Annotated in this window: 54 protein-coding genes and 2 pseudogenes (2 of these 56 cut by a window edge); 32 read left to right on the forward strand and 24 right to left on the reverse strand. The window is 69.8% G+C overall.

The window, feature by feature from the left end:
* The 3 genes in view from kdpB to kdpF are tightly spaced (at most 8 nt apart) and all read right to left on the reverse strand, a layout consistent with a single transcriptional unit that may run on beyond the window.
* On the reverse strand, nt 1–1,625 hold the 5' portion of the coding sequence (gene kdpB, locus ABZ098_RS39495) for a potassium-transporting ATPase subunit KdpB (protein WP_356598874.1). It extends 502 nt beyond the left edge of the window; the window shows 1,625 of its 2,127 coding nt (coding positions 1–1,625); its start codon is at nt 1,623–1,625; the stop codon falls past the left edge of the window.
* Nucleotides 1,622–3,286, reverse strand: a complete 1,665-nt coding sequence (gene kdpA / locus ABZ098_RS39500) for a potassium-transporting ATPase subunit KdpA (protein WP_356598876.1) — start codon at nt 3,284–3,286, stop codon at nt 1,622–1,624. The genes kdpB and kdpA overlap by 4 nt, the downstream gene beginning before the upstream one ends.
* Before the next feature lie 8 nt (nt 3,287–3,294).
* On the reverse strand, nt 3,295–3,384 hold the full coding sequence (gene kdpF / locus ABZ098_RS39505) for a K(+)-transporting ATPase subunit F (RefSeq protein WP_016434100.1): 90 nt from the start codon (nt 3,382–3,384) through the stop codon (nt 3,295–3,297).
* A gap of 393 nt (nt 3,385–3,777) precedes the next feature.
* Between kdpF and ABZ098_RS39510 the strand changes: the two are divergent.
* Together ABZ098_RS39510 and ligA are read left to right on the forward strand one after the other, a co-directional pair.
* Nucleotides 3,778–4,503: pseudogene (locus ABZ098_RS39510) on the forward strand (zinc-binding dehydrogenase); the annotation flags it as partial.
* Between the two features lie 135 nt (nt 4,504–4,638).
* Nucleotides 4,639–6,723 (forward strand): NAD-dependent DNA ligase LigA, encoded by a 2,085-nt coding sequence (gene ligA / locus ABZ098_RS39515; protein WP_356598879.1) that lies wholly within the window; start codon nt 4,639–4,641, stop codon nt 6,721–6,723.
* Nucleotides 6,724–7,019: 296 nt separating this feature from the next.
* Here ligA and ABZ098_RS39520 read toward each other — a convergent pair whose 3' ends face one another.
* The 4 genes from ABZ098_RS39520 to ABZ098_RS39535 are packed head-to-tail and all read right to left on the reverse strand — an operon-like array spanning nt 7,020 to nt 11,948.
* Complete coding sequence (locus ABZ098_RS39520; RefSeq protein ID WP_356598881.1) at nt 7,020–8,549, reverse strand: ATP-binding cassette domain-containing protein; 1,530 nt, start codon at nt 8,547–8,549, stop codon at nt 7,020–7,022.
* A 5-nt stretch (nt 8,550–8,554) separates the two neighbouring features.
* Nucleotides 8,555–9,406: an ABC transporter permease subunit gene (locus ABZ098_RS39525; protein ID WP_356598883.1), complete on the reverse strand. Its 852-nt coding sequence runs from the start codon at nt 9,404–9,406 to the stop codon at nt 8,555–8,557.
* Nucleotides 9,403–10,410, reverse strand: coding sequence for an ABC transporter permease (locus ABZ098_RS39530; RefSeq protein WP_356598885.1), 1,008 nt, complete (start codon nt 10,408–10,410; stop codon nt 9,403–9,405). The genes ABZ098_RS39525 and ABZ098_RS39530 overlap by 4 nt, the downstream gene beginning before the upstream one ends.
* Nucleotides 10,395–11,948 carry an ABC transporter substrate-binding protein gene (locus ABZ098_RS39535; protein ID WP_356598887.1) on the reverse strand — a complete coding sequence of 518 codons (1,554 nt, stop codon included), beginning with the start codon at nt 11,946–11,948 and terminating at the stop codon, nt 10,395–10,397. The genes ABZ098_RS39530 and ABZ098_RS39535 overlap by 16 nt, the downstream gene beginning before the upstream one ends.
* A 295-nt stretch (nt 11,949–12,243) precedes the next feature.
* Between ABZ098_RS39535 and ABZ098_RS39540 the strand changes: the two genes are divergently transcribed.
* The 7 genes from ABZ098_RS39540 (at nt 12,244) to ABZ098_RS39570 (ending at nt 19,675) form a co-directional block, all read left to right on the forward strand.
* Complete coding sequence (locus tag ABZ098_RS39540; RefSeq protein WP_356598889.1) at nt 12,244–13,233, forward strand: TauD/TfdA family dioxygenase; 990 nt, start codon at nt 12,244–12,246, stop codon at nt 13,231–13,233.
* 23 nt (nt 13,234–13,256) lie between these two features.
* On the forward strand, nt 13,257–14,246 hold the full coding sequence (locus tag ABZ098_RS39545) for an ornithine cyclodeaminase family protein (protein WP_356598891.1): 990 nt from the start codon (nt 13,257–13,259) through the stop codon (nt 14,244–14,246).
* Nucleotides 14,237–15,589: a Y4yA family PLP-dependent enzyme gene (locus tag ABZ098_RS39550; RefSeq protein ID WP_356598893.1), complete on the forward strand. Its 1,353-nt coding sequence runs from the start codon at nt 14,237–14,239 to the stop codon at nt 15,587–15,589. The genes ABZ098_RS39545 and ABZ098_RS39550 overlap by 10 nt, the downstream gene beginning before the upstream one ends.
* Before the next feature lie 34 nt (nt 15,590–15,623).
* Entirely contained in the window at nt 15,624–16,652 is a 1,029-nt protein-coding gene (locus ABZ098_RS39555) for a cysteine synthase family protein (protein ID WP_356598895.1), read from the forward strand.
* A gap of 5 nt (nt 16,653–16,657) precedes the next feature.
* Nucleotides 16,658–18,058 (forward strand): MATE family efflux transporter, encoded by a 1,401-nt coding sequence (locus ABZ098_RS39560; protein WP_356598897.1) that lies wholly within the window; start codon nt 16,658–16,660, stop codon nt 18,056–18,058.
* Between the two features lie 330 nt (nt 18,059–18,388).
* Nucleotides 18,389–18,994: a dihydrofolate reductase family protein gene (locus ABZ098_RS39565; protein WP_356598899.1), complete on the forward strand. Its 606-nt coding sequence runs from the start codon at nt 18,389–18,391 to the stop codon at nt 18,992–18,994.
* 129 nt (nt 18,995–19,123) lie between these two features.
* Entirely contained in the window at nt 19,124–19,675 is a 552-nt protein-coding gene (locus ABZ098_RS39570) for a carboxymuconolactone decarboxylase family protein (protein WP_356598901.1), read from the forward strand.
* Between the two features lie 314 nt (nt 19,676–19,989).
* On the opposite strand, the gene ABZ098_RS39575 is transcribed toward ABZ098_RS39570, so the two are convergent.
* From ABZ098_RS39575 to ABZ098_RS39585, 3 genes are all read right to left on the reverse strand, one after another.
* Nucleotides 19,990–20,661 (reverse strand): class I SAM-dependent methyltransferase, encoded by a 672-nt coding sequence (locus ABZ098_RS39575; RefSeq protein WP_356598903.1) that lies wholly within the window; start codon nt 20,659–20,661, stop codon nt 19,990–19,992.
* 252 nt (nt 20,662–20,913) lie between these two features.
* Nucleotides 20,914–22,092, reverse strand: a complete 1,179-nt coding sequence (locus tag ABZ098_RS39580) for a cytochrome P450 (protein ID WP_356598905.1) — start codon at nt 22,090–22,092, stop codon at nt 20,914–20,916.
* A gap of 299 nt (nt 22,093–22,391) precedes the next feature.
* Nucleotides 22,392–22,607, reverse strand: a complete 216-nt coding sequence (locus ABZ098_RS39585; RefSeq protein WP_356598907.1) for a hypothetical protein — start codon at nt 22,605–22,607, stop codon at nt 22,392–22,394.
* Nucleotides 22,608–22,960: 353 nt separating this feature from the next.
* Here ABZ098_RS39585 and ABZ098_RS39590 point away from each other — a divergent pair, with 353 nt between their 5' ends.
* Nucleotides 22,961–23,881, forward strand: coding sequence for a terpene synthase family protein (locus ABZ098_RS39590; RefSeq protein WP_356598909.1), 921 nt, complete (start codon nt 22,961–22,963; stop codon nt 23,879–23,881).
* Between the two features lie 63 nt (nt 23,882–23,944).
* Here ABZ098_RS39590 and ABZ098_RS39595 read toward each other — a convergent pair whose 3' ends face one another.
* Complete coding sequence (locus ABZ098_RS39595; protein WP_356598911.1) at nt 23,945–24,376, reverse strand: CAP domain-containing protein; 432 nt, start codon at nt 24,374–24,376, stop codon at nt 23,945–23,947.
* 383 nt (nt 24,377–24,759) lie between these two features.
* On the opposite strand from ABZ098_RS39595, the gene ABZ098_RS39600 reads away from it, so the two are divergent.
* Nucleotides 24,760–25,008: a hypothetical protein gene (locus tag ABZ098_RS39600; protein WP_356598913.1), complete on the forward strand. Its 249-nt coding sequence runs from the start codon at nt 24,760–24,762 to the stop codon at nt 25,006–25,008.
* Between the two features lie 64 nt (nt 25,009–25,072).
* Here ABZ098_RS39600 and ABZ098_RS39605 read toward each other — a convergent pair whose 3' ends face one another.
* The 3 genes from ABZ098_RS39605 to ABZ098_RS39615 form a co-directional block, all read right to left on the reverse strand.
* Nucleotides 25,073–25,834, reverse strand: a complete 762-nt coding sequence (locus ABZ098_RS39605) for an ABC transporter permease (protein ID WP_356598915.1) — start codon at nt 25,832–25,834, stop codon at nt 25,073–25,075.
* Nucleotides 25,831–26,694, reverse strand: a complete 864-nt coding sequence (locus ABZ098_RS39610; protein ID WP_356599005.1) for an ABC transporter ATP-binding protein — start codon at nt 26,692–26,694, stop codon at nt 25,831–25,833. The genes ABZ098_RS39605 and ABZ098_RS39610 overlap by 4 nt, the downstream gene beginning before the upstream one ends.
* 177 nt (nt 26,695–26,871) lie before the next feature.
* Nucleotides 26,872–27,915 carry a polyprenyl synthetase family protein gene (locus ABZ098_RS39615; protein ID WP_356598917.1) on the reverse strand — a complete coding sequence of 348 codons (1,044 nt, stop codon included), beginning with the start codon at nt 27,913–27,915 and terminating at the stop codon, nt 26,872–26,874.
* A 390-nt stretch (nt 27,916–28,305) separates the two neighbouring features.
* On the opposite strand from ABZ098_RS39615, the gene ABZ098_RS39620 reads away from it, so the two are divergent.
* From ABZ098_RS39620 to ABZ098_RS39635, 4 genes are all read left to right on the forward strand, one after another.
* The gene (locus tag ABZ098_RS39620) at nt 28,306–28,971 is read left to right on the forward strand and encodes an HNH endonuclease family protein (RefSeq protein ID WP_356598919.1); all 666 of its coding nucleotides are present in this window, start codon (nt 28,306–28,308) and stop codon (nt 28,969–28,971) included.
* 405 nt (nt 28,972–29,376) lie between these two features.
* A complete protein-coding gene (locus tag ABZ098_RS39625; RefSeq protein WP_356598921.1) occupies nt 29,377–29,547 on the forward strand; it encodes a hypothetical protein in 171 nt (56 codons plus the stop codon).
* Nucleotides 29,548–29,584: 37 nt separating this feature from the next.
* Complete coding sequence (locus ABZ098_RS39630) at nt 29,585–30,514, forward strand: hypothetical protein (protein WP_356598923.1); 930 nt, start codon at nt 29,585–29,587, stop codon at nt 30,512–30,514.
* A 298-nt stretch (nt 30,515–30,812) separates the two neighbouring features.
* The gene (locus tag ABZ098_RS39635) at nt 30,813–31,283 is read left to right on the forward strand and encodes an SPW repeat protein (protein ID WP_356598925.1); all 471 of its coding nucleotides are present in this window, start codon (nt 30,813–30,815) and stop codon (nt 31,281–31,283) included.
* 95 nt (nt 31,284–31,378) lie between these two features.
* On the opposite strand, the gene ABZ098_RS39640 is transcribed toward ABZ098_RS39635, so the two are convergent.
* A complete protein-coding gene (locus ABZ098_RS39640; RefSeq protein WP_356598927.1) occupies nt 31,379–32,299 on the reverse strand; it encodes an NADP-dependent oxidoreductase in 921 nt (306 codons plus the stop codon).
* Between the two features lie 136 nt (nt 32,300–32,435).
* A complete protein-coding gene (locus ABZ098_RS39645) occupies nt 32,436–33,074 on the reverse strand; it encodes an HD domain-containing protein (protein WP_356598929.1) in 639 nt (212 codons plus the stop codon).
* A 135-nt stretch (nt 33,075–33,209) separates the two neighbouring features.
* Here ABZ098_RS39645 and ABZ098_RS39650 point away from each other — a divergent pair, with 135 nt between their 5' ends.
* Together ABZ098_RS39650 and ABZ098_RS39655 are read left to right on the forward strand one after the other, a co-directional pair.
* The gene (locus ABZ098_RS39650; RefSeq protein ID WP_356598931.1) at nt 33,210–34,184 is read left to right on the forward strand and encodes a GlxA family transcriptional regulator; all 975 of its coding nucleotides are present in this window, start codon (nt 33,210–33,212) and stop codon (nt 34,182–34,184) included.
* Nucleotides 34,185–34,330: 146 nt separating this feature from the next.
* Nucleotides 34,331–35,453: pseudogene (locus ABZ098_RS39655) on the forward strand (IS630 family transposase).
* Nucleotides 35,454–35,468: 15 nt separating this feature from the next.
* Here ABZ098_RS39655 and ABZ098_RS39660 read toward each other — a convergent pair.
* Nucleotides 35,469–36,110, reverse strand: coding sequence for a hypothetical protein (locus tag ABZ098_RS39660; RefSeq protein ID WP_356598933.1), 642 nt, complete (start codon nt 36,108–36,110; stop codon nt 35,469–35,471).
* Between the two features lie 153 nt (nt 36,111–36,263).
* On the opposite strand from ABZ098_RS39660, the gene ABZ098_RS39665 reads away from it, so the two are divergent.
* The 3 genes from ABZ098_RS39665 to ABZ098_RS39675 all read left to right on the forward strand — a co-directional run bounded on the left by ABZ098_RS39665 (nt 36,264) and on the right by ABZ098_RS39675 (nt 39,426).
* A complete protein-coding gene (locus tag ABZ098_RS39665; RefSeq protein ID WP_356598935.1) occupies nt 36,264–37,517 on the forward strand; it encodes an MFS transporter in 1,254 nt (417 codons plus the stop codon).
* Between the two features lie 207 nt (nt 37,518–37,724).
* The gene (locus ABZ098_RS39670; protein WP_356598937.1) at nt 37,725–38,372 is read left to right on the forward strand and encodes an HAD family hydrolase; all 648 of its coding nucleotides are present in this window, start codon (nt 37,725–37,727) and stop codon (nt 38,370–38,372) included.
* Between the two features lie 121 nt (nt 38,373–38,493).
* On the forward strand, nt 38,494–39,426 hold the full coding sequence (locus ABZ098_RS39675; protein WP_356598939.1) for an NAD-dependent protein deacetylase: 933 nt from the start codon (nt 38,494–38,496) through the stop codon (nt 39,424–39,426).
* Nucleotides 39,427–39,573: 147 nt separating this feature from the next.
* Here ABZ098_RS39675 and ABZ098_RS39680 read toward each other — a convergent pair whose 3' ends face one another.
* Entirely contained in the window at nt 39,574–40,425 is an 852-nt protein-coding gene (locus tag ABZ098_RS39680) for a LysR substrate-binding domain-containing protein (RefSeq protein WP_356598941.1), read from the reverse strand.
* A gap of 81 nt (nt 40,426–40,506) precedes the next feature.
* Here ABZ098_RS39680 and ABZ098_RS39685 point away from each other — a divergent pair, with 81 nt between their 5' ends.
* From ABZ098_RS39685 to ABZ098_RS39695, 3 genes are all read left to right on the forward strand, one after another.
* Nucleotides 40,507–41,013, forward strand: a complete 507-nt coding sequence (locus tag ABZ098_RS39685) for a cupin domain-containing protein (protein ID WP_356598943.1) — start codon at nt 40,507–40,509, stop codon at nt 41,011–41,013.
* Nucleotides 41,014–41,098: 85 nt separating this feature from the next.
* Complete coding sequence (locus ABZ098_RS39690; protein ID WP_356598945.1) at nt 41,099–41,464, forward strand: DoxX family protein; 366 nt, start codon at nt 41,099–41,101, stop codon at nt 41,462–41,464.
* 353 nt (nt 41,465–41,817) lie between these two features.
* Nucleotides 41,818–42,714, forward strand: coding sequence for a phosphorothioated DNA-binding restriction endonuclease (locus tag ABZ098_RS39695; protein ID WP_356598947.1), 897 nt, complete (start codon nt 41,818–41,820; stop codon nt 42,712–42,714).
* A 97-nt stretch (nt 42,715–42,811) separates the two neighbouring features.
* Here the strand turns inward: ABZ098_RS39695 and ABZ098_RS39700 are convergent, their stop codons facing one another.
* On the reverse strand, nt 42,812–43,195 hold the full coding sequence (locus tag ABZ098_RS39700) for an MmcQ/YjbR family DNA-binding protein (protein WP_356598949.1): 384 nt from the start codon (nt 43,193–43,195) through the stop codon (nt 42,812–42,814).
* 282 nt (nt 43,196–43,477) lie between these two features.
* Between ABZ098_RS39700 and ABZ098_RS39705 the strand changes: the two genes are divergently transcribed.
* On the forward strand, nt 43,478–43,960 hold the full coding sequence (locus ABZ098_RS39705) for an AraC family transcriptional regulator (protein ID WP_356598951.1): 483 nt from the start codon (nt 43,478–43,480) through the stop codon (nt 43,958–43,960).
* Between the two features lie 220 nt (nt 43,961–44,180).
* Nucleotides 44,181–44,951, forward strand: a complete 771-nt coding sequence (locus ABZ098_RS39710; protein ID WP_356598953.1) for an MBL fold metallo-hydrolase — start codon at nt 44,181–44,183, stop codon at nt 44,949–44,951.
* Between the two features lie 269 nt (nt 44,952–45,220).
* Here the strand turns inward: ABZ098_RS39710 and ABZ098_RS39715 are convergent, their stop codons facing one another.
* The gene (locus ABZ098_RS39715) at nt 45,221–45,658 is read right to left on the reverse strand and encodes a glutaredoxin domain-containing protein (protein ID WP_356599007.1); all 438 of its coding nucleotides are present in this window, start codon (nt 45,656–45,658) and stop codon (nt 45,221–45,223) included.
* 141 nt (nt 45,659–45,799) lie between these two features.
* Complete coding sequence (locus ABZ098_RS39720) at nt 45,800–46,336, reverse strand: AAA family ATPase (protein ID WP_356598955.1); 537 nt, start codon at nt 46,334–46,336, stop codon at nt 45,800–45,802.
* Nucleotides 46,337–46,578: 242 nt separating this feature from the next.
* Here ABZ098_RS39720 and ABZ098_RS39725 point away from each other — a divergent pair, with 242 nt between their 5' ends.
* The 6 genes from ABZ098_RS39725 to ABZ098_RS39750 all read left to right on the forward strand — a co-directional run bounded on the left by ABZ098_RS39725 (nt 46,579) and on the right by ABZ098_RS39750 (nt 52,620).
* Nucleotides 46,579–47,490 (forward strand): LysR family transcriptional regulator, encoded by a 912-nt coding sequence (locus ABZ098_RS39725; protein ID WP_356598957.1) that lies wholly within the window; start codon nt 46,579–46,581, stop codon nt 47,488–47,490.
* A gap of 154 nt (nt 47,491–47,644) precedes the next feature.
* Complete coding sequence (locus tag ABZ098_RS39730) at nt 47,645–48,814, forward strand: CoA transferase (RefSeq protein ID WP_356598959.1); 1,170 nt, start codon at nt 47,645–47,647, stop codon at nt 48,812–48,814.
* A gap of 84 nt (nt 48,815–48,898) precedes the next feature.
* A complete protein-coding gene (locus ABZ098_RS39735) occupies nt 48,899–49,675 on the forward strand; it encodes a crotonase/enoyl-CoA hydratase family protein (protein ID WP_356598961.1) in 777 nt (258 codons plus the stop codon).
* Between the two features lie 5 nt (nt 49,676–49,680).
* Complete coding sequence (locus tag ABZ098_RS39740; RefSeq protein ID WP_356598963.1) at nt 49,681–50,430, forward strand: acetoacetate decarboxylase; 750 nt, start codon at nt 49,681–49,683, stop codon at nt 50,428–50,430.
* Nucleotides 50,427–51,401 (forward strand): 3-hydroxyacyl-CoA dehydrogenase NAD-binding domain-containing protein, encoded by a 975-nt coding sequence (locus tag ABZ098_RS39745; protein WP_356598965.1) that lies wholly within the window; start codon nt 50,427–50,429, stop codon nt 51,399–51,401. Before ABZ098_RS39740 ends, ABZ098_RS39745 begins: the two co-directional genes overlap by 4 nt.
* Nucleotide 51,402: 1 nt before the next feature.
* Nucleotides 51,403–52,620, forward strand: a complete 1,218-nt coding sequence (locus tag ABZ098_RS39750; RefSeq protein ID WP_356598967.1) for an acyl-CoA dehydrogenase family protein — start codon at nt 51,403–51,405, stop codon at nt 52,618–52,620.
* A 145-nt stretch (nt 52,621–52,765) separates the two neighbouring features.
* Here the strand turns inward: ABZ098_RS39750 and vanX are convergent, their stop codons facing one another.
* The 3 genes from vanX to vanH are packed head-to-tail and all read right to left on the reverse strand — an operon-like array spanning nt 52,766 to nt 55,426.
* Complete coding sequence (vanX, locus tag ABZ098_RS39755) at nt 52,766–53,374, reverse strand: D-Ala-D-Ala dipeptidase VanX (protein WP_356598969.1); 609 nt, start codon at nt 53,372–53,374, stop codon at nt 52,766–52,768.
* Entirely contained in the window at nt 53,371–54,411 is a 1,041-nt protein-coding gene (gene vanA / locus ABZ098_RS39760) for a D-alanine--(R)-lactate ligase (protein WP_356598971.1), read from the reverse strand. The genes vanX and vanA overlap by 4 nt, the downstream gene beginning before the upstream one ends.
* The gene (gene vanH, locus ABZ098_RS39765; RefSeq protein ID WP_356598973.1) at nt 54,404–55,426 is read right to left on the reverse strand and encodes a D-lactate dehydrogenase VanH; all 1,023 of its coding nucleotides are present in this window, start codon (nt 55,424–55,426) and stop codon (nt 54,404–54,406) included. Before vanH ends, vanA begins: the two co-directional genes overlap by 8 nt.
* A gap of 159 nt (nt 55,427–55,585) precedes the next feature.
* Between vanH and murF the strand changes: the two genes are divergently transcribed.
* A protein-coding gene (gene murF / locus ABZ098_RS39770) for a UDP-N-acetylmuramoyl-tripeptide--D-alanyl-D-alanine ligase (protein WP_356598975.1) crosses the window boundary here: on the forward strand, nt 55,586–56,219 show its 5' end (the start). It continues 722 nt past the right edge of the window; only the first 634 of its 1,356 coding nucleotides appear in the window; it begins with the start codon at nt 55,586–55,588; the stop codon falls past the right edge of the window.

Genomic DNA, 56,219 nt, shown 5'->3' on the forward strand with positions numbered 1-56,219 from the left:
GTCATCGCGACGAGCTTTCCCCCCGCCTGCTCCCGCTTGATGAGGGCCATCTTGTCCTCGGGGGTGGCCTCCGCGAGGAAGTCGTCGACGCCCGCCTCCTCGGCTATCGCCTTGGCGGTCAGCGGGTTGTCGCCCGTGATCATGACGGTCTTGATGCCCATGCGCCGCAGCTCGTCGAAGCGTTCGCGCATGCCCTGCTTGACGACGTCCTTGAGGTGGATGACTCCCAGGACGCGGGCGCCCGCTGTGTCCTCGACCGCGACCAGCAGCGGAGTACCACCCGCCTCGGAGATCCGGCTCGTCGCCGCCTCCGCGTCCTGGGCGACCGTGCCGCCCCGCCCCTCGACCCACTTGATGACCGAACCGGCAGCGCCCTTGCGGACCTTGCGCCCGTCGACGTCCACACCCGACATCCGCGTCTGCGCGGTGAACTCGATCCACTCGGCTCCCGTGAGCTCGCCCTGATGGCGCTCGCGCAGGCCGTACTTCTCCTTCGCCAGTACGACGATGGAGCGGCCCTCGGGCGTCTCGTCGGCCAGCGAGGAGAGCTGGGCGGCGTCCGCCACCTCGGCCTCGGTCGTCCCGGCCGCCGGGACGAACTCGGCGGCCTGGCGGTTGCCGAGGGTGATGGTGCCGGTCTTGTCGAGCAGCAGCGTCGACACATCACCGGCGGCCTCGACCGCGCGCCCCGACATCGCCAGGACGTTGCGCTGGACGAGCCGGTCCATGCCGGCGATCCCGATGGCGGAGAGCAGGGCGCCGATGGTGGTCGGGATCAGGCAGACCAGCAGGGCGACCAGCACCACCATCGTCAGGTGCGTGCCGGCGTAGTCCGCGAACGGCGGCAGGGTCGCGACCGCCAGCAGGAAGACGATCGTCAGGGACGCCAGCAGGATGTTCAGCGCGATCTCGTTCGGCGTCTTCTGCCGGGAGGCCCCCTCGACCAGATTGATCATCCGGTCGATGAACGTCTCACCGGGCTTCGTCGTGATCCTGACGACGATCCGGTCGGAGAGCACCTTCGTGCCGCCGGTGACAGCGCTCCGGTCGCCGCCGGACTCCCGGATGACCGGGGCGGACTCGCCCGTGATGGCCGACTCGTCGACGGAGGCGACACCCTCGACGACGTCACCGTCCCCGGGGATGACGTCACCGGCCTCGCAGACGACCAGGTCGCCGATCTGCAACTCAGGTCCGGGCACCCGCTCTTCGGAGCGATCTTCGAGCAGGCGGCGCGCGACGGTGTCGGTCTTGGCCCTGCGCAGGGTGTCGGCCTGCGCCTTGCCACGGCCCTCGGCGACGGCCTCCGCCAGGTTGGCGAAGACGACGGTCAGCCACAGCCACACGCTGATGGTCCAGCCGAACCAGTCGCCGGGGTCCTTGAAGGAGAACACCGTGGTCAGCAGCGAGCCGATCCACACCACGAACATCACGGGCGACTTGACCATCAACCGCGGATCGAGCTTGCGGAAGGCATCCGGCAGGGACTTCAGCAGCTGCTTGGGATCGAAGAGGCCAGCGCCGACACGACCCTCGGAAGACTGGTGCCCGGTGGGTACCTCACTGTGCGGCGCCCGGGTCGGAGTGGCCGTGGACATCTCTTCGCTTTCCGTGCGGGTCGTCATGACGCCAGCCCCTCGGCCAGCGGCCCCAGCGCGAGGGCCGGGAAGTAGGTCAGACCGGTGATGACGAGGATCGCCCCCACCAACAACCCGGTGAACAACGGCTTCTCGGTACGCAGGGTGCCCGCGGTCTCCGGCACCGGCTTCTGCCCGGCGAGCGAACCCGCGAGCGCCAGTACGAACACCATGGGGAGGAAGCGGCCGAGGACCATGGCCAGACCCAGGGTCGTGTTGAACCACTGGGTGTCCGCGTTCAGCCCCGCGAAGGCCGAGCCGTTGTTGTTGGCGGCGGAGGTGTAGGCGTACAGGATCTCGGAGAACCCGTGCGCCCCGCTGTTGGTCATCGAGTGCGCCGGAGTCGGCAGGGCCATCGCCGCAGCGGTGAAGACGAGCACCAGGGCCGGTGTGATCAGGATGTAGCAGGCGGCGAGCTTCATCTCGCGGGTGCCGATCTTCTTGCCCAGGTACTCGGGGGTACGGCCGACCATCAGGCCGGCGATGAACACGGCGATGACCGCCATGATCAACATGCCGTAGAGCCCGGAGCCGGTACCGCCGGGCGCGATCTCGCCCAGCATCATGCCGAGCAGGGTGACCCCGCCGCCGAGCCCGGTGAAGGACGAGTGGAAGGAGTCCACCGCACCGGTCGACGTCAGGGTGGTCGACACCGCGAAGATGGACGAGGAGCCGACCCCGAAACGCACCTCCTTGCCCTCCATCGCCCCGCCGGCAATCTGCAACGCCGGGCCGTGGTGGGCGAATTCGGTCCACATCATCAGCGCGACGAACCCGACCCAGATGGTGGCCATGGTCGCGAGGATCGCGTAGCCCTGCCTGACCGAGCCGACCATGACACCGAAGGTGCGGGTCAGGGAGAACGGGATCACCAGCAGCAGGAAGATCTCGAAGAGGTTGGTGAAGGGCGTCGGGTTCTCGAAGGGGTGCGCGGAGTTGGCGTTGAAGTAACCGCCGCCGTTGGTGCCCAATTCCTTGATGGCCTCCTGCGAGGCGACGGCGCCCCCGTTCCACTGCTGCGACCCTCCCATGAACTGACCCACCTCGTGGATCCCGGAGAAGTTCTGGATCGCACCGCAGGCGACCAGCACGACCGCGGCGATGAAGGCGCCCGGCAGCAGGATGCGGGTCACCCCGCGCACCATGTCGGCCCAGAAGTTGCCGAGTTCACCGGTGCGGGACCGGGCGAACCCCCGCACCAGCGCCACGGCCACGGCGATGCCGACGGCGGCCGAGACGAAGTTCTGCACCGCGAGCCCGGCGGTCTGCACTACATGACCCATAGCCTGTTCGCCGTAGTACGACTGCCAGTTGGTGTTGGTCACGAAGGACACGGCGGTGTTGAACGCCTGGTCCGGATCGATCGCCTTGAAGCCCAGAGAGCCCGGCAGCACACCCTGAAGCCGCTGCATCAGGTACAGGAACAGAACGCCGACGAGTGAGAAGGCCAGCACCCCACGCAGATACGCGGGCCAGCGCATCTCCATGTCCGGATCAGCGCCTATGCACTTGTAGATCCGCTTCTCCACGCGCCAGTGCTTGTCGGTGGAGTAGACCCTGGCCATGTAAGTGCCGAGGGGAATGTAGGCGAGCGCCAGCGCCCCTATGAGGGCGAGCAACTGAAGGACGCCGGCGAGTACGGGACCCATGTCAGATCTCAGAACCTCTCCGGGAAGATCAGGGCGAGGACGAGATAACCCAGTAGAGCGACGGCCACGACGAGGCCGACGATGTTCTCGGCGGTCACAGCTTCGTCACCCCCTTGGCGACGAGGGCCACCAGCGCGAAGACCGCGACCGTGGTGACGACGAAGGCCAGATCGGCCATCGCGAACTCCTAGAAGTGGTTCGAAAGAGATACGGACAGGTAGAGGAAACCCCGCCCCTGGCAGGAATCGACCGGTCGTTGACGAGTCCCTTACGGCGACCCCCACACCTTTGACGGGCCCCTAACGGGCCGCCGCCCCCACTACCCCCACCACAGACGGAACCGCAGGCGGCAGATCCCCGCCCCGTCCGTCTCCCGCCGCACGGTATGCGCGTTCGACCGCGCTCACTCGTGGAGCCCGGGACGAGGAGGGCGACGACCACGACGGACGCGGTCAGGACGAGCACCGCAAGCCGAAGCGTCGGCACCGGCCTCCAAGTGCGTGCACGCCGAGTTCGTCCACGCGGGGATCGGCACCCAGGCGGAGAAGGCCCGCATCCCGCTGGCCGACGGCACGCTGGTCGCCACCCCCGGGCAGCCCGCCCCGGAGCTGATCCCCGCCCTGCTGGCCGCCTCCGACGTGCTCGGCACCGGCTGGTATGCCGCCGTCGCCGCCGAGGCCGGTCCCGGCAAGACCGTCGCGGTCGTCGGTGACGGCGCCGTCGGCCTCATGGCCGTCCTCGCCGCCAAGCAGCTCGGAGCGGAACGCGTCATCATGATGTCCCGCCACCCCGAGCGGCAGAAGCTGGCCCGCTACTACGGCGCCACGGACATCGTTAAAGAGCGCGGCGAGGAAGGCATCGAGAGGATCAAGGACCTGACGAGCGGGCTCGGCGCACACTCGGTCATCGAGGCCGTCGGCACCCAGGAAGCGTTCATGCAGGCCGTCGGCGCCACCCGCGGCGGCGGGCACCTGGGCTACGTGGGCGTCAACCACGACGTGACCATCCCGGGCATCGAGCTGTTCTTCGCCGGCATCCACACCCTCGGCGGCCCCGCCCCCGTACGCCGGTTCCTGCCCGACCTGATCCAGCTCATCTGGGACCGCACGATCGACCCCGGCAAGGTCTTCGACCTCACGCTGCCCCTGAACCGGGCACCGGAGGGGTACAAGGCGATGGACGAGCAGCGCGCCACCAAGGTGCTTCTCACCCTGTGATGCGGCGAGGCCGCTTCCCGAGTCTCGGCCACGTCGCCGGCGAAGGGAGCAGCAGCCCCTCCGCAACGGGTCCGCGGCGGCCGGCCCTCGGCTTCGGCCGGTGGCGTTGTCAGTGGTGGAGTGCAGGATGACGGCATGACCACACCAGTTGCGCAGATCGTGGACGCCGCCGCCTACGCGCAGGCCGTCGAGGACGTCGTGTCGGCCGCGGCCGCCTATTACACGGACGGCACCTCTCCGCTCGACGACGACGCCTACGACCAGTTGGTGCGCGGCATCGCCGCGTGGGAGTCCGCACACCCCGATCAGGTGCTGCCCGCCTCGCCGACCGGAAAGGTGGCCGGCGGTGCGGTCGAGGGCGATGTGCCGCACACGGTGCCGATGCTGAGCCTGGACAACGTGTTCTCGCCCGAGCAGTTCACGGCGTGGGCGGCCTCGCTGGCCCGCCGGATCGGGCACGAGGCGGAACGCTTCAGTGTGGAGGCCAAGCTGGACGGTCTCGCCGTCGCGGCGCGTTACACCCAGGGACGCCTGACCCGGCTGATCACCCGAGGCGACGGGATCGCCGGGGAGGACGTCTCGCACGCCATCGGCACCCTCGAAGGGCTGCCGGCGCGGCTGGAGCAGCCGGTCACTGTGGAGGTGCGCGGTGAAGTCCTGATGACCAGGGCCCAGTTCGAGCACGCCAACGAGGTGCGCACCGCGCACGGCGGGCAGCCGTTCGCCAACCCGCGCGGCGCGTCCGCGGGCACCCTGCGGGCCAAGGACCGCGCGTACACGGTGCCGATGACGTTCTTCGGGTACGGCCTGCTGCCCCTGCCGGACACGGACACCGAACTCATCGAGCACCTGGACGGGCTCGCGCACAGCGAACTGATGGCCGTGACCGCCCGGCTGGGTGTCCACACCCTCGCCGCCACCGCGGTGCCCACCGTCACCGTCGTGACCGGGGAGGAGGTCCTGGAGCGCGTACGGGAGATCGCCGCGCTCCGTGCGGAGCTGTCCTTCGGGATCGACGGCATCGTCGTCAAGGCCGACCTGGCCGACGACCAGCGGGCCGCCGGATCCGGCTCGCGTGCGCCTCGCTGGGCGATCGCCTACAAGCTCCCCGCCGTGGAGAAGATCACCCGTCTGGTGGAAGTGGAGTGGAACGTGGGCCGCACCGGGATCATCGCCCCGCGCGGCGTCCTCGAGCCGGTGGAGATCGAGGGCGCCACCATCACCTACGCGACGCTGCACAACCCGGCCGACATCACCCGCCGTGATCTGCGGCTCGGAGATCACGTGATGGTTCATCGCGCCGGTGATGTCATCCCTCGGATCGAGGCACCGGTCGCCCACCTGCGCACCGGTGACGAGCAGCCGATCGCGTTCCCCGAGGTGTGCCCGCGGTGCGGCTCCGCCATCGACACCAGCCAGGAACGCTGGCGGTGCGAGCAGGGTCGCAACTGCCACCTCGTGGCCTCCCTCTCCTACGCTGCCGGCCGCGATCAGCTCGATATCGAGGGCCTGGGCGCCACCCGCATCGTCCAGCTCGTCGAGGCGGGCCTGGTGGCCGACCTCGCCGACTTGTTCACCCTCACCCGCGACCAGCTCCTGACGTTGGAGCGGATGGGCGCGACCAGCACCGACAACCTGCTCGCAGCCATCGCCACGGCCAGGACACGGCCGCTGTCGCGGGTGCTGTGCGCGCTCGGGGTCCGCGGCACCGGACGCTCCATGTCCCGTCGCATCGCCCGTCACTTCGCCACCATGGACAACATCCGCGCTGCCGACGCCGAAACGATGCAGCAAGTCGAGGGCATCGGCACCGAGAAGGCTCCCTCCATCGTCGCCGAACTCGCCGAACTCGCGGATCTGATCGACAAGCTCGCCGCGGCCGGGGTGAACATGACCGAGCCCGGCGCGACCCCGCCCAGGCCCCCGGCCGACGACACCCCCGGCGACGCGGAGGCCCCAGGGGAAGTCGGGCCGCTGGCCGGGATGACGGTCGTAGTCACCGGTGCGATGACCGGCGTGCTGGAGAGACTCAGCCGCAACCAGATGAACGAACTCATCGAGCGCGCGGGTGGCCGCTCCTCCTCCAGCGTCTCCAAGAAGACCACCCTCGTCGTCGCCGGAGAAGGCGCGGGGTCCAAGCGTGTGAAGGCCGAAGACCTCGGTATCCGCCTGGCCACCCCGGACGAATTCGCCGCCCTGGTAGCCGACTTCACCATCTGACCCCAACCCCGGCGGTGGGTTGCCACGACTCACGACGGTCAATCGCCCCCCGGGACGCCACGCCGTAACCATTCGCCTGAAGCTCCACGGGGCCCTTCGCCGAGCGGCGACCGCCCTCCGCACGTCATCAACCAGAGCCCCGGCTGGTCTCCCCGGTCCAGCCGAGGCTTTTCCACACTCCCGCTGACGCCCGCGCGTTCATCGGCGACGCCCCGTCGGGGAGCGGCCCAGCAGGACGGACGTAGAACGGAGGCGGATCTCGGTGGTCTCGGCCACCGGTGACCGCGCCGTGCTTCTCAGCGCCCCAGCGGCACCCCCGTAGCCAGTGCCGCCGTCACCGGATGCGTCGGTGAGCTGAAGAGCTGTGCGGTGGGCCCCGATTCGACCACGTGCCCTTCGGACAGGACGACCAGGGTGTCCGTGCGGTCGGCCACCAGGCGCAGGTCATGGCTGACGAGGACCAGGGACAGCCCTCGCCGGTCACGGAGTTCGGTCAGCAGGTCCATGACGGCCGCGGCGGTGTCCCCGTCCAGTGCGGACGTCACCTCGTCGCAGAACAGGACGTCGGGTTCGGTGGCCAACGCGCGGGCGATGGAGACGCGTTGGCGCTGTCCGCCGGACAGCTCGTGGGGGTAGCGGTCGGCGGTCGCGGCGGGCAGGCCGACCTGGTCGAGGAGTTCCAGGACGCGGGAGGGCGCGTCGGCCCGGCCGGTGCGACGGTGCAGGAGGAGAGGGCGGCGCAGGGTCGCCCCCACCGTGCGGCTGGGGTTGAGGGCGCCGAGCGGGTCCTGCGGGACGAGTTGCAGGCGACGGCGTTGCTCTCGGGAGCGGCGATGAGCGGCGGGCGCGAGTGGCGCGTCCTCCAGGGCGACCGTACCGGCGGTGGGGCGGTGCAGGCCGACCAGTGTGCGCAGCAGGGTCGTCTTGCCGGAGCCGGAGGCGCCGACGATGCCCAGGCTACTGCCGGCGGCGAGGGTCAGGTCGATGCCGTGGAGTACGGGGACTCGCCGGCCGCGGTGGGTGTGGGCGGCGTGCAGACCGGACGCGGTGAGGGTCGGGGCGCCATCGGCCGGGAGGTGGACGCGCGAGTTGGTGGTGCGCGGCGCGGGCACGGCCGCTTCGGGGCGCGGGCCGGTCAGGTCCACGACGTCGTCGGCGAGCCGGGCCACCAGGTCGGTGTCGTGGCAGGACAGGGCGATGGCGATGCGGTGGTGCTCGGCGAGGTGGCTCAGGAGGTCGGCGATCTCGTCGCGCAGCGCCGGGTCGAGTCCGGCCGTCGGCTCGTCCAGGAGGAGGACGGCCGGGCGGCGGGCCAGCGCCCGGGCCAGGGCGACCCGCCGCTGCTGGCCGCCCGAGAGCCCGCCGATCCGGCGGTCCGGCAGGCCCTGGTCGACGGGCAGCCGCACTTCGGTGAGCTGGGCCAGGATCGCCTCGCGGCCGGCGTCCACGGCGACTTCGGCGAGCAGGCGGCGCACGCTCATCCGCGGGTTGAGGCCGGAGCCGGGGTCCTGGCCGACGTAGGCGAGTCGGTGTCGGCGCAGGCTGCGCAGGGCGGGGGCGGACAGGGCGAGCGGGTCCTGGCCGAGGACGGTGACGGTGCCGGCGGTGCGTTCGGTGCCGGGGGGCAGGGCTCCCGCCACGGCACGCAGCAGGGTGGTCTTGCCGCACCCGGAGGGTCCGACGACGGCGGTGACACGCCCGGGGGCCAGTTCCAGGTCGGCGCGGTCCAGCAGAACGCGGCCGCTGGGGGCGGTGACGGTCAGGCCGGCGACCTGGACCGTCCCCGGGCCTCCGTTCACGTGGCTGTCGGCGTACCAGTCGGGCATGTGGTTCACAGTGCGGGTACCGCCTTCCGGCCGGTCGGGGGCACGAGGGTGGCGGCCGCCAGGTTGACGCTCATGGCCAGCAGGCCGATGGCGATGCTGGGGGCGAGGACGGCCCAGGGGTTGAGGAGGATGCCCGGGGAGTTCTCGCGGATCATCAACGCCCAGTCGGCGGCGGGTGGTTGGGGGCCGACCTGGAGGAATCCCGCGGTCGCGACGAGGTACACGGCGGCGACGAAGCGCAGCCCGAAGAGGGCGAGCAGGGTGGCCCGCAGGTTGGGCAGTACCTCCCGTACGACGAGGTGCCACAGGCGCTCGCCGCCGACGGCGGCCGCCGCCACGTACCCGGAGGCCGCCACGGGCGCGGCAGCGCCGGCGACCAGGCGCACCGCGTAGGGAACGCCCAGGACGACGGAGGCGGTGACGACGGCGAGGCGTCCGCCGTCCGGCCAGGACAGGGTGACCAGGAGGATGCCGAGGACGGCCGGGAGCAGCATGAGCACGTCCGCGGTGCGTTCGATGATCCGGCCGACACCCGGGCGCAGGACGCTGATGACGCCGAGGAGGGCGGCCGCCGCCGTGACGAGGACGGCCACGAGCAGGGAGGTCACGACGAGTTCGCGTCCACCGGCCAGCATCCGGCTGAGGACGTCCCGGCCCAACTGGTCGCCGCCCAGCGGTGCTTCGCCGCCGGGTTCCGCGTACGGGGCGGTGACCGGGGCGTCGATGGCGTGCGGGGCGAGCCAGGGGCCGGCCAGGGCGAGGGCGGCGAGCAGCAGGGCCGGGAGCATCCGCAGGACCCTTCCGCGCCGTCGGACGCCGGTGGTGTGTGCCGTCGCTGCTATGGCTGGCGTGGTCATGTCCGGCCTCCGGAAGCCCAGGCGCGTACGAGGTCGGCGATCAGCAGGACGCCCGTGAGAACGGCTCCGGTGACGGCGACGACGCCGGCGATGACGGGACTGTCCCGGTCGGTGACCGCTCCGGCGAGGACGGAGCCGATGCCGGGGTAGTTGAAGATGGTCTCCACCACGACCGCGCCGCCCAGCAGCATGCCGGTGGAGGTGGCGAGGCCGGCCGCGATGGTGGGCAGTGCGCCGGGGAGCAGATGGTGGGTCAGGATCCGGTGCGGGGGCAGTCCGTCGAGCACGGCGGTCTCGATGTGCGGCGCCTTGGCCTCGTCGGCGAGCGCGGCCCGTACGATCCGGACGTTCCAGCCGATCTGCGGGACGGCCAGGGCGAGCACGGGCAGTACGAGCATCCGCCAGGAGGCGGGCGAGCCGTCGGCGTCGGTGAGGGTGACGGCGGGCAGCCAGTCGGTCCACAGGGCGAAGACCAGCACCAGGGCCACCGCGACCACGAACTCGGGCAGGGCGAGGACGCCGGTGGCGCTCGCCGAGACGGCCCGGTCGATCCTGCCGCCGGGCCGGGCCGCCGCCCAGCAGCCGAGCGCGACGGAGGCGATCAGCGTCAGCAGCAGGGCGAGTCCGCCGAGCAGCAGGGTGTTGGGGAAGGGGCGGGAGAGCAGGTCGGCGACGGACTCGCCGCGGGCCGAGGTGCCGAGGTCTCCGGTGGGCAGGCCGGTCATCCAGTCCCAGAAGCGTTCCAGGACCGGCTGGTCGAGGCCGAGGAGCCGGCGCCGTTCGGCGAGGTCGGCCGCGCTCTCCCCCCGTTCGGAGGTGGCGGTGGCCGCGTCGCCCGGCAGCAGTTCCACGGCGGCGAAGACCACGGCGAGCAGGACGGCGAGGAGCAGCACCCGGCGCGCGAGAACGCCGGCCACGTGCACGGCGGTTCGCGCGAACGCCGGAACCGGCCGGGGCAGGACGCTGCCGCCGGCCGGTTCGTCGCGGGTCAGCGAGCCAGCCATGCCGTCTCGAGCTGGACACGCCCGTAGCCGGGCAGGGTGGGCAGATCGCGTACGGCCGCGCCCGCGAGGTCGATGCCGTCGGCCATGCCCCACAGCAGGTAGCCGGACTCGTCGTACTCGATCTGCTGGAGCTCACGCAGCGTCCTGGTGCGGGCCGCGGGGTCCTTCGTGGCCATCGCCTTCCTGTACGCGGCGTCGAAGGCGGCGTTCTTCCAACCGGCCTCGTTCTGGCCGGAGTCGGAGACCATGGTCTTGCTGGCGAAGAACACCACGGAGTCGTTGGTGCCCCAGTAGGTGGTGTAGAGGTCGCCCTTGAGCCAGGTCTTGTCCCAGAAGGTGGCGGACTCCTGCTTGACCACCTTGACCTTGACCCCGGCCTCGCGGACCTGGGAGGCGAACAGGGTGGCCGCCTCGGCGAGGCCCGGGATGTCCTCGGTGGTCAGCAGCTCGTACGTCTTCGACAGGTCGAACTTGGCTTCCGCCAGCAGCGACTTGGCCTTGGTGAGGTCGCGGGCGCGCTGCGGGATGTCCTTGGCGTAGGCGGGGTCGCCGGTGCCGAGGATGTCATTGGCGACCGTGCCGTAGCCGGACAGCACCTGCTTGACCATCGCCTCGCGGTCCACGGCCAGCCGCAGCGCCTCCCGCACCTTCGCGTCGGCGAACGGGCCGTCGGCGGTGCGCAGGACGATCGGCATCGCCATGTCGTTGGGGCGGCGCACGATCTGGATGTCGCCGCGCTTCTCGGCCGTACGGGCCGCGACCGCGCCGACGTTGGAGGCGACGTCGATCTGCCCGGCGAGGAGCGCGTTGGCCATGGCCTGCGGGCTCTCGAAGATCTTGACCTCGATGGCGTCGAGGAGGACCTCACCGCCGTACCAGTCGGGGTTGCGGACCAGTCGGGCGTTGCCGGAGCGGAACCAGTCCAGCTTGAACGGGCCCGTGCCCGGGGCCTTGCCGAGGTCCTTGTCCGCGGTGTCCTTCTTCAGCACGAAGGTCGTCAGGCGGGTCAGCAGGGGCAGTTCGGCGTTGGCGTAGTCGGACACGAGTACGACGGTGTCGTCGCCGCCGGCCTTGATGTTCTCCGGCTTGATGCCCGGCAGCCGGGACGCGCCCGAGGGCGTGTTGCGCAGTCGCTGGAGCGACCAGACGACGTCGGCGGCGGTGACGGGTGTGCCGTCGTGGAACTTCGCACCCTTGGCGATCGTGAAGGTCCACGTCTTGAGGTCGTCCGACGCCTTCCAGGAGGAGGCGAGGCGGGGGACGGTGTTGGGCTTGGCGCCGGGAACGGTGAGGGTGTCGTACACCAGCGAGATGATCAGGTAGTCGCTCTCGTTGGCCTGGGTGCCGTGCGGGTCACGGGTGATGGCCGAGGCGCGACCCAGGGCGCCGACACGGAGGGTGCCGCCGCTGCGGGGCTTCTCGGTCCCCTTCGCCGATGACTTGGACGAGGTCTCGTCGCCGTCACCACAGGCGGCCAGGAGTGCGGCCGCGCCTATTCCGCCGCCGGCCCACAGCACTTGGCGTCTGTTCCAGTTCACGTACGACCTCGTTCCAGTCACATGGGGCAAGTTGCTTAGGTGTGCCTACCCTAAGAAGATCCTTTGCGCAACCCATGAGCGGTGTTTCCGCGGTTTCTGTCGGGGCGTCAAATCGGCGCACAGGAGCACGCGTCGACACCTCGGGCCCGGTGGAGCGCCAGCGGGAGCACAAGACCGTAGTTAGGATTGCCTTACCTAATACAGACTGATACGTTGCGGCACGCCAGGGCACAGGCAGTTCACAGAGACGCGTTTCCGTCCCACCCTCACCCGCACCCGGAACGGATGACTCCGCATGCCCACGGGAGCCGCACCCCTACGGCAGCTCGACGCGCCCGCCGTCCACGAGCTGACCGCCACCGCCCAGAAGATCCTCGCCGATCTCGGTAGTTCGGCAACGAGCCCCGAGTTGCTCCGCCGGGTGGCCCTGTCCGCCGCCCGTCTTGGCGAAACGATTCGCCACCCATGTCGCCCGGTCGACACCGACGACGGCCTCTACGTCCTGCGCGGTCTGCACGTCGACGACGGCGGAGTCGGCCCCTCTCCCGCGAGTTGGGCCGTGGCGGGCGACAGCGCGGCCGAGTGGGACGTGCTCCTGCTCCTGCTCGCCGCCGTCATGGGCCACCCGATCGCCTGGCAGGGACAGCAGGGGGGACGGTTCGTGCACAACATCGTGCCCTCCCCCGGACACGAGCAGGAACAGACCGGCGCGAGCAGCGCCGTGCTGCTCAGCCCGCACACCGAGGACGCCTTCCACCCCGGCCGGGCCCACCTGCTGCTGCTCGCCTGCATGCGCAACCACGACGCCGTCGCCACCACCGCCGCCAGCGTCCGCAAGGTCCGCCTCGACCCGGACGACATGGCCCTGCTGTCCCGGCCGGTGCTGCCGATCCTCCCCGACGACGCCTACACCGAGGCACGCTCGTTCACGGGCGAGCCGCCCAAGGTGCCCGTCCTGTGGCAGACCGAGAACGGACCGACCCTGCGCTACGACCCCGCCTACACCCCGCTCGACGAGGCACCCGCCGACTACCGCGCCGCCTACGACCGGCTGACCGCCGAGCTGGAACGCGTGTCGGTCGCCGTCGCTCTGGAGCCCGGCGACGTCCTGGTCGTCGACAACGACCTGGTCGTCCACGGCCGGGTGCCGTTCAGGGCCCGCTACGACGGCACCGACCGCTGGCTCAAGCGCGCCTCGGTGCGCGTTCCCGGCCGCCGCACCCGCCCGCTGGCCGAGGCCGACGAACACGGGTACGGCCAGGCCGCGCTCGTGGCCCACCTCTGACGTCCCGCCCGAAAGGAACAGCCGTGACCGCGGACGACAGCACCCTGCGCCTGCTCAGCACCAGCGACATCGCCGGCATCGAGATATCGCTGCCGGACGTCGTGGACGTCGTCGAGCACGCCTACCGCGCCCTCGCCGAGGGCAGGTCGGCCAACCCCCGCAAGCTCACCGTGAAGCCCGAGAACGGTCACTCCGTCTCCTACGCCATGCTCGGCCGCGACGGCGTCCGCAACGTCGTCGCGATCAAGACGTCGTACAAGCACGGCCTGGACAAGGGCCGCGAGGAACAGCACTACTACACGACCCTGACCCTCTACGACGACATCACCGGTCTGCCGGTGGCGATGATGGACTGCGGCCGGGTCGGCTCGCTGCGCACTCCGGCCGTCTCCGCGCTGCTCGCCCGCGAGCTGGCGGCGCCGGGCAGCCGCAGTGCGCTGGTCATCGGCACCGGAACGCAGGGACGGCTGGCTCTGCCGTTCCTGCTCACCACCCTGCCGGATCTGGACCGGCTGATGGTCTACGGCACCCACCCCGACGGCCTCGCGGCGGTCCGCGAGCGACTCCACCACTACTTCCCCGACCGGGAGTTGGAGGTCGTGGACGACGTACGGGCCGCCGCGGCCGGCGCCGACGTGGTGGTCGCCACCGCCGGAGGGCACACGCCCGCCGCGGTCGAGGCCTCCGACCTGAAGCCGGGCGCGCTGTCCATCCTGGTCGGCCACGGCATCGCGCCCTCCACCCTGCACCGTGCGGACCGGGTGGTCGCCACCAGTGAGGCGCAGATGAAGGTCACCGGGACCGACATGGCCGACGCGGACGGCGACTTCCCGCCCGTGGACGCGGAGTTCCCCGATGTCGTGGTGGGCCGGGCGAAGGGCCGGCAGTCGGCGGAGGAGCGGATCTTCGCCTACAACAGCGGCCTGGTCGTCACCGACATCGCCCTGGGGCACCGGTTCGCGCAGCTCGCCGTGGAACAGGGTCTGGGAACGCGGGTGTCGCTGTGGCGGTGACCCGCACGTCCTCGGCCTCCCCGCCGCTGCCCGCCCACCCCGATCCGCAGCTCGACGCCGTCCTGGGCAGCGGGCTGCCGCACGAGCTGTCGTACGCCATCGGCGGCCCCTTCCATCTGCTGCTCCCCGAGCGCTTCGACGCCAACGCCGCCGATTTCGAAGGCGCGTTGCGCGAGGCCGGTGTCGACGGCCGCGTGTACTACGCGAAGAAGGCCAACAAGGCCGCCGTGTGGATGGACCGTTGCGCGCTGTCCGGCAGGGGCGTGGACGTGGCCAGTGCCGGGGAGCTCCGGGACGCCCTCGGCCACGGGGTCCGCGGCGAGGACGTGGTGGTCACCGGGCCCGCCAAGGCCGAGCCCCTGCTCCAGGTCGCCGTGCTGCAAGGGTGCCTGATCGCCGTGGACGCGCTCGACGAGCTGGAGCGTGTCGTCGCGCTGGCACGCGCCCTGGCCCGTCCGGCGCGCGTGCTGCTGCGGCGGCTGCCACCGGCACAGCCCCACAGCCGATTCGGCCTCGACGACGGCGAGTTGGAGACCGCACTCGGCCGCTGCGCGGAGGCCGGGCAGGCCCTCGTCATGGAGGGTTTCTCCTTCCACCTGTCCGGCTACTCCCCCGCGCTGCGCGCGGAGTCGGCGGGCGAGCTCGTCGAACTGTGCCTCAATGCACGGGCCTTGGGACTGCGGGCGGACCGGATCAGCATCGGCGGCGGCTTCGCCGTCGACTACACGGACGCCGAACACTGGGAAACCTTCCGACGCGAGCAGCGGCCCGAGCAGTACCACGCGAACAAGTCCTTCACTCCGGACGACTTCTACCCGTACCACTCCCCCGTGGCGGGCGCCGACGCCCTGCGGGCCGTCCTCGCCACGGACGGTCTCGCGAGACGCCTGCGCGAGGCGGGCGTGGCACTCCTGCTGGAACCGGGACGGGCCCTGCTGGACCGGGCCGGCTGCACGGTGTTCCGGGTGCAGGGCGTCAAGGACCGCGCCGGCTACGGCATCGTCACCGTGGACGGCAGCAGCCTCAGCCTGTCCGAGCAGTGGTTCAACAGCGAGTACCTGCCGGATCCGGTGCTGCTGCCCGGGCACCGGTCCCAGGGCGAGCCGTACGCCGCCTGCGTGGGCGGTGCCACCTGCCTGGAGTCCGACATGGTCACCTGGCGCAAGGTGCGCTTCCCCAGCCGCCCGGCCGTCGGTGACCTGCTGGTCTATCCCAACACCGCCGGGTACCAGATGGACTCCAACGAGTCACCGTTCCATGAACTGCCGCTCCCCCCGAAGGTCGTGCTCGACACCACCGGCGGAACCACCCGCTGGCGGCTCGACCGCCATCCACTCGCCTGACTCTCTCCCCACCTTCCCCACTTGGAGCCATCCGATGGACAAGGCGCTCTCGCGTCCCGCCGTGGTCAGCCGCGTCTCCGAACTCATAGGCCACACCCCGCTCTTCGAGCTGTGCCGCACCGACACCGGCAGCCGACTGCTGCTGAAGCTGGAGCAGTTCAACCCCACCGGCACCGCGAAGATCCGCATGGCCCGGCAGATGGTCCTCGACGCCGAGGAGCGCGGACTGCTGGGCCCGGGCGGACGCATCGTCGAGTCGACCTCCGGCAACACCGGTCTGGGCCTCGCCGTCATCGCCGCCGAGCGCGGCTACACCTTCACAGCCGTCGTCGACCATCACGCCGCCGCCGACAAACTGCGCGGCATGAAGGCCCTCGGCGCCGAACTCGTCTACGTCGCCGACGACGGCGACGAGGAGCTGGCCACCGCCGCTCGTGAGGAGTTCGCCGAGAAGCTGGCGGCCGAGAGCGACAACGCCTACTTCACCGAGCAGCACAACAACCCCGCCAACGGCGACGGTTACCGGCCGGTGGCGCATGAACTCGCCGCCGCACTGGACGGCCGCATCGACGTCCTGATCGGTGCCGTGGGAACCGGCGGCGGGCTGTTCGGGACCGGCGGGGAGCTGCTTCGGCTCGTGCCGGGGGTGCGGATCGTCGGGGTCGAGCCGAAGGGGTCGATCGCCTTCGGGCCGCCCGCACACGACTACTACCAGTCCGGCACCGGCACACCCGAGGGGGCGACCATCGGCGCGATGGTGGACTACGAGCTGTTGGACGAGGGCACGAAGGTGGGTGACGTCGAGGCCTTCGCCACCGCGCGCGTGCTGGCCCGCCGCATCGGGCTCCTCATCGGTGGCTCCGCGGGCGGCGTCGTGTACGAGGCGCTGACCCGGATGTCGTCCCTCGCGCCCGGTACGACTATGGTCGCGCTGGTCAACGACGGAGGCGAGAAGTACATGGACACCGTCTTCAACGACGACTGGATGACCGCACGCGACCTGATCGACCCGGCCGTCGAGCGTGAGATCGACGAGCTGCTGACCAAACTCCGCGAGAACTGACACCGATGCCGACACCGCTCACCACACTGCTCCGCGACAGCCGCGCCCTGGCCGGCCTGGCCGTCCCGCTCGCCCTGACCCAGCTCGCCCAGGTCGCCCTCACCACCACCGACACCGTGATGATGGGCCTGATGGGCGCCGAGGCACTGGCCGGCGGCGGCCTTGCGCTGGTCATCTTCAACCAACTGCGCACCATGGGCGTCGGCATGGTCACCGCCGTCGGCAACCAGGTCTCCGCCGCCTCCGCCCGTGCCGAGGACGAGGAACTCACCGACACCGCCAGGGAAGAGGTCCGGGACATCGTCCGCGCCGCCCTCGCCCTGGCCACCCTGTCCGGCGTCGTCGGCGCGCTCGTCATCCTGCTGATCGGCCGCGCCGTCGCGTACCTCGGCCAGGATCCGGACGTCGTCGACACGGCCTGGCCGGTGCTGCTCGCGCTCGCGCCCGGCCTTGTCCCCTGTCTCTGGTTCCAGGCGATACGGCAGTTCACGGTCGGCATGCGCCGGCCACAGGCCCTGCTCCAGATCACCATCGCCTCGGTCGCCGTCAACGCGGCCCTCAACTGGGGCCTGGTCCACGGCACTTGGATCCTCCCGGACCTGGGCCTGCCCGGCATCGGCGTCGCCACCTCACTCGTGTACGCGCTGACCTGCCTCGCCCTGTACGTCTCCGCACGCCGCGACCCGGCACTCGCCCCGCTGCTGGACATCCGGATCTGGAAGGCCCGCCCGGCCACCCTGCGCCGCCTGACCGGCCTGGGCGTGCCCATCGCCGCCACCTACGGCTCCGAGGCGGGCTTCTTCTCCGTCGTCGCCCTGATCATCGGCACCTTCGGCAGCGCCGCCCTGGCCGCGCACACCGCCGTCAACCAGCTCATCTACATCGTCTTCCAGATCGCGGTCGGCCTCTCCCACGCCGCCTCCCTCAACGTCAGCCGTGAACTCGCCCTGACCCGGATCTCCGCGGCCCGGCGCATCAAGAACACCGCCCTGGCATGCGCGGCGACCGTGATGGCGGTGGTCGGCGTCGTCTACCTGACCGTCCCCGGCCTGGTGCTGCGCCCCTTCCTCGACCCGTCGGCACCCGAAGGGCACACCGCGACGGACATCGCCACGAACCTCCTGCTGATCGCGGCCGTACTGCAGTTCTTCGACTGCGCCCAGAACATCGGCGTCGGCCTGCTGCGCGGCCTGGACGACACCAAGAGCGGCTTTCGCATCACCCTGGTCGGCTACTGGCTGATCGGCCTGCCCGCCGCCTGGCTGCTGGGCGATCTCGCCGGGCTGGAGACCGTCGGCGTCTGGCTCGGCCTCCTCACCGGCCTCGCCGCGACCGCGCTGCTGCTGCTGCGCCGGTACGGCCAGGCGCTGGCCGTGCGGGCTGCGAAGGAGCCGGCTGTGGCGTGAGATGTCCCGGTGGGGGTGGAGCGAGGTACCCATGGGTGTCGTTCGGGCGGTGACTGCTGGGGCTCACTCTCCGCGGGAAGCCCGGAATGGTCCGCGCGCCGCATGCGGACACCGGGATGCCGACACCACTTCGGTGGCGCGGGTGGAGGCGCTGTCGAGCCCGGCCACCGGGGGCGGACGTACGCGCTGACCGGCCCGAAGCCGGTGACCGCCCGCCGGCAGGTCGCGCTTCGGGCTGGGGTCCGGCCCCCCCTCCGGCCCCCTCCGCTGCGTCCCGCCGATGAGTTTTCGGCGGTGGTGCCGTCTACCTCTCGACGAAGGGAGCGCACCATGCGCAAGATCATTGTTTGCACGTTCCTGACCCTGGACGGCGTCATGCAGGCGCCGGGGGGCCCCGACGAGGACACTCAGAGCGGCTTCGAGCACGGCGGCTGGCAGAAGCCGGTGAGCGACGACGAGGTCGGCGCCGCCATCGCCGGTTGGTACGAGTCCTCCGACGCGATGCTGCTCGGCCGCAAGACGTACGAGATCTTCGCGTCGTACTGGCCGACCGCCGACCCCGACAACCCGTTCACCCATCGCATGAACAGCATGCACAAGTACGTGGCGTCTCGAACCCTCACGTCCGTCGGCTGGCAGAACTCCACGCTGCTGGAGGGCGAGGTCGCCGACGCCGTACGCACGCTGAAGGCGTCCGACGGAGGCGACATCAACGTCGTCGGCAGCGGCGACCTCGCCCAGACCCTCATGCGGCACGGCCTCGTCGACGAATTCCGGCTGACCATCCATCCGGTGATCATCGGCACCGGCAAGCGGCTGTTCGCCGACGGAACGATCCCGACGGCACTGGAGCCGGTCAGCGTCTCGACGACCAAGAGCGGCACCGTCGTCGGCGTCTACCGGCCGAACGGCACGCCCGGATACGACAGTTACTAGTCAGCGGTAGCGCACGGATCCTCGCCAACTCCCATACGGCAGCCGTCACTTCGGTGCACTTGGTGTGCGACACGGCCTGCGTGGGGATTCCCGTCCTGTGCAGACCATCGCCCAGCGAACGGAGTCGACATGGAGTACCCGGACCTTTCCGCACTGCCCGCGGAGCTGCGGGAGGACGTGACCGCTCGCGGTTCGCTCAACGTCTTCCGGATGATGATGCACTCCCCCGCGCTGGCTCCCGGTGTGCTGGCTCTGGGGGACGCGATCCTGCGGCGGAACACACTGCCGGACCCCCTGCGCGAACTCGCCATCGTGCGGGTCGGTCATGCCTACCGGGCGGCGTACGAGATCCACCACCACGAGAACATCGCCCGTCTCGTCGGCCTCGGTGAGGAGGCGATCACCGCCGCCGCGACCGGTTCCACCAAGGGCCTGTCCGCATCCGAGGCAGCCGTCCTCGCCGCCACCGACCGACTGCTCGCCCGGCATTCACTCGACGACGCCGCACGCAAGGAGCTCCTCGCGTTCCTGACGGTGAACCAGCTCGCCGACCTCGTCATCACCGTCGGCTTCTACCAACTGATCTGCGACTTCCTCAACACCTTCGAGGTGACGACTGAGGGTGAGGCGCCGCCGCCCTATGGCGACGTGCCGCCCGCCGGGAGCGATGTGGGCCGGTGAAGCAGGCACAAGGATCGGCACCGCTGGAGTGATGGAGGCGTAATCGCCACTTCCTTTCCTCTGTCGTGACGCGGAGGAAGCGGATTCCTCTACCTGCCCGGCCGCATACCAGCCGCGCGAGTCCGTCGCGTGCGATCAGACGTTCCTCCCGCTACATGATCCCTGACTTCGCGCGGCGGTACGGCAGGGCTGTGAGCCGTGGCAAGCGGAATCTAGCTCGCTGCAGGTCAGCCGCCCCCGCGTGCCGGGGCCTCGGCATTCCGGGCGCGCGTGAGGCAGCCTTCCCAGTGGGTCCTCGGCGCTCCTGCGGGCGCTCAGCGCTCCGCGCGGCGCGCCAGCACCACGGAGTCCTCGGCCTCGACCGGCCCGGTGTCCCGCTTGAGCGTGCGCGTGCGCTGCTCCACGACGACAGGCTCGAAGTCGTCCGGCAGACCAGGGAGGAGTTCCGCGGCGAGGAACATCGCCTTGCGGTGGCTCTCGGAGAGGTGCGTGAACTCGTGGGACGGCGCATGCCCGACCACCAGGAGCAACCCGCCGGGGGCGACGGCTGCGGCGAGACGGCGGGTCACGTCGACCATGCCGCCGTCCGGGGCGTGCAGGTAGTGGCTGGTGACCAGGTCGTACGCGCGGTCACCGGCATCGAAGGTCCTGGCGTCCACCTGCCACCAGTCGACGCGATCGGCCACGCCGGCCTGCTCGGCGTGGCGGGCGGCACGGGCCAGGCCCTCGGCGGAGAAGTCGGCGCCGGTCACGCGCCAGCCCTGCCCGGCCAGCCAGACCACGTCGCCTCCCTCGCCGCAACCGACGTCCAGCGCCGTGCCAGGGCTCAGCTCACCGGCGGTAGCGACGAGCTGCGGATTGGGTTCGCCGCTCCAGAACCGCTCCTGGCCCGCGTACCGCTCGTCCCAGGCCGCCGGCTCGAACATCTCGGCGGCCGCCTGCTCGCCGGCCTCGCCGCTTCGGCCGTGCTCGTGGTGTCCTGACACCGGATGCCTCCCGCTGCTCGTGATGCTGTGCCGTTCGCCCCACTCGGGCGCGCTGTCGATGGTGCTCGGACCTGCGCCGATCCGCACGCAAAGTTGCCGGACCAGCAAAGAGCAGGGCTCTTGGAGACCTGGCTCCGACAAGACCTGCAGATCACGCGTCTCGACGGCCGCTCCAGAGGACCTCGGTCGCTGGGCAGCATGCAGCTCACCCGGCACCCTCCAACACGGCCATGACTCCCACGCCCCGACGGCCTACACGGTCACCGGAAGCGCTACGAGCCCGCGAACCAACCGAGTGCGCCGCCAGTCAAGTCGATCGGACGGCACGGCAAGCCGGATGCCGGGGAACCGGGTCAGCACCGCGCGCAGGGCGATCTCCGCCTCGGCCTTGGCCAGGGGCGCGCCGACACAGCGGTGGATGCCGTGACCGAAGCTGAGATGAGCGGCGGCGTCCCGGTCCAGGTCCAGCAGGTCCGGTGACGGGAAGCGCACGGGGTCACGGTTGGCCGCGCCAAGACAGACCAGGACCGGGGCCCCGGCCGGGATGTCGACACCGCCGAGCGTGACCGCCTCCGTCGTGAACCGGAAGGTGGCCGTGCTGACGGGGGAATCGAACCGGAGCAACTCGTCCAGCGCCGCCGGGATGTCGTCCGGACTCTTCCGAAGTCGATCCAACTCGGCAGGGCGCTGCAACAGTGCCAGGACGGCGTTGCCGAGGAAGTTGGTGGTGGTCTCGTGTCCGGCGACGAGCAGCAGCACCGCAAGGGACACCAGTTCCTCCTCGCTCAGACGGTCTGCGCCGTCGCGAGCGGAGATGAGGTGGTCGAGGAGACAGTCCCCGGGGTCCAGGCGCTTGGTGGCGACGAGACCGGTCATGTAGTCGGCCATGGCGTGCGAGGCCGCGTCGATGACGTCGGGCCTGCCTGCCGCGAACAGTTCTCCGGACCAGCGCTGTACGTCGGGCCGGTCCTCCTGCGGGACTCCGAGCAGTTGGCAGATCACGATGACCGGCAGCGGGACCGCCAGGGCGCTCACGAAGTCGAAGCGTTCGCCGACCGGCCATCGGTCCAGCAGTTCCTCGGTGACCTGCGCGATGAACGGACGCAGCCGCGCGACGGCCCCGGCCGTGAAGGCCTTGGTCACCGACTTGCGCAGCCGGGTGTGCCGGGGCGGGTCGGTGGCCAGCATGGTGTGCGCCACCGCGGGATGCAGACGGCGCCGCGACTCCTTGCCCGCGAAGAAGGCGGCCGTGTCCTTGGAGAGCCGAGGGTCGCTCAAGGCCTGCCTGGCTTCCGCGTACCCGGTGACCAGGTAACTGGGGTGCCCGCCCGACTCCGTGGGCATGGACCGCACCGGACATCTGGACCGCAGGGCCGCCAAGGCGGGATAGGGGTCCTGGAGGAAGCGGGGGTCCTGAGTCGGGTCGGTCATGCTGCCAGGCTCCAACGGACCCTGCCCCCAACCTCGGCGACACGCGCAACCCGGGCCGTTTGAGCGCCAGTTGCGTGGAGGGCGGCGCTGGAAGAGTCGGCGGCAGTGGGGCCGGCCGGCGGCGGAATCCGTGATGTTGACGCGGCCCGCGGCCCTGCACGACGGTCATGCGAGTGTTTGCTCTCGGGCGGCGTGCGCCGTCGCGGTGTCCGCACGCGGCGCACGCCGCCTCCCCACTACCAGCACCAGGCCGACGCCGAACCCGAGCGTTGCCGGACATGGTGCGGATCAGCGGACGGTCAGCCCCGCGGGGACACGGAGCCGGTGACCGCGTTGTAGAAGGGTTCGGCCATGCCCGCGAGCGTCGACGCCCCTGCCATGAACGGGGTGAAGGGGTCGATGGAGGCCGACTGAGCGTCCTGGTTCCTGTCGTCGGCCATGGCCGGGGTGCCGCCTTGGAGGGCGACAACGGCGACGAGTACGACAGCGGCACGATGGAGCAGAGGAGTTCGCATGTCCGTCTCAACGACGTGTTCCTCGGCAGGTCACAGCGCTGAAGTTTGTGTGATCGGCGCAGACCTGGGTCAACAGCGCGTGCCCAGTCATCCGTTTTGATTGACCATGCGACGCCTCGGGCACGTCTTATTACTTCCCCGGTCGGGGTTACAGATGATCGTGAACTCCCCCGCCCTTTCGTCGGAAGGTTCACGCTGTCATGCGATCCCACGTATCCGAGGTGGATCTGCCCCCTCTTTTCTGCCCTCTGGAATCGGAACTCCATCCCGGAGTCCGACGTATCGAGAAGCGGGCCGTGGAATGGATCGAGAGCAGCGGAATGTGCGCTGCGGAACGGGAGAAAGCCTGGGTCGTGGCGACACACAGTGCTGATTTCTACGCCCGTTTCACCCCGGTGGCCGACGAGGACCGGTTGCTGGCCGCGGCTCTGTGGGTCTACTGGGGCTTCGCGTTCGACGACGCCCGCTGTGACAGCGGGCCCCTCAGTGGCCGGCCCGCGCAGTTCAACGCCCTGGCCGGACAGGTGCAGCGGGCCTGCGAGACGGACTCGGCACGGCCCGACGACCGGTACGCCCGCGCTTTGCAGGACATCATGCGCCGGTTCCGTTCGTTCGCCCCACCCACGCAGGTCAGCCGTTTCGTCCATGCCCACCGCGCATGGCTGTCGGGGGTGGCATGGCAGATCGGCAACCAGGCCGTGGGCCGTATGCCGGAGCTGGATGAGTTCCTGACGATGCGTCTGCTGGCGGCCGGCGGGCACCCCACGTTCGCGCTGCTTGAGCTGGCGACGGGAAGCGAGCTGTCCGACCGGGACCTGTACCGCCCGGCGGTGCAGGCGCTGACCGAGATGGCGATCATGATTGCCTCCCTCGACAACGACCGGCACTCCCTGCACAAGGAGATGTCCCGCGGCCACGCGGACCAGAACATCTACACCGTACTGATGGCCGAGCGCGCTCTTCCCCTTCAGCAGGCCGTGTACGAGGCCAACGCGCTGCGCGACCGCATCCTCGTGCGGTTTCTGCAGTTGCACGACCGCGTACGACCGACGGCCGGCGCGGATCTCGCCCTCTACCTGCAGGGGCTGCGCTACGGCCTGCGGGGCAACAACGAGTGGGGGATGCGCGTCCCCCGCTACCTCAGCCTGGGCCGCTGGCCGGACGAGAGGGAGGACCTGTCGCTCACGTTCGCCCAAGAGCCGTCCGACACCCGGCCGGGGCCGGTGGAGGGCGCGCCCGGTATCGCCTGGTGGTGGGACGCGGACCTCGCCTGACACCGGTCCGGGACTCCGCTGCTCACCGCCGTCGGAGGCTAGGTCCGCGGAACTCCGCTGCTCTCAGCCGTCGGAGGCGAGGTCCGCCGTCCACCACGGCCCGCCGGCACCGGCGGCGACACCCACGCCTGCCTGGGTGTACCGGCAGGTCAGCAGGATGCTGCGGTGGGGTGGGCTGCCCATCCACAGCGCCACGACCGCGCTCGGTGACGCGGGTCCGGACGCGATGGTCTCGCCGCTGTGAGTGGCGCGGTAGCCGGCGGCCCTGAGGCGGCCGGCCGGGTCAGAACCGTCGGATCCGGTGTGGCTGAGGTGGGCGTGGCGGGCCATGTCGTCGCTGTGCCGCTGAGCGGCTCGGCTGAGCGGAGTCCGCACGCGCAGCGGAGAGCAGCCCGCGGCGGAACGGCGCCGGTTGATCTTGTCGACGACCTCGCGGGCGTCCGGAGGGACGGCGGACCCTGAGGCGGCGGAGCCCGACGAGGGCTCCACGGCCACGTCTCGGGGCGGAGCGGGTGCCTGCCATGGCGAGGAATCAGATGGCTGCCATCCCGAGGAGTCGGGTGCTTGCCACTGCGGAGGGCCGGGGGGTGACCAGGTGGGGGGCGCGTAGGAGGCCGGGCCGGGAAAGGGCGGGGGCCCGGCCCATACCGGCGCAGCACCGGCCGACAGAAAGGACAGAAAAGCCACGGCCGTGCACGTCATCCAGGATCTCGCTTTGATCATCGTTCTTTTCCTTTCCCTCATCTTTTCGGGTGGTGTACTCCGTGCCCCCTTCGAGGGATATCGGCATTTCCCATCCATTGAGCCAGGTCGTGGCCGATAAGGTGAAACACCGAATCCCCTTCCCGTACGCAGGTCCCCATTCTCAAGGAGTTTCCATGCCATTGCAGGTTCGCCGTTTCGCGGTTGTGGCCGTCGCCGCGCTGGCCGTACTGGCCGGTGGGTCGGCCACCGTGGCCACCGCCTCGACGCAGTCGGCGCAGGCCCAGGCCTTCCCCGGTCTCGACGGCCCGACCGGTTCGGACGGCTTCCACGGCGGCCGCGAGCGGCCACTGCACTTCGGGCCGTTCGAGTTCCCGCGTTATGGCAGCGTTTCCGGCGGCTTCACCTGGGGCCTGCGGGACTGACATCGGTAGATCCGCCTGAGGGGAGCCGTCGTGGACGGCTCCCCTCAGGCCGTTCCTGGACAGCTCACCGTTTCAACGTCGCCGCACTGGCGGCGAGCACGGCGATCACGCACCCCAGAATCAGCAGGGCGTCCCGCACGAACAGCCAGGTGACGCCGGTATGGGCGGCCGCCTCACCGGCGGCCTGGACGGCGTACGTCATCGGCATGACCTCGGCCACGGCCGACAGCGCTCCCTGCATCTGGTCGCGCGGCACGAACAGACCGCACACCAGGAACTGCGGCAGGACGCCCGCGGGCAGGAACTGCACCGCCTGGAACTCGTTGCGGGCGAAGGCGCTCACCAGCAACCCGAGGGCCAGGCCCAGCAGGGCCCCGAGCATCGCGATGACCATGAGGAGATAGGCGGGCCCCTTGATGTCCAGGCCCAGCGGTCCCACGGACAGCAGCGTGGACAGGACTGCCTGCACCAGCGCGAGGAAGGCGAAGGCGAGGCTGTAGCCGAGGACGATGTCGAGCCGCCGCACGGGCATGGTGAGCAGCCGCTCCGCGGTGCCGGTGGTGCGCTCACGCAGCGTGGAGACCGATGCCACCAGGTACATCACGATGACGGGGAAGATGCCGAACACCTGGGGGCCGACCCGTTGGAAGGTGTCCTGGGAGTCGTGGAACATCAGCTTCAGCAGCACCATGAGCATGCAGGGGATGCCCAGCAGCAACGCGGTGCTGCCCTTGTCACGGGAGACCTGCTGCAGGACCCGGACGGCGGTGGCGGCGGTGATCGTGGGCGAGAACGGCAGCCGGTCGGCCAGGCGTGATTGGTTCACGGGCGGGTGTCCGCGGCGAAGAAGGCCTGTTCCGCACGGGGTGCGGCCGGCTGGTCGAGCAGCCCGGGCAGGTCCGGGCCGAGGCTCTGTGCCGTGGCGCGTTGCCGGGCGCGGGCCTCCGCACCGGCGGCAGCCTCGACCAGGTGCATGAACGCCCCTTCCACGTCGGTGCAGCCGGTGTGCTTGAGCAACGTGGCCCGGTCGGCGCTGGCCAGCAGCCGGCCCGAGCGCATCAGCAGCAGCCGGTCACACCGGTCCGCCTCGTCCATGACATGACTGGAGACGAGCAGCGTGGTGCCTTCCAGGGCCAGCCGCTGGAACACCAGCCACAGTTCCCGGCGCACCATGGGATCCAGGCCGACCGTCGGTTCGTCCATCACCAGCAGGTCGGGGCTGTTCAGCAGGGCCACCGCGAGCGAGACCCGCGAGTACTGGCCGCCGGAGAGGCGGACGACGAGTTTGTCCGCGTAGCCGGCGAGGTCGACCTCCTTGACCACGCGCACGACCGCGTCCTCCCTGCGCCAGCCCCGCATGCCGAGGGCGGCGGCGAAGTAGCGCAGGTTCTCCAGCACCGTCAGATCGGCATACACCGACGGGGCCTGTGTGACGTAGCCGACGCGGGTTCTCAGCTGCGGGGCTCCCGCGGAGAATCCGAGGACCTGGACGTGGCCCGCGGTGGCCCGTTGTACGCCCACGACGGAGCGCAGCAGAGTCGTCTTGCCGCAGCCGCTGGGGCCCAGAAGCCCCACGATGCAGCCGCGGGGAATGGTGAAAGTGACGTTCTGGAGGATCCGGTGACTGCCTCGGACCACCTGAAGTCCATAGGCGGACACAGCTGGAACATCACCCGGAAGAGCCATACTCGGTTCGGTCTGCTGCACGGCTCCACTGCGTTTCGTCAGGGAAGGTATCGGTCGGTAGTGGCAACAAGGCGGCAGAAACCGCAAAATGGCCACCGTACGGTCAACGGCCCATCCTGCGGCAGGTCACGGCCGTAGCACGCCTTTTCCTGCCCTGGCCGGGCGGGCGGGGCGCCGTCAGGAATCCCGCTGGATCATCGCCCGGGCGATCTCCTGCAACTGCTGATAGGCGTCAGCGGTCGGCTGGGCGCACGACAGGGCACGCAGTGCCGCCGACATCTGCCGACGCGCCTCGTCCTCCGCCGCCTGCCGCCCCCCGGCCTTCTCCACCAACTCCCGTGCCAGAGCGACATCTTGCTCGTCGAGGGGACGCTGCGAGCCGTACAGGGACCGCAGGTGCTCCGCAGCCGAGTCGGTGCCCGCGAGGGCCGCCACCACCGGCAGCGACTTCTTGCGCGCCGTCAGGTCGGCCCCCACCGGCTTGCCGCTGCGCGTCGAGCGGCCCCAGATGCCCAGCAGGTCGTCAGCGCATTGGAAGGCCACTCCCAGCCGTCGGCCGAACTCCCGCAAACCTCGGACCCGTTCGCCGTCCGCGCCCGCCAGCACCCCGCCCAGCGCGCAGGCGCAGCCCATCAAAGAGCCGGTCTTGCCTTCCGCCATGGCCAGGTACTGCGGCACCGTCACCTCAGAAGCGTCCTCGAAGGCGACGTCAAGGCTCTGGCCCTGGACCAGGTCCAGCAGCGCGCCGACGAGTTCCCGCACCGCCGCGGCCGCGACCTGCGTCGGCGTCTCGGCGACCGCCCTCAGCGCCGCCGCGAGCAGCGCGTCACCGGTCAGCACCGCCGACGGGGTGCCGAACACCGTCCACGAGGCCGGGCGGTGCCGGCGCAGGGTGTCACCGTCGATGACGTCGTCGTGGAGCAACGTGAAGTCGTGCACCAACTCCACTGCCACGGCGCCCTGCAGGGCGCAGCGCGGCTCACCTCCCACGGCGATCGCGGACAGCAGAGTCAGCGCCGGCCGGACCGTCTTGCCACGGCTGGGGGCCGACAGCAGCGGGGTGCCGTCGGCCTCGCACCAGCCACGGTGATAGCCCGCCACCCGCCGCTCGGCACCGGGCAGGGATGCCACGGCCTCCCTGAGAGCGGGCGCGAGCATCTCTTCCACCCAGTCCAAACGGGGAAAGACGGCGCCGGGAACCGGGCCGGTGATCTGCGACATGCACTACTCCTCGGGCGTTCGAGCGGATGGCACGGCAGCCGGTGCCGCGCCGTGTCACCACGTGAGTCAACCGGGGACGGACGACGCAGAAACGGTCGTGCTGCACCACCTGGCGAAAGGATCACTGAGGCGGCCCAGCCCTCATACGGTGCATTGAACGGACAGTCACAACACGAGCGCCGGCCCGCACAACAGGCTGGGGCAGACCTAGGCCGGCACAGCGGAAAACGGCAGGCCACGGCCGTACACGCGAGCACCGTCCGGGTCCTGCGAGTCAAGGAGAGGTTGACGCCCGACGCGCTGCGGCATCGTTTCTTCCTACGGCCGCCCGGGTGACCCGCCGCGCGCCACACCGCACCGCGCGCGGCGCCGCCGCTATCCCTGCTGAACGTGATCAACCACCTCACCCGAGCCGCCGCCTGCGCCGGCGTGGGCACCGTCTGCGTCCTCGCCCTCGCCGTGCCCGCTCCCGCCGCCGCACAGTCACTCCCCCTCGACCAGGCGATCGCGGCCCTCCCCCAAGCCGCCGAATCGCACGCGGGATACGACCCCACGAAGTTCCGGCACTGGAACGCCGGGGCCGATCCCAGCGACGGATGCGACACCCGCGGCGAGGTCCTCGTCGCCGAAGCCGTGAGCGCGCCGACCGTCGAACCCGGCTGCCGTCTCGTGGGCGGCACGTGGTGGTCCTACTACGACGCCGGCGAGATCACCTCCGCTGCGGCCCTCGACGTCACCCACACCGTGCCGCCGGCCGAAGCCTGGGAGTCCGGGGCCTCCCAATGGACGGCCGAACGCCGCGAGGCCTATGCCAACGACCTCGGCGACCCCCGCACCCTCACCGCCGTCTCGGCTGCCTCCCACCGCAGCAAGGGCGATCAGGACCCCGCCCACTGGCTGCCCTCCAACACCCGGGCAACCTGCCGGTACATCGCGGAATGGACCGCCGTGAAACTGCGCTGGCGGTTCACCGCGGACCGCGACGAACGCCAGTCCCTCAGCCAACTGGCAGAGTCGTGCCCGAACATGACCGTGACCTTCACCCCGGCCCCGTGAACCCCGCCGAGCCGTACAGGCACGGGCATTGCCGCTGATCTTCGGTGCGCGGCTCGCGGTGAACTGCGGTTGTGGGGCGCAGGGATGCTCTTCGAATTCGTCCAACGTGCCTCAGGGAGCAACGCGTTGGGCGGGTGCCGCCGCTGAGGCGCTCGACCGTGACGCCGTGTACTGGCGGTATGCGGCGCCGACGACCTCGGGATGCCCCCGACGGCCCCCGACCGGTTGCCATACACGCGATCCGCATGTCGTACGGCAGCCGCGGACAGGCGCCGACCGTACGCGACCGCTGGCGTCGAGTCGGCACGCGTCTCCCCTGTCTCGGACGCTCTGGCGTGGGAGCCGGGATCAGGAACAGGGACCGACCGGGATGCGGGAGCGGCCGTCGTGGGCGAGGCTGGTGCCGTGTCAGAGGGCCGAGCGATCGTCCACCCGCCGTCAGAGGCCGGCGGCCGCCGTGTATGCATCGACGACCGAGACCTCGGCATCGTGCAGAGCGTCTACGGCCTGACCCCGTTCCTGCGGAACGCCTGCCTGACCGGCTGGGACGCACGCCATGTCCCGACTCGGGTCTGATCGCGTGGCACCCCGGCGAGCCAGAGGTACGGGCGCCTTGAGCAAGCGCGAGGAAGTGGAGCGGGGCGGGGAACGCGCTGTGGACGCGGTTCTCGACGAGCTCTACACCACGCCCCCAGGCGAATTCGTCGCCCGGCGTGAAGAGCTCGCCGCAGCGGCCAAGGCGGCCGGCAACACCGACGACGCCCGCCGGATCCATACGGCCCGCCGCCCCACCCTGGCGGCTTGGGCCGCGAACATCCTGCTGCGTTCCCAGCCGCACGAGAGCCGCCAGTTCCTGGAGCTGGGGCAGGCCTTGCGCGAGGCATACCGCACCCTCGACGCCCCAGAGATCAATGAGCTGACCGAGCAGCGGCGGCGCATCGTGGCCGCCTTGTCCCGGCAGGCGGCGCAGCTCGCTGAGGAGGCTGGGCACCGGCTGTCGGAGTCGGCCCGGCAGGGCGTCGAGAACACCCTGCGAGCCGTGCTCACAGATCCGGACGCAGCCGCCCGGTGGGCCGGCGGTCGCCTGGAGGGCGCTCTCACCCCGCCCTCGGACTTCCCCGGCACCGCCCCGCCGACCGGCACCGCGGACAAGCCCCGCGGGACGGCGGCTCCACGGCCGACTGCGCGGACCCGGGCGAAGAACGAACTCGCCGAGCGACGGCGCCAGAGACAGGAGCTCCTGGATCACGCCCGTTCGGCAGCCGAAGAGACGGCGCAACGGTTGCGGAAGGCGCGTGCCCAAGAGGCCGAAGCCGAGGCGGCATGGCAGCGGGCACGCGACCGGCACGACCAGGCCAGGCAGCAGGTGTCCACGGCCGAGCAGCAACTGGAACAGGCGCACGAGGAGCTTCAGCGAGCCGAGCGAGAACAGCAGGCAGCTGAGGAACGCAGCCACGCGGCCGCTGACGCGCACGCACAGGCCCGTCAGGAAGCGCGCGAGGCGGAACAGGAGGTGAAACGCCTGACGGCGCGCGACCGCTAGGCGAGGGCGCCCTCTGTTCGCCCCACACAGCAGTTCGCCCGGGGTCCCGACCCACGGCGAACCAGCGTCAGTGACGACAGTGACGCTGTGAAGATGATCTCCACGGCCGATCCCAGCGTGATAGATGGGGACGATCACCCGACGGGGCACACGAGACAAGAGCAGCATGCGCTGGGTTCGGCAAGCCGCACCACGTGCGCCCGGCTTCTTCGGATTCGGGCAGCCGGCGACGGTTACCGCCTGGCCGAGGGGTACTCGCCTTCACGAAGCGCACACAACGGGCAAATGAGGTAGCGAAATGACAACGCAGCCCCGATCGGACATGGCAACCCATCCCGACATTCTCGACATGCGGAATCGGCACGAGATGGCCGAGCGCGTCGCCACCACACCGAGGGCACAGGCCGTCGAGGCCATGGCCCTGATCACGGGCCTCTACCTGGCGGCCTCCCCGTGGATCGCGGGATTCAACGGGTTCTCCACCTTGGCGGTCAACAATCTGATCGTCGGCATCGCATACGCGGTGATCATGAGCGGTGGCTTCGGCCGGGCCTACGAACGGTCACACAGCATGGCGTGGGCCGCTTGCGCTCTCGGCGCCTGGACGATCGTGGCGCCCTGGGTTGTGGCGGGCGACGTCAGCACCACCAGGACCATCGTCAACAACATCATCGTCGGCGTGATCGCCCTCATACTGGCCCTCATGGCCGCGGCAGCCGCCCGACCGGTGGATCGGTCGTCCGGTGACCGCTCGTCCATGAACAGGTGATCGTCGCCCATCCGCGAAACAGCGAGGCGTACATGCCCTCCCCCGGGCTGTGCGCCTCGGTCAGCACCAGGCAGGGCCTCTCCCTCGGTACGCCCTCAGTCCTCGGCGACACGAATGATCGTGCGGCCGGGGACGCGCTGTCGTGAGGTGAAGGCGTCGGCTGCCTCGGCGAGCGGCCGCACCGCGCCGACGCGCACCCGCAGCCGCCCGTCCCGCAGACGCCGGGCGAGGTAGGCCAGGCGTGCGCGGTCGGGTTCGACCACGAAGAAGACGGCTCGACCGTCGGCGGGGCGCACAGTGGGCGGGTGAGCGACGCTGACGAGTGTGCCGCCGGGTCGCACGAGGGCGGCCGAGCGGTCGAGGACGTCGCCGCCGATGACGTCGAACACGACGTCGACCTGATCTGTGTCCTCCCACGAGTCGGCTTCGAGGTCGAGGAACGTGTGCGCGCCCAGTTCCAGGACGGTGTCCCGGTCGGCGGAGCGGCCCGTGCCGACCACGCGGGCGCCCGCTTCGTGGGCCAGCTGGACTGCGATCGAGCCGACGCCGCCGGCGGCACCGTGGATCAAGGCGGTCTGCCCCGTGGTGAGACGGGCGTGATCGAACAAGCCCTGCCAGGCGGTCAGTCCGGAGATCGGCAGTGCGGCCGCCACCGTGTGGTCGATGTCCGCCGGGAGCGGGGCGAGGTTACGGGCTTCCACCGCGACGTATTCGGCGAGCGAGCCGTCGCGGGTCCAGTCGGCCAGTCCGAAGACGCGCTGGCCGACGGTGAGGCCGCTCGTTCCGTATCCGAGTTCCGTCACCACGCCCGAGACCTCGTGACCGGGCACGCTCGGGGTACGGTCACGGCCGGCGCGGTCGGTCCAGGTCGCGGGCCAGTCGAGCTCGCCTCGGGTGAAGCCCGCGGCATGCACCCGCAGGATGACGTCGTTCTCGGCGGCGTGGGGATGGGGAAGCTCATCGAGGGTCAGCCCAGTGACCCCGGCCTCACGATCCCGGACAGTGATGGCTCGCACGAGTATTCCTTTTCTTGGTGTGGGTGAGACATGGCTTCAGGACGCCGTATGGAGATGGGGATCCATCGACACCTCCCTCTAATTCCGCCGATCTCATCGGGGCGATTGCGTCGGCCTGCCCCAGGTCGGGGCCCGCTCAGCGTGGCCAGGGAGCATCCAGGACGCGCTCCACCATGGACGTACGTCGAAATCCGGGAACGAAGTGCTCCAGGACGTCCGCGTTGACGGTCCCGTAGGTGGTGTCCGGGCGGTCTTTGAGGCCGTCGACGAATGCCTGCAGGAATTCCTTCTTGAAATCGCCGCGGGGATGAGCGGCGACGATCTCGTCCGTCTGGTCACGTTCCAGCTCGTCCAGCCCCCAACCGATCGCGTCGGTCAGGACGCCGTAGTTGGTGGCGGCGATCTCGGGGTCCATCCTGCCCGGAACCCCTGGTGTCGTGTGCAGGGCGATCGCCCTCCAGACCACCTCGGCGGCACTTCGGGAGAACCCGCGTTCCAACAGGAAATTCCTCGCATGGTCGGCGCCGTCCAGTTCGAATCGCTGGTGTGCGTCGCGGAACGGGATCAAAAGGCCCACGTCATGGAACATCGCCGAAACGTAGAGCAACTCGGGGTCCGGCCGCAGGTCCCCTGCACGCGCATGCAGGGATCCGAAGAGAAATACCCGCCGGGAGTGGTGGAAGATCAGGGGATTGGTCCTCTCCCTGAGAAACTCCGTGGCCTCCGCGACGGCCGAGGTCCCGGGTATTTCCACCCCTGCGATGATGTCCGTCATGATGTCCGCGCTTTCCGATGCGATGTACGACGAGTGGACCGTGCGCCCGTTCTCCACAGTGCCGACCACCCGGCCCGCCGCGCCGCCTCGGTCCGGCCATGAACCCCTCGAATACGGTCATCCCAGGGTGGGCCCGTGAGCTCCGACCCGCACCGCGTGGCGATCCTCGTCTACGACGGCGTCAAGTTGCTGGACGTCGTCGGCCCCGCCGAGGTGTTCGGGGAGGCGAATCTGCTCGGCGCCGACTACCGGATCGTCCTGCTGTCGACGACGGGCGCCGACGTCACGTCCTCGATCGGCATGCGGATCGCAGTCGACGGCAGCGCCACCGCGCAGACGGACTCCGACACGCTCCTGGTGCCGGGCGGCGCCATCTATCCCAGGACCCCGGTCACGCGCGACCTGGCCCGAGCGACCGGCAACCTGGCAGCCCGTGCAGGGCGGGTCGCCTCCGTGTGCTCCGGCGCCTTCGTCCTCGGAGCGACGGGCCTCCTGGACGGCAGACGAGCGACCACCCACTGGAAGATCGCCGGCGAACTCGCCACGCGGCATCCGAAGGCCCGCGTCGAGCCCGACGCCATCTACGTGCGCGACGGGACGATGTACACCTCGGCAGGCGTCACCGCGGGCATCGACCTCGCCCTGGCGCTCGTCGAGGAGGACCACGGTCCCGACGTCAGCCGCGAGGTGGCCCGCTCCCTGGTGGTGTACCCGCAGCGGGCGGGCGGCCAGTCGCAGTTCTCCGCACCCCTGCGAGGCTCACCACCCCGGTCACCCGCCCTGCGGAGAGTCGTCGACCTGGTCACCGCGGATCCCGCCGACGACTACTCCCTCACCGCACTCGCCGGACGCCTCAACGTCAGTACGCGCCACCTCACCAGGCTGTTCCGTGAGGAACTGGGCACTACACCCGCCCGGTACGTCGAGTCGATCCGCTTCGACATCGCGAAGTCGCTTCTCGACCAGGGGCACACCGCCACGCAGGCGGCGTCCATGGCCGGCTTCCCGAGCTACGAGAGCCTGCGCCGTGTCTTCGCGCGAGAGTTGTCCATCAGCCCCGCCGCCTACCAGCGCCGATTCGCCACCGCCCGGCGCGAGCAGGCCGAATAGCGCGCCGCTGCCCCTCGACGGGCCGACGGTGTCGACGGGGCTGCGATGGGCGTGATCATCTAGTGCTCTGACCACATTGGTTCGCCGGGTTGGTGGTCGGGGCGGTTGGATGTTGTGTGTCGTCCGATCCGAGTGCTGGGGGTGCGGTGGCTGAGCTTGTCCGCGTGCGCAGGTTGACCGACCAAGAGGGGCAGAAGCTGCAGCAGATCGTGCGCCGGGGCAGCACCAGTTCGGTCCGCTTCCGACGCGCGATGATGCTGCTGGCGTCGGCCGGCGGGAACCGGGTCCGGGTGATCGCCCAGCTGGTGCAGGCCGACGAGGACACCGTCCGGGATGTGATCCACCGGTTCAACGAGATCGGCCTGGCCTGTCTGGACCCTCGGTGGGCGGGAGGCCGTCCCCGCCTGCTCAGTCCTGACGACGAGGACTTCGTCGTCCAGACGGCCACCACCCGCCCGACCAAGCTCGGCCAGCCCTTCACTCGCTGGTCCATCCGCAAACTGCTGGCCCACCTGCGGAAAGTCCATGGGCGGGTCATCCGCATCAGCCGCGAGGCGTTACGCCGTCTGCTCGCCCGCCGCGGCATCACCTTCCAGCGCACCAAGACGTGGAAGGACTCCCCGGACCCCGACCGCGAGGCAAAGCTGGACCGGATCGAGGAGGTCCTGGACCGCTTCCCGGACCGGGTCTTCGCTTTCGACGAGTTCGGCCCGCTCGGTATCCGCCCCACCGGCGGTGCGGGCTGGGCCCCCCGCCAGTCACCCCGAGCGGCACCCGGCGACCTACCATCGCACGCACGGCGTCAGGTACTTCCACGGCTGCTATTCGGTCGGCGACGACACGCTCTGGGGCGTCAACCGCCGGAAGAAGGGCGCCGCGAACACGCTGGCCGCGCTCAGGTCGGTCCGGGCCGCCCGACCGGACGGCGCCCCCCTCTACGTCATCCTGGACAACCTGTCCGCTCACAAGGGCGAGACGATCCGCCGCTGGGCGAAGAGGAACCGCGTCGAGCTGTGCTTCACGCCGACGTACGCGTCCTGGGCCAACCCAATCGAGGCGCACTTCGGGCCGCTGCGGCAGTTCACCATCGCCAACTCCAACCACCGCAACCACACCGTGCAGACCCGGGCCCTGCACGCCTATCTGCGCTGGCGCAACGCGAACGCCCGTCACCCCGACGTGCTGGCAGCTCAGCGCCGCGAGCGCGCTCGCATCCGCAGCGAGAAGGGCATCCGTTGGGGCGGACGTCCCCTCGCCGATGCCGCTTGACCAGCCCGGCGGGTCCTAGCAGTAGCCGTCCACCCTCGCGCCGACTGGAGCGAGGTTGGGCCAGGGACGTCCTGCTCTGTCGGAGGTAGCGGAGCGTAGGAGGTCAAGAATCGTGCACCCCGGGTAGCCCCGAAAACTCGCGTAGGTGCCCCGGTAGTAGCAGCTCCAGTAGCTCACGACCCGCCGTTGAGTGCGCGCGAAGAAAGCAGGGTTGTCCACGATGAACTGCCCGTAAGCGAGGTGGCCGCAGGTGCCGGGCGTGGCGAGATCACGGAGCTCATCGCAGATGACGACCAGGATCTCCAAGACGTACTCGCCAACCAGCTGCACGACGAAGGGGACCACCCATGGGTCCGTGGAACCAACGACCTTCTCCAGGTGGCGCTGCCTGACCATGCCGTCGCTGTGCCTTGAGTACAGGCAGTGCAGAAGCTGTTGCTGGCGCGACGAAAGCGACGCCACCCTGGCAGTAGGCGGCTCGTCGTTGTAGAGGCGCCCGGGGATCAAAACCTGCTGGCCCTCGACAGCGACCGAGAACGATGCATGCGGCTGGAGCCGAGAATCAGGCATCACCGCCAGGACTGCCTCGGCATCGCTTGCAAGCTCGGCTGGGAACGCCGTGATCAACGGATTGCTGCGGTCGGAAAGCGGCTGCACGAGCCGAGCATAGGCGGATGCCTGGGCCAGGTAGCTGGCATTAATGGCCCCACACCCGCCCAACCCGGCGAAGGTATGCGGTCAGAGCACTAGGTGGTCCGCCTCGCCTTCTCCCGCACCAGGCGATTGTGTACTTTTGTACATATCCGATGGATGCGGGGCCCGCCGCCTGCCCGCCCATTCTTCCGAGCCCCGCGGAGCCTCCTCTTGACAGACCCCGCCGTGCGCCGGCGCCGCCAAGCCCTGTACCTCTTCTTCTTCCTCCCGGGCATCGCCATGTCCTCCTGGGTCACCCGCACTCCGGACGTGCGGGACCAACTGGACGTGTCCACCGCGGAGATGGGGCTGATCCTTTTCGGCCTGTCCGTCGGATCGATGATCGGCATCCTGTGTTCCGGCCGCTTCGTGGAACGCCTCGGCACCCGGCCGGTGATCGTACTCGGCACCGCTCTGATCATCTCGGGCACGATCGTCATCGGCGTTGGCAGCGCCGTTCCGTCCGCCCCGCTGGTCACTGCCGGGCTCTTCCTGTTCGGCGCGGGCATGGGCTCGGGCGAGGTGGCGGTCAACGTGGACGGCGCCGACGTCGAACACATCACCGGCACACCGGTGCTGCCCACACTGCACGGCTGCTTCAGCCTGGGCACGGTGGTCGGCGCCCTGGCGGGGATGACCGCCACGGCTACGGGATTCCCCGTCCACTGGCACCTCGCCGGGATCACACTGGCCGCCACAGGAATGCTGATCCACGCCTCACGCGCGCTGCCCACGGGCGTCGGGCTCAGCACGCGGCCTCGGACCGCCGGCCCTGCCGAGCAGGCCGCGCCGCAGGTCTGGAAGGACCGCAAACTGCTCCTCATCGGCGCCATCGTGCTGGCCATGGCTCTCGCCGAAGGAGCGGCCAACGACTGGCTGCCGCTGCTCATGGTGGACGGCCATGGCCTGGACGCCACCGCCGGCTCACTCGTCTATGTCGGTTTCGCCGCCGCGATGACTCTGGGGCGCTTCTGCGGCACGTTCTTCCTCGTCCGCTTCGGGCGTGCCGCCGTCCTGCGCACGAGCGCCCTCTCCGGTGCCCTCGGACTCGTCCTCGTGATCTTCTCCGACAACGTGGCCGTAGCGGCGACCTCCGTCCTCTTCTGGGGACTCGGCGCCTCTCTCGGCTTCCCGGTGGCCCTGTCGGCGGCCGGCGACTCCGGCCCCGACCAGACCGCGCGCGTCTCCCTGGTCGCCATCATCGGCTACGTCGCGTTCCTCGTCGGACCGCCGGCCCTCGGCTTCCTGGGGGACCACTACGGGCTGCGTACGGCCATGGTCGCGGTTCTGGTGTTCGTCGCCTCCGCCATCCTGATCGCGCCCGCCGCCGACACCCGCGAGCGCGCCCCTGCGACGACGCTGGACGTCTGACGGGCCTGGCGCCGGGTGTGGCCGGGAATGGCGGGCCTGGACGCCGACCTGGACGCGCCACCTGAGACGGCTCTGGCGTGCGCCTCGGCAGCGTCAGGGACAGTCGTCCGGGGCCGCCGCTGACGCCAGACGCGCCGCACGTCGCATGCGCGGCCGGCTCACCGGCCCCGTACCCGGCACCCGCCCCGGCAAGTAGGGTCCATCATCGTGAGACTCGCGATCTTCGATCTGGACGGCACTCTGGTCGATCGCACCGGCGCCTTCGCCGATGCCATCACCTCCCTGAGCCATGACCACGCCTACGGCCCGGAGATCGAACAGTGGCTGCTGACCGAGCTGGCCGACCACGCCGAGCGCGCTGACTTCGACCGGCTGCGCGCCGCCTTTCCCGTCAAGGAGAGCGCCGACCACCTGTGGCGCGTCTACATCGACCGCATGGCGGCCTCGATGCACTGCCGCCCCGCCGTCCTCGACAGCCTGGGGCGCCTCAAGGAGGCGGGCTGGAGCATCGGTGTCGCGACGAACGGCGCCAGCGACATCCAGCGGGCCAAGATCCACGCCACCGGCCTCTCCGACCTGATCGACGGGATCGCCGCCTCCGGTGACATCGACATACGCAAACCCGACCCGCGACTTTTCGAACTGGCCGCCGCGCGATGCGGAACGCAGCTCACTCCCGGCGACTGGATGACCGGCGACAACCCGGAGACCGACATCGCCGGCGGCCATGACGCCGGCCTTCGCACCATCTGGGTCACCGGCCGTCCCTGGCCCGACGGACTGGTGACCCCGCACCACAAGGTCGACGACGTCGTCGAAGCCATCGGTTACCTGCTCGACCAGGACTCGGCATAGCCCTGGAGCCGACCCCCGGCACTCCCACACCCCCGCACCCCTGCGCCGGTCAAGGGGGGAGGCAGGCTCCCGCGGATCAGCGCTAAGGACGAGACGGGCCCGGTTCCGTACCCTGGCACGCATGCGGACCCGCCCCACCCTTCACTGGACCCCTCCCCCGGACCTGCCCCCGGGCACCACCGACCTCCAGCCGGTGGTCGACGCGCTCGGCGCCGGCGGTGTGCTGGTGCTCACCGGGGCGGGCATCTCCACGGAGTCTGGGATCCCCGCCTACCGGGGAGAGGGCGGAAGCCTGAGCCGGCACACGCCGATGACGTACCAGGACTTCACGGCCAGCCCGCAGGCACGGCGACGCTACTGGGCCCGCAGCCATCTCGGGTGGCGTACCTTCGGCCGCGCCCGTCCCAATGCCGGGCACCAGGCCGTCGCCGCGTTCGCTCGGCACGGACTGCTCTCGGGTGTGATCACCCAGAACGTCGACGGTCTGCACCAGGCCGCCGGCGCGGAGGGGGTCGTAGAACTGCACGGGAGCCTGGCAAGGGTCCGGTGCCTGGCCTGCGGCGCCCTCACCTCACGCCGTGACCTCGCCGTACGGCTGGAAGAGGCCAACGCGGGATTCCAGCCGGTGGCCGCGGCCATCAACCCCGACGGTGACGCCGACCTCTCCGACGCGCAGGTCGCCGACTTCCGCGTCGTGCCGTGCCCGGACTGCGGCGGCATCCTCAAACCCGACGTGGTGTTCTTCGGGGAGACGGTGCCCGCGCAGCGGATCGAGCTCTGTCGCGAGCTGGTCCGAGGGGCGAGATCCCTGCTGGTTCTGGGTTCCTCGCTCACGGTGATGTCGGGACTGAGATTCGTCCGCCAAGCGGCTCAGGCGGACAAGCGGGTCCTCATCATCAACCGGGATCCCACGCGCGGTGACCAACTCGCCCACGTCCGCGTCAGCCTCCCGCTGGGCACCGCCCTCTCCTCGGTCGCGGACGCGCTGAACCTTGCTGCCGACGGACAGACGGCCCTTGGTCCGGACAGCGAAGCCACCGCGCGCAGGACCTGAAGGCGCGTCACATCGACGCGGCCCGCGGGGCCGTCCGGCACTGACGGAACGGTGCGAGCAACCGAGGCCGCGGCCGGTCCGCCTGCGCATCGGGGCTCATCGACCCTGGAGGGGCGGAGCTGCGGCGCCCCCGGTTGCCGGAGATCCTCAGTGGCGGTACGCGCCTGCCGCGATGTCGATGAAGGATCGGACCAAGGGGTTGGTGTCCCCTTCGTTCCACACCGCCACCACTCGGCTCGGCGTCATGTCGATCAGCGGCACCACGGCCAACTCGGCGGGCAGGTCGTGTCCGAGCGGGGCCAGACCGACCGTGCCGTTCCACAGCACGGCCTGCAGGCATTCCTGGACGGCACGCACCACGGGGCCCTCGCGCGGCCTGCCGCCGTTCCAGTACGACTGCCAGAGGGGGTCGGTGCCCAGAGGGAACTGGAACCAGCGGCGATCGCTGAGCTCGGCCAGCCGCAGCCGGTCGCGGCGGGCCAACGGATCGTCGGCGCGCAGGACCACACCGACCGGATCGGCTCGCAGCACACGCACCGTCAATGCGGTCTCGTCGAACGGCGCTCGGGTCAGGGCGACGTCGACCAGTCCGGCGCGCAGCCCGCACGTCGGATCGGTCAGATCGGCGTCGCGGACGCGGATGTCGATGCCGGGATGGCGCCGACGATAGGCGGCGGCCAGCCGGGTCACTCCCGGATCGGTGCCGTCCCCCAGGATGCCGACGGTGAGGGTCGCGAGGCCGGCCGCCGCGTTCACGCGTACGCGGAGGCGGTCGGCATGCTCGAGCAGCGCCCGCGCCTCGTCGAGCAGCACCGTGCCCACCGGCGTGAGCGTGACACCGGCAGGCGAGCGGACGAACAGCAGGGCCCCGACCTCGGTCTCCAACTGCTTGATCGCCCGGCTCAGCGGCGGCTGGCTCATGTGCAGTCGGCTCGCGGCCCGGCCGAAGTGGAGTTCCTCGGCGACCGCCACGAAATAGCGCAAGGTCCGTAGCTCCACGCTGCAACCATACCCATCAGGTATCGGCGCTGCGGGATGGGTCTTGGACACCGACGGGGAGCCGGCGGTGGACTCGTGAGCATGACCGAAGCAGCCAAGACCAGCGAGCCGCAGGCCGCCTCCGCCGTATCGGTGGTGGGTCCCGGCGGCGGCGAGACGATCGTTCTCGGCACCACGCGCATGCGCGTTCTGGAGGACGGCAGCCACACCGGGCACCGCCTCGCGATCGCCGAGTCCGTCCTCGCCCCGCACACGCAGGGGCCGCCCCAGCACCGCCACGCCCGGCACGACGAGGGCTTCTACATCCTCTCCGGCACCGTACGGTTCACCGTCGGGGACGAGGACCACGACGCCACCACGGGCACGCTCGTGATGGTTCCGCCCGGTACCCCACACACCTTCGCCAACGTGAGTGACGAACCGGCCGTCATGCTCAGCACGTTCACTCCCGACCTGTACGTGCAGTACTTCCGCGACCTCCAGGACATGCTTGCCGAAGGGCGGCCACTGACACCACGGGCCAACATCGATGCGATGAGCCGCTATGGGACTCAGCCCGCCACCGAGCCCGCCACCAAGCCGGCCTGACGCCGAGGGACGTCCGGCCCGGTGGTCCCCTGTCCGACGGCTCCGGACGCCGGCCGTCCCTGAACAGACACCATGAACGGGAACCATGAACATCGCCTATTGGATCGTCGCGGGACTTCTCGCCCTCTTCTACTTCTACTCGGGTGCCCTGAAGGTGATCCGCAGTCGCGATCAACTCCGACCGATGATGGCCTGGGTCGACCGCATGCCACTGCCCATCGTACGAGCCCTGGGAACGGTTGAACTCCTCGGCGCGATCGGACTGATCCTGCCGCCGCTGACCGGCATCGCTCCCTCTCTGGCGCCGACCGCGGCCATCGGCTTCATGCTCCTGCAGATCGGTGCGATCACCGTCCACCTGACGGGCGAAGACCGCCGGATCACACTCAACCTCGCGCTCATCGCCACCGCGGCCGTGGCCATCTGGCTGGCCATGACGGGGCCGACGTGATGCCTGCGCACCGCGCAGTTCGGCGCCTTCTTCGCCGACCAGGCCGTCTTCTTCCAGGCGGCTTCCCGGCCGGGCCCCTGACCGATCGACCGCCCACGGGCAGGACGTCAGAGGCCCCGGCCCACACCATCCTGTCCCCTCCCGAAGACGTCCCGCGCGCAGCGCCCCCACCCCACCTCGATCGCTCTGAGCGCACGACGCCTTCGACGGCGACGGCGACCTCGCCATCACAGGGCGATATCAACTCAATTCACCTGTCGCACTTCTCTGTTCCGGGCACCGAGCGACAACGCAGGGCATCGATACTGAGCCGCTGGCAGTAAGGGGCGTAACCATCACTACGATCACCTGCCATGGATTGGCTCGAGCGCCTCGCGAGGCTGAGACAGTGGACCAGGAACGGCACACGGGCTCCGCACAAGCCTCTGCTCCTGCTGTACGCCCTCGGCCGGTACCAAGAGGACGCGGGCAGCGCACTGCGGTACACGGCGGTGGAGGAGGATCTCCAGCGGCTGCTGACCGAGTACGGGCCGCCGAACAAGACGTCCCCCGCGTACCCGTTCCACCATCTGGTGAGCGACGGGGTGTGGGAGGTGCGGACGGACCGCGGCCCTGGTAGCCCCGGCAGCGGGGTGCGAGATCTCCGCCAGACCGGAGCCACAGGACGGCTTGCGCCGGATCTCAGAACCGCGCTGGACGGCAAACCCGAACTGCTCGGCCAGATAGCCCAGTTACTACTCGACCTGCACTTCCCGCCCTCGCTGCACGCAGAGTTGCGCGAAGCCGTCGGTCTGGAAGCGGAGGCGACGCAGACCGAGCAACTCCCGTCCGTGCGAAGGCGGCAACGGGACCGGCGCATGCGGGACATCATCCTGACTGCCTACGAGTACCGGTGTGCCTTCTGCGGCTACGACGGCAGGATCAGCACGGTTCCGGTCGGCCTGGAAGCCGCGCACGTCCGCTGGTGGGCGTTCGGCGGCCCGGACGACGTGGACAACGGTCTGTGCCTGTGCTCGCTGCACCACAAACTCTTCGACAAGGGCGTTCTAGGAGTCGCCGACGACCACCGCATCCTGGTCTCACAGCGCTTCGTCGGCCACAGCACCGCTGCTCGCGAGCAGGTCGTCTCACTGGCAGGACGCCCGCTGGTCGGACCGCAGCCCGGCGTACGGCCTGTCGCGGCCGACCATCTCGCCTGGCACACCGCCCAGGTCTTCCACGGCACACCACGCCCTGCCAGCAGCGCCTGACTCAGGTCGGCGTTCGGCGTTCGGCGTTTGGCGTTTGGCGTTTGGCGTCATCCTTCGTCTCGGTTGCGACCGGACCGCCCCGGTGACACGACCGGAGTCAAGCGCGTCGGCCGTAGGTGTGCGGATCAACAGGCTGCTGGGATTTGGGGAGTTGGGCGACCACAAGTCGGTACGACTCGGTCACGAGCTCCTCGACCAGTCCATGGTCGATCGCGTCCCCGCCCTCCAGCGTGATCCAGTGCTTCTTGTTCATGTGGTAGCCGGGGGTGATGTCCGCGTTCTCCTCGCGCAGGGCCTTGGCCTCACCCGGGTCCGACTTGAGGATCACGACGGGACGGCCGGGCACCTCGGTCATCAACATGAAGACCTTGCCGCGCACCTTGTAGACCTCCCAGTCGGGTCCGAAGGGATGCTCCAGGCCGCTTCCCGGCAGTTCCTCGGCGCGGTCGGCCGCGGTCTTGAGCAGCATTGTTCCGTCCATGGAGGTGAGCTCCTTCGTTCGCGGGGGTGCCCCCATCCTTTCCTCGGGATCGACGATTCGGACGGTTGGATGCGGACACATCATGGTCAGCAGACGACACTCACCGAGGCCCGAGCCAGGGCGACGTGCGGGGGGGCACGTGCAGTTCTGGCACGATCCCCGTACCGCCCGCGGGCCGTTCATCCTGTTCGAGCCGGAAGTGCTCCGCCCCGACACCGCCCGTCTGCTGCCCCCCTCGCCGCACGCAGCGCCTCCGCCGTCCTGACCCCGCACCCCCACGACGTGCCGTGGCTGGAGCAGACAGCGCTCCAGCTCCTCGACGAGCACCGCGCTTTGGGACGCCGCCCGCTCCCGGTCCACCACGCCCTGCGCTGCCGCCTCCTCGAGAGCCTGCTGCTCCGCCTCGCCCACTCGGCCCCGGCCGGCGCCGGGCGCCACCCCACGTACGAACGCTTCGTGAACGCCCTGGAGTCGAACTTCCGCGAGCTGCACCGCGTCGAGGACTACGCCCGGCTTCTCGGCTGCTCGGTACGCACCCTCAGCCGCGCCGTCCGGGCCGCCACCGGCAAGGGAGCACGCGAGGTCATCGACGAACGGCGACTCCTAGAAGCCCGCCGCCTCCTCGACCACGCCCAGTGGACCGCCCATGCCGTCACCGCCCACCTCGGCTTCACCGACGCCGCCGACTTCGGCCGCTTCTTCCGCCGGCACACGGGCTTCACACCCGCGGCCTACGCGACCCGGCCGTCGACACCGGACAGGTGAGCGCCCGCTGCCACTGATGGCCTCAGTCGGCGGATCGGTACGGCTCGCCTGGAGCAGTAGGTGATCGGCGATCGGAGACACGGAGACCAGTCCCCCGCCCGCGACGAGCCGCCCTCTCGCCTCCACGCCGACATCGAATCCACCACGCCTGCACCGATGAGTTTCCCTGGGCAAAGCAGTCTCATCACTCTGACCGACCGACCGGCCGACGGGAGTGGCAATGGGCAAGTTGATTCAGGTGGCGGACGGTGTCTGGGTCCGGCAGAGCGAGTGGGTCTGGAGCAATTCCGTCGTGGTGCGCGGGGACGACGGGTTGATCCTGATCGATCCCGGCATCAACGGCTCCGAGTTGGATCACCTGGCCGATGCCGTGGACCAGCTCGGTATCCCGGTGGTCGCCGGGTTCTGTACGCATCCCCACTGGGATCACCTGCTGTGGCATCCCCGGTTCGGTGACGTGCCGCGCTATGCCACCCCCGCCGCCGCTCGCGTAGCCGCTGACGCCAGGGAGCGGGCGCAGGCGATGGCGGCGGAGAGCGCGTCCGGCGTCCCTCTCGAACTGATCGGGCTCCTCACCCCGCTGCCCTCGGACGGCGTACCGGTGCCAGGTGAGATCATCAAGCATCAGGCGCACGCTGTCGGCCACGCGGCAATCCTCCTCGCCGACCGTGGTGTCCTGCTCGCCGGCGACATGCTCTCCGACGTACTGATCCCACTCTTCGACATCCGCCAGGACGATCAGCTGGGGGCCTACGAGGCGGCACTCGACCGACTGGACGAGGCCGCCAAGCACGTCGACGTCGTGGTCCCCGGCCATGGCGCCGTAGCGCAGGGTGCCGAGGTGGCGGCTCGCCTAGCAGCCGATCATTCCTACATCGCCGCGCTCCAGCGAGGAGAGGAACCGGCCGACGCCCGTCTGGGACCGCATGCGGACTGGCTCTACGGCCCCCACCGGTCGAACCTGGAGCAGGTACGAAGGGGCGGGCGGTAGCCGCCCCTTGCGGCTCGGGCCCCTGGCGGCCCACGTGGATCTGTCAGGCCCTTCAACCAAACGTTCGGCAGCCTGCCCGGCGGTTACGCGTGGTCACACACTCATGCCGTAGCCCAGTTCCTCAGCCCCGATGTGCGAGGGACTGGCGAGTCCGGACAGCACTTCGACGCACGCCGCACGCCGCACGAGGTCCATGGCATCGAGCAGTCGGGCACCGGAGCCGCGGCCTTGACCGGCCACAGCGGACGGCACCGGCGTCTGCGCCCCGATCACGGGGCACGGGAGAGTTGCGCGCGCACCCATTCAGGATCGGGGTTGGTGTAAGGCTGGCCAGCCACCATGACGGTCGGCACGGTCTCGTTGCCGTCGTTGACCGCCCTCACCGCTGCCGCTCCAGCCGGGTCCCGCCAGATGTCGACCCAGTGCATCTGGCGAACGCTGCCGCCCAACCGAATGCGCAGTCGCATGCAGTATTTGCAGCCGGGTCGCCAGAAGACGACCGGTCGGCCGTCGACCGCACTACGGCGTTGTGCCTCCCGCGCACTGGTCGATTTCGGGAAAATCAGAGGTGAGTGCACGCATCCGAGCAGTACAAAGACCACCAGGACCGCGGCGGCTGCGCCGAGGGTCCCCCTGACGGCCAGCCCGGCCGCGAGGACTGAGCCGCAGAGCATCAGCAGGATCGGCAGGATCCAACGGCGTGTCATGAGGACGAAAACCAGCGATGAGGCAAAAGGGGCCACGAATTGAGCGCTGCTCCACCAGAGTCGCACCGCCCGCCAGCGGGACTTGCCTCGGCACGGCCTGCCGCCGCTTGCCCCTCCCGACAGCGCGGAACGGACCTCGACCTACGCACCACCTGTCAGCTCCTTCGCTGCGTCGATCACCCTGTCCACCACCTCGGTCACCGGCTTGGAAGCATCGATGATCGCCGCGCCAAGGCTCTCGTACATCGCTCGCATCCGAGGGTTCCACTTCAGGGCCGCTGCGAGCTCTTCTGGATGTTGACCGAACGGGTTCGTGGTGCGGGTCGCGAGCCGGTGGCGGAGGGTGTCCTCGTCGATCACCAGGCACACGGTGACGTCGAACAGATCGCGGACGTCCGCCTCGTTCTCCGCCGACCCGCACAAGAACGCGATTCGGGAACGGGACTCCTCGACGAGGGTCTCAACGGGCTCACGCACGATCACCCACCCATATCGATCGAGCCAGCCCTCGGGAACCGGATACGGAGGATCCGTGATGATCTCGCCCTTGGCCCGGTCGATCCAGCGACAGAAGCCGTCCTCGTCGGCGTCTGCCGCGACGTAGCCACGCGTTCGCAACACCCCGCAGACCGTGGACTTGCCAGTCCCTGAATTGCCCGTCACCCACACCACTGTCACGTCGTCAGCGTAGACATGACCACAACGGGCCGGCCAAGCTGTCGCCGCGTTCAGGCCAGGCGTCTTCTACCGAGCGGCTGCCTGCTCCTGCACCGCCTGAGCCCACCTGTCAGATGGCGACGTCAGAGGTCGATGTCAGTCAGTCGGAGTAGCGCATCGCTTTGCTGCCGGAAGTCAGCGGGCAGGCTTCACGCCCACGGGCCTTGATCACCCCCGCCGATCGGCCCTCTACGGTGGGCACCGTGGAACTCCTGCATCTGCGTTACTTCGTCGCTGTCGCCCAGGAACTGAACTTCTCCATGGCGGCCCGCAAACTGCACATGGCGGCCTCCCCACTGAGCAGACGGATCAAGGATCTCGAAAACGAGCTCGGACACCGGTTGTTCGACCGCGACACCCACCGTGTGACCCTCACTCAGGCCGGCAACGCCCTGCTGCCGATCGCGCGGGGCGTGCTGGAGCAGGTCGACTCCATCCAGTGGCGCCTGGACGAGACGGCCCGGCCGCGGCGGGCCACCCTGCTGCTGGGTGTGCCCAGCGGCGTCCATCCGGATCTGCGGGAGCGGATGGACGCCCTGGCCGAGCGGGTGCACGAGCGGTACGAGATCAAGCGCTGGCCGGGCGGTACCGACCGGCTCGTCGACGCCGTCTGCGACGGCAGACTGGCGCTGACCCTGGCCCGCCTCCCGGCAGGCGGTGACCCGGCGCTGGAGCTGCTGCCGGTGATGTCGGAACAGCTCGGCGCGGTCGTCCCCAAGGACCGGTTCGCCGGGCGCGACTCCGTCGCCCTCACGGAGCTGACCGAACTCGCCTACGTCGTCTCCCCCACGGCCGTCACCAACGCGTACTTCCGCGCACTCGATCAGCAGCTGTCCGAACTCGGCATCAAAAAGCGTATCGAAATCAATAGTGCCGCGTTCGAAGGAATTTCCGAGATAGTGTCCAGCGGACTGGCATTCTCCGTTTCCATGCTGGACCCCAGAAGCCCCGTCCAGAATTACCATCTTGACAATGTCACCGTTCTGCCGTTCTCGGATTTCCATCCCCGACTGGAAACCGGGTTGATCTGGCGCAAGGACCGCGCGCAGGGCGGCGACCTGGACGAAGTCGTGGCCGTGGCCCGCGAGGTGTTCGCCGAACCGCTCCGCTCATAATCAGCTGAAAACCTTCACCCAAGGCGGTATGACCACTGCGGTCATACCGCCTTTCGTTTATCGGTCATTCCCTGAGCTTTCCTCCCCGACCCTCCTCGCTGTAACTTAGTTTCCAGATACACGGAAAGCGCGAACCAAGGAGTGAAGGAAAGCCATGACGGACCTCGCAGACACCGTCTCCGGCCCTCTTGAGGGCATCCGCGTGATCGACCTGTCGACCGTGGTGATGGGTCCCTACGCCGCCCAGATCCTCGGAGACCTCGGCGCCGACGTGATCAAGATCGAGTCGCCCGCCGACACCGTCCGCGTCGGCCACTACCGCACCACGCCGGGCATGACCCCGCTGAACCTCAACGTCAACCGCAACAAGCGCAGCGTGTCCCTCGACCTCAAGGACGACACGGACCGCGAGCGGGCGCTCAAGCTGATCGACACCGCCGACGTACTGATCACCAACATGCGGCCCGGCGCACTGCACCGCCTGGGCCTGTCCTACGACGACATCGCAGCCCGCAATCCCTCGCTGGTCTACGCCCACGCGCAGGGATTCCGCAGCGACTCCGACCGGGCCGGCAACGCCGCCTACGACGAGACCGTGCAGGCCGCCTCCGGCCTCGTCGACATCGCCGACCGCGCGCTCGGCGAGCCCGTCTACCTGCCGACCATCATCGGCGACAAGGTGTCCTCGCTGACCATCGTCTACAGCGTCCTCGCCGCCCTGCTGCACCGCGGCCGCACCGGCCAGGGCCAGCTCGTCGAGATCCCGATGACGGACACGCTGATCGCGTTCAACCTGGTCGAGCACCTTGCGGGTCACACCCACGTGCCCGAGACCGGCCCCACCGGCTTCGCGCTGTCGATGCTCAAGGGCCACAAGGCGGTGCGCACCAAGGACGGCCTGGCCTGTGTCATGCCGTACAACCCGCAGAACTACCGGGACTTCCTCACCGCGGCCGGACGTCCGGACCTCGCCGAGGACCCGCGTGTCAACGGCGACGCCATCGACAGCGCGGACCACGAGGACCTGGCTGCACTCCTGGAGACCTGCGCGCCGGCGCTGACCACCGAGGAGTGGGCTCAGGTGTGCGCCAAGCACAGCATCCCCATGGCCCCGGTGCTGGAGCTGGACCGCGCCCACGAGGACCCGTACGTCCGCGACGGCCACCTGCTCGACAGCGTCGAGCACCCCACCGAGGGCACGGTCCGCACCATCGGCATCCCGGTGCGCTTCTCCGCCACCCCCGGCTCGATCCGCCGCCTGGCGCCGGTCGCGGGCCAGGACACCGAGGACGTCCTCGCCGAACTCGACGCCGCCGCCCGCTGACCGTCACGCCGCACACGCCGCACGTGCCGGACTTCGCGGATGACACGTCACCTGTCAGGCGTCACCTGTCACAGGAGAACCATCATGAACACTCCCACACCCCCCGTCGTACGCACCGAACGCATCGGTTCCACCCTGCTGATCACCCTCGACCGCCCCGAGGCCCGCAACGCCGTGAACGCCGCGGTCGCCACCGCCCTGGCCGGCGCACTCGACGAGCTGGAGGCCGACCCGACCCTGCGGGCCGGCGTCCTGACCGGCGAGGGCGGCACGTTCAGCGCCGGTATGGACCTCAAGGCCGCGCTGCGCGGAGAGTCCCCCGAGGTCGAGGGCCGCGGATTCGGCGGCCTGACCGAGGCCGAGCCCACCAAGCCGCTCATCGCCGCCGTGGAGGGCTTCGCCATGGGCGGCGGCTTCGAACTGGCCCTGGCCTGCGACCTGATCGTGGCGGCCGAGGACGCCCGGTTCGGCCTGCCCGAGGTCAAGCGCGGCCTGATCGCCGCGGGCGGCGGCGTGATCCGTCTGCCCAAGCGTGTCCCGCACCACCTGGCCATGGAGCTGCTGCTGACAGGCGAGCCCGTCGACGGTCGCCGCGCCGGCGAGTTGGGACTGGCCAACCGGGTCACCGCCAAGGGGCAGGCCGTCGCCGAGGCCCTGCGGCTGGCCGAACGGCTCGCGGAGAACGCCCCGTTGGCGCTGGCGGCGGTCAAGCGCGTCGTCCGCGCCGCCGACGGTGCGCCCGACGCCGAGGCCTTCGCCTTCCAGCGCGGCGAGATGAAGACCCTGATGGCCTCGGACGACGTACGCGAGGGCATGACCGCCTTCGCCGAACGCCGCGCCCCGCGCTGGACGGGGCGGTGAGAACCATGCGCGCACAGGACGTACGACAGCACGTCACCACCCCGCTCACCAGCCCCGCGTACGCGCCGATGGTCCCGCGGTTCACCGACCGCGAGTACCTCAACATCGTCTACCGCACCGATCCCGACGCCCTGCGCGCCGTCGTCCCCGAACCGCTGCGCGTCGACGAGCCGTTGGTCAGGTTCGAGGTCATGAAGATGGGCGATGTCAGCGGCTACGGCCCCTACACGGAGGCCGGCCAGGCGATCCCCGTCACCTTCGAGGGCGAGCGGGGCGAGTACCTGCACGCCATGTACCTCGACAACTTCCCGGCGACCGCCTCCGGCCGCGAGGTGTCCGCCTACCCGAAGGTGATCGGCTCCCCGTCGCTGTACGTCGACTCCGGCGCGCTGGTCGGCACCCTCGACCACGGCTCGCTGCGGGTCGCCACGGCGACCATGGGCTACAAGCACCACGAGCTGGACCGGCGCGAGGCCGAGGAACAGATCGGCGTGCCGACGTTCATGCTCAAGACGATCCCCGGCTACGACGGCATGCCGCGCGTGCAGGAACTCGTGCGCACCCGCATCACCGACCTCACGGTCAAGGGGGCCTGGACCGGCCCCGCCCGGCTCCAGCTCTTCCAGCACGCGCTCGCCCCGCTGGCCGACCTGCCGGTGCTGGAGGTCGTCTCCGCCAGCCACATCCTCACCGACCTGACGCTGAACGGCGTCGAGCCGGTCCACGACTACCTGAAGGGAGGCGCTTCCTCATGACCCGCCCCTTCCGTACGGCCGCCGTCATCGGCGCCGGAACCATCGGACTGTCCTGGACGGCGCTGTTCGCGGCGTACGGCCTGATCGTCCGGGTGAGCGACCCGCGCGAGGACCTCGCCGAGGCCGTCGCCGACGCCCTGGAGCAGTACGCCCCGCACCTGGCCGCCCGCGGCCTTGACGTGACCGGTCTCGGCGACCGGGTGCACATCGCGGCCGACGTGACCGAGGCGGTCCGGGACGCGGACGTCGTCCAGGAGAACGGCCCGGAGCGCGTCGAGTTCAAGAAGGACCTGTTCGCCACGCTGGCCCGTGAGGCACCCGCACACGCGCTGCTGCTCAGCTCCTCGTCCGCGATCCCGTCGACCGCGTTCACGGGGGAGCTGGCGGACGAGGACGCCGCCCGCGTCCTGATCGGCCACCCCTTCAACCCGCCGCACCTGCTCCCCCTGGTCGAGATCGTCCCCGGCGAACGCACCAGTGAGGACGCGGTACAGGCCGCGCTCGACTTCTACACCTCGGTCGGCCGCACTCCGGTCGTCGAGCGCAAGGAGATCCCCGGCTTCGTCGGCAACCGCCTGCAGAACGCGCTCAGCCGCGAGGCGGTGTACCTCGTCGAGCAGGGCGTGGTGACCCCCGAGGACCTCGACAAGGTCGTGACCAACTCCCTGGGCCTGCGCTGGGCCACAGTCGGGCCGTTCCTCGGCTCGCACCTGGGCGGCGGCCCCGGCGGCTACCGGCACCTCGTCGCACACATCGGCGCCTCGATGCAGGCACTGGGAGACGACCCCGGCCGCCCCGCGCCGACCCCCGACCGACAGGAACGGCTCATCGAAGCCGTAGAGAAGGCTTACGGCTCCTCCACGTACTCGGAACTCGCCGAGACGCGCGACCGCAAGCAGTTGGCGGTCCTGGACGCACTGGCCGGCGTCGGCCGGCCCGCCGGGACGACCACCCCGAAGGAGGAGAACTGAGATGACCACCACCACGCAGCCCACGACCCCCGGCCCCGTCGCCGACGAACTGACCGCCGACTTCTACCACTACGAGTCGCTGCTCCCGGACGACGAGCGCAAGATCCTCCTCAAGGCCCGCGCCCTCATGCGCGACGAGGTCAAGCCGCTGGTCAACGACAACTGGGCCAAGGGCGAGTTCCCGAAGGAGCTCATCACCCTGTTCCGCGACAGCGGCCTGGCCGGCCTCCCCTACGAGGGCTACGGCGAGCACAAGCCCGCCGCGAGCAACCTCCTCGCCGGCATGCTCGCCATGGAGATGGCCCGTACCGACGCCTCGGTGTCCACCTTCTTCGGCGTCCACAACGGCCTGGCCATGTACTCCGTCCACTCCGGCGGCGACCAGGAGCAGCGCGACCGCTGGCTGCCGGCGATGGCCGCGATGGACAAGATCGGCGCGTTCGCGATGACCGAACCCCTCGGCGGCTCCGACGTCGCGGGCGGCATGCGCACCACCGCCCGGCGCGAGGGCGACACCTGGGTCCTCAACGGTGCCAAGAAGTGGATCGGCAACGCCACCTTCGCCGACTACGTCGTGGTCTGGGCGCGGGACGAGGACGACAACCACGTCAAGGGCTTCGTCGTCGAGAAGGACATGCCCGGATTCAACCCGGTGAAGATCGAGAACAAGCTCGCCTTCCGTATCGTCGAGAACGCCGAGATCACCCTGACCGACGTCCGCGTCCCGGAGGCCAACCGCCTCCAGAACATCAACTCCTTCCGCGACGTCGCCGAGATCCTGCGCGCGACCCGCGCCGGGGTGGCCTGGCAGGCTCTCGGCGTCATGACCGGCGCCTACGAACTGGCCCTGGACTACGCCCGCGAGCGTCAGCAGTTCGGTCGGCCCATCGGCGGTTTCCAGCTCGTGCAGGATCTCCTGGTCAAGAGCCTCGGCAACATCACCGCGTCCTGGGGCATGCTCGTGCAGCTCGCCCGGCTCCAGGACGCGGGCATCTTCCGCGACGAACACTCCTCCCTGGCCAAGGCGTTCGTCACCTCGCGGATGCGGGAGGTCGTGGCCTGGAGCCGTGAGATCTTCGGCGGCAACGGCATCCTCCTGGACCACGACATCCCCCGTTTCTTCGCCGACGCCGAGGCGATCTACTCCTTCGAGGGCACCCGCGAGATGAACACCCTGATCGTCGGCAAGTCGATCACCGGGCAGAGTGCCTTCGTGTGACGACGCCAATCCGCTGCCGGTAGAAGGGCTTTGAAAGAAACGGCAGATCGACGCCCCGGGGCCACAGGCCTCGGGGCCTTCTGCGTGACGCCGCCTGAGGCCAGTGGCGAGCCCGTGCCGCAGCCGGTCCGCCACGGTCGGAGACCTACCCGATGGGGAAGTCGAAGTAGGTGTGCGGATAGGGCTCGCCTTTCAGCGTGTAATGCCACCATTCACACGCGTACGAGCTGAAGCCGCAGTCCTCCATGAGGGAACGCAGCAGTTCACGATTTTGCGCTTCGGTCTGTCCGATCCCCGTCGCGCCGTGGTGGGAGCGCGAATCCATCAGGTCGTGGCCACCACCCATGGAGGCCAGTTCACCGGTGTCCAGGTGATACAGCGTCATGTCGACGGTGCTGCCCCGGCTGTGGCCCGACAGGGTGGCCACGTATCCCCTCTCGAACATGTCGGACCTGTCGATGTTCGGATAGTGCCGTGCCTTTGTCCGGCCGTCCTCCGGCTGTTGCGACCAACGCACGAAGCAGTCCACGGCGCGTTGTGGACGGTAGCCGTCCCAGAGCAGCAGGCCGAAGCCGAGGGACCGGGCCTTGTCCCGTGCCTTTTCCAGGGCCGCGCACAAGACCTTCGTGCCGACGATGCGGTTCACCAGGTAACCGTCCACGGGTTTGCCGGTGAAATTGTCCCAGGTGGCGTACTTGGCATCCCAGCGTATGCCGGGGACGAGTTCGTCCACGAAGGCGAAGTCGTCGTTCATCGCACGTCCGACAGGAGTGCCAGCGACACCAGTCGGTCGATCACTGCGGTGAGCGGAAGATCCGCGGCCGCCATCATCCTCGGATAACGGCTGTACGAGGTCATCCCGGGAAACGTATTGACCTCGTTGAGGACTACGGAACCGTCCCCCGTGAGGAACATGTCCACCCGCGCCAGTCCCCGGCATCCCAGAGCGCGGTAGACGGCCTTCGCCTTCTCCGTGACGAGCGATCGCGACTCTTCCGGGATGTCGGCGGGGACGATCGCTACGGAGTTGTCGGATCCGGTCTCGGGCTGGTCCTCCTGGTGGATCCTGAAGAACCCGTGGGAGAGGGCGATATGGTCCACGTCCCCCGCGATCAGGTCCGTCCCGTTCCCGAGGATGGCGCATCCGATCTCGCTGCCGACCACGGCCTCTTCGATCAGCACTTTCGAGTCGTACTTCCGGGCGGTTTCCACCGCACTGACCAGTTCCTCCTTCAGGGACACCTTGGTGACGCCGAAGGACGACCCCGATCGCGCGGGCTTCACGAAGACGGGATAGGCGATCCGGTCGGGATCGATGTTCTCGTCCGCCGTGACGGTCCAGTGGTTCGGCGTGGCAATTCCCGCGCTCGCGGCGACGAGGTAGGCGAGTGACTTGTCCATGCACAGTGCGGAACTCTGGATGTCGCATCCGACGTAGGGGATGCCGGCGAGTTCGAGGAGACCCTGTATCGCACCGTCCTCACCCAGCGTGCCGTGCAGCACCGGCAGCACTACGTCCAACGTGATCGTCTCGTACCGCCCCTGGTCCAGGACGAGCAGGCCGCGCACACCCCGGTCCGGTGACAGCACGGCCGGGCGGTGGTCGCCCTTCTCCCAGTCCGCGTCAGGCCCGTCGCAGAGCCTCCAGTCGCCGCGCTGGGTGATCCCGAGATAGAACGGCTCGTACTTCTCGACGTCGAGATTCCGCGCGACCTCCCGCGCCGACTTGACGGAGACCGGGTGCTCCTCGGAGCAGCCACCGAATATGATGCCGAGCTTCAGCCTAGCCACGCTGACTCCTTCTCTCGTGTTTCAGGCAGTTGGCGATCGAGTTCTCGACCGTGTCGATCAGGGCGTGCTCCGTGTAATACGCGGTGTGCGGAGTGATGAGCACGTTCGGCATCTCCTGCAGCCGCAGAAGCGCTTTGCTTTCGATGTGCTTGTTGCGGCAGTCGGAGTAGAAGATTCCTTCTTCACCTTCGATGACATCCAGCGCCGCACCTCCCAGCCGACCGCCTTCCAGCGCCGAAACGAGGGCTTCGGTGTCGATCAGCGAACCGCGTCCGGTATTGACGACGAAGGCGCCGCACTTCATGCGCTGGATCCGTCGGCGGTCCAGGAGGTGATGCGTGTCCGGGGTGAGCGGTGCGTGGAGCGTCACCATGTCGCTCAGCCGCAGCAAGTCGTCCAGCGAAACGTAGTCGGCGGACTGCTCGGGGCGACGGTCGTAGGCAAGTATCCGGCAGCCGAAGCCGCGCAGTCTTGTCACGACCGCCGTACCGATGCGTCCTGTTCCGACGACCCCGATCGTCAGGTCGCGCAGTTCTTTCCCGCGCACCTCGTTCAACCGGTAGTCGTGGCGGTCCGAACGGCGGACAGTGGACTTCGCGTTCCGTACGGCCATCAGCATCAGCATCAGCGTGTAGTCAGCCACGCTGTCCGGCGAGTAGGTGATGTTCTCCACTGTGATGCCGACGCTCGCCGCGTATTCCACATCGATGTGGTTGCAGCCGATGCTGCGCGTGGAGATGTAGGTCACGCCGACTCGACCTAGGGCGCTCAGTACGGAATTGGTGATCCGGGTCTTATGACCTACGCTGACGCACCGATTCCCCCCGGCCAGATCGGCATTGGCTTCGGATACGGCTGCCTCCGTGATGGTAGGCGAGACACCGAAGCGGAGTGCCGTCTCCCGGAACAGGGCGGCCTCGTCCTGCCCGCATCCGTAGACGGTGATACCCATTTCCGGTCCCGCCGGGGACAGGGGACGGTCGGCCGCCTTTCGGGTTGATTCGCTGTTGGTCATGCCGACAGCCAAGTCCCTCGGGTGTTGCCGGAGCGTATGCGGTTTTTGATACGCCGACGATATGCAACAGGCCGCTAGCGTCGAGCACATGGCCATGTTGATCGCCCCGATGATTCCGCTTTTCCCGCACCCGTTCTCCCGGACCCGAAAGGCCTGCGCATGATCCCGTTCAGCGTCGGTGAGATCGCCTCGGTTGTCGGCGGCACGTTCACGGGCGACGGTTCGGTGACGGTGACCGCACCCGCCGTGCTCGACAGCCGGCGTGCCGAACCGGGCGGCCTCTTCGTCGCGTTCGCCGGCGAGCACGTCGACGGCCACGACTACGCCGAGCAGGCGGGCCGGGCCGGTGCCGTTGCCGTGCTCGGTTCCCGGCCCACGCCGTTGCCCACGGTGCTGGTCGAGGACGCGCAGGCCGCGTTGCAGGCGCTCGCCGCCCACGTCGTGGGCCGACTGCGCGAGGGGCTGACCGTCTTCGGGGTGACCGGCTCGCAGGGGAAGACCAGTACCAAGGACCTGCTGGCGGCCGTGCTGTCGGGCACGGGGCCGACGATCGCCACCTTCGGCTCGTTCAACAACGAACTCGGTGTGCCACTCACCATGCTGCGCGCCGACGCGAGCACCCGGTTCCTCGTCCTCGAAATGGGAGCTCGTCATGAGGGCGACATCGCCGAACTCACCGGCCTGGTCGCGCCCGACATCGCGGTCGTCCTCAACGTCGGCCAGGCCCACCTGGGTGAGTTCGGGTCGCGCGCTGCCATCGCCAGAGCCAAGAGTGAACTCGTGCAGGGGCTCG

Source organism: Streptomyces sp. NPDC006335, from assembly GCF_040612795.1.
Taxonomy (GTDB): Bacteria; Actinomycetota; Actinomycetes; order Streptomycetales; family Streptomycetaceae; genus Streptomyces.

Coding starts and splice junctions, on each gene's coding strand:
- kdpA (WP_356598876.1), bottom strand. CDS start 3,286: ATGGGTCCCGTACTCGCCGGCGTCCTTCAGTTGCTCGCCCTCATAGGG.
- ligA (WP_356598879.1), top strand. CDS start 4,639: ATGACCACACCAGTTGCGCAGATCGTGGACGCCGCCGCCTACGCGCAG.
- ABZ098_RS39520 (WP_356598881.1), bottom strand. CDS start 8,549: ATGCCCGACTGGTACGCCGACAGCCACGTGAACGGAGGCCCGGGGACG.
- ABZ098_RS39525 (WP_356598883.1), bottom strand. CDS start 9,406: ATGACCACGCCAGCCATAGCAGCGACGGCACACACCACCGGCGTCCGA.
- ABZ098_RS39530 (WP_356598885.1), bottom strand. CDS start 10,410: ATGGCTGGCTCGCTGACCCGCGACGAACCGGCCGGCGGCAGCGTCCTG.
- ABZ098_RS39540 (WP_356598889.1), top strand. CDS start 12,244: ATGCCCACGGGAGCCGCACCCCTACGGCAGCTCGACGCGCCCGCCGTC.
- ABZ098_RS39555 (WP_356598895.1), top strand. CDS start 15,624: ATGGACAAGGCGCTCTCGCGTCCCGCCGTGGTCAGCCGCGTCTCCGAA.
- ABZ098_RS39560 (WP_356598897.1), top strand. CDS start 16,658: ATGCCGACACCGCTCACCACACTGCTCCGCGACAGCCGCGCCCTGGCC.
- ABZ098_RS39565 (WP_356598899.1), top strand. CDS start 18,389: ATGCGCAAGATCATTGTTTGCACGTTCCTGACCCTGGACGGCGTCATG.
- ABZ098_RS39570 (WP_356598901.1), top strand. CDS start 19,124: ATGGAGTACCCGGACCTTTCCGCACTGCCCGCGGAGCTGCGGGAGGAC.
- ABZ098_RS39580 (WP_356598905.1), bottom strand. CDS start 22,092: ATGACCGACCCGACTCAGGACCCCCGCTTCCTCCAGGACCCCTATCCC.
- ABZ098_RS39585 (WP_356598907.1), bottom strand. CDS start 22,607: ATGCGAACTCCTCTGCTCCATCGTGCCGCTGTCGTACTCGTCGCCGTT.
- ABZ098_RS39600 (WP_356598913.1), top strand. CDS start 24,760: ATGCCATTGCAGGTTCGCCGTTTCGCGGTTGTGGCCGTCGCCGCGCTG.
- ABZ098_RS39610 (WP_356599005.1), bottom strand. CDS start 26,694: ATGGCTCTTCCGGGTGATGTTCCAGCTGTGTCCGCCTATGGACTTCAG.
- ABZ098_RS39615 (WP_356598917.1), bottom strand. CDS start 27,915: ATGTCGCAGATCACCGGCCCGGTTCCCGGCGCCGTCTTTCCCCGTTTG.
- ABZ098_RS39635 (WP_356598925.1), top strand. CDS start 30,813: ATGACAACGCAGCCCCGATCGGACATGGCAACCCATCCCGACATTCTC.
- ABZ098_RS39645 (WP_356598929.1), bottom strand. CDS start 33,074: ATGACGGACATCATCGCAGGGGTGGAAATACCCGGGACCTCGGCCGTC.
- ABZ098_RS39665 (WP_356598935.1), top strand. CDS start 36,264: ATGCGGGGCCCGCCGCCTGCCCGCCCATTCTTCCGAGCCCCGCGGAGC.
- ABZ098_RS39675 (WP_356598939.1), top strand. CDS start 38,494: ATGCGGACCCGCCCCACCCTTCACTGGACCCCTCCCCCGGACCTGCCC.
- ABZ098_RS39685 (WP_356598943.1), top strand. CDS start 40,507: ATGACCGAAGCAGCCAAGACCAGCGAGCCGCAGGCCGCCTCCGCCGTA.
- ABZ098_RS39690 (WP_356598945.1), top strand. CDS start 41,099: ATGAACATCGCCTATTGGATCGTCGCGGGACTTCTCGCCCTCTTCTAC.
- ABZ098_RS39695 (WP_356598947.1), top strand. CDS start 41,818: ATGGATTGGCTCGAGCGCCTCGCGAGGCTGAGACAGTGGACCAGGAAC.
- ABZ098_RS39700 (WP_356598949.1), bottom strand. CDS start 43,195: ATGGACGGAACAATGCTGCTCAAGACCGCGGCCGACCGCGCCGAGGAA.
- ABZ098_RS39710 (WP_356598953.1), top strand. CDS start 44,181: ATGGGCAAGTTGATTCAGGTGGCGGACGGTGTCTGGGTCCGGCAGAGC.
- ABZ098_RS39715 (WP_356599007.1), bottom strand. CDS start 45,658: ATGACACGCCGTTGGATCCTGCCGATCCTGCTGATGCTCTGCGGCTCA.
- ABZ098_RS39730 (WP_356598959.1), top strand. CDS start 47,645: ATGACGGACCTCGCAGACACCGTCTCCGGCCCTCTTGAGGGCATCCGC.
- ABZ098_RS39735 (WP_356598961.1), top strand. CDS start 48,899: ATGAACACTCCCACACCCCCCGTCGTACGCACCGAACGCATCGGTTCC.
- ABZ098_RS39740 (WP_356598963.1), top strand. CDS start 49,681: ATGCGCGCACAGGACGTACGACAGCACGTCACCACCCCGCTCACCAGC.
- ABZ098_RS39745 (WP_356598965.1), top strand. CDS start 50,427: ATGACCCGCCCCTTCCGTACGGCCGCCGTCATCGGCGCCGGAACCATC.
- ABZ098_RS39750 (WP_356598967.1), top strand. CDS start 51,403: ATGACCACCACCACGCAGCCCACGACCCCCGGCCCCGTCGCCGACGAA.
- vanX (WP_356598969.1), bottom strand. CDS start 53,374: ATGAACGACGACTTCGCCTTCGTGGACGAACTCGTCCCCGGCATACGC.
- vanH (WP_356598973.1), bottom strand. CDS start 55,426: ATGACCAACAGCGAATCAACCCGAAAGGCGGCCGACCGTCCCCTGTCC.